Genomic DNA, 55604 nt, shown 5'->3' on the forward strand with positions numbered 1-55604 from the left:
GCCTCTTCCGTGGTGCAGACCATCGTCGCCTGCACCGCCGCTTCCAGTACCCCGGACCAAAGGGGCGGAAACATCGGAACTGTCACCGCCGGCGTCGTGAGTGGCCTCATCCTGGCGCGCACCGTGGCGGGCGGCATGGCGGAGCTATGGGGTTGGAGGTCGGTTTACGTCTTTGCCGCGGCAGTTGCTGTGGTCCTGTCGCTGGCAGTCCTCCGCGCCATGCCCCGGGAGCCGGCTCCAAAGGGCGAAGTGCGCTATCGGCAGGCTGTTTCATCAGTGGCGGTCCTGACGCGCCGCAATCCCGTTTTCCGTACCCGCGCGCTCATCACCATGCTGCTGTTTGCGTCCTTCGGGGTTCTGTGGAGCGGCATGTCGCTGCTACTCAGCGGACCTGCGTGGAACCTGACGCCGGGTACTGTTGGGCTCTTCGGGCTGGCTGGCCTAGTCGGGATACTGGCTGCATCCGGAGCTGGTGCTGCCGCGGATCGTGGGTGGGGGCAACGGGTCACCGGGTTGAGCTTGGTGGCGCTCCTGGGCTCGTGGCTCGCGTTGTCCCTGGGAAGTTGGTCGCTGATCTGGTTCATCGCCGGCATCATCGTGCTCGACGCCGCGGTGCAGTCCGTCCACGTCAGCAGCCAAACACTCATCGTGTCCGGCGCTGAAGAGTCAGCCAGCAGCATCATCGGCAGCTACATGGTGTTCTACTCGGTGGGCAGTGCCGTGGGGGCCGCCTCCGTTGCGCCGGCATTTGACGCCTGGGGTTGGACCGGTGCCAGCGTTCTTGGGGCAGGGTTTGCGCTGGGCGCTTTGGTGATCTGGGGCGTCGACCGGGCTCGGCGCCTCAAGACGCATGCTGGCATGGTTCGCTCCGTCCACCAAGCTGCGGCAGAATGACCTCAACCAGCTGAAGGAGTTCGCACATGCCGCACATTCTGACGTCCAGGTTCCTGTTCGGCCCCGGGCCGAGCAATTGCTATCCCGAAGCCATGGCTGCCCTGGCCTATCCCGTGCTCGGCCACCTTGATCCTGTTTTCATCGAACGGCTCGACCACGCCTGCGAAGGCCTCCGGACCGTCTGGGGCACGTCCAATGCGCGGACCCTTCCGTTGAGTGCCACAGGTTCCGGCGGGATGGAAGCTGCTTTCGTGAACACCGTGTCCGACGGCGACGTGGCAGTGATCGCCGTCAACGGACTCTTCGGGGCGCGCATGTGTGAAGTCGCCCGGCGTTGCGGGGCCACGGTGGTCCGCGTCGATCACGAGTGGGGCCAGCCCGTAGATGCCGAGCGTGTGCTCTCGGCACACCCGAATCCCAAGGTGATCGCGGCCGTCCACGCCGAGACTTCCGTGGGCGTGCTCTCAGACATAGCCGCGCTGGGTGCCGGCAAGGGCGACGCCCTGTTGATCACCGACGCCGTCACGTCCATCGGCGGACTTGAGCTCCGGGCAGACGACTGGGGGATCGACGTCGGATACGCCGGAACGCAGAAATGCCTCGGTGTGCCGCCGGGACTTTCGCCGTTCACCGTTTCCGACCGCGCCTTTGAGCGCCGCGTCAAAGATCCGCGCTCCTGGTACCTCGATATCGGGCTGCTGGGCGGGTACGTCGGTGCGGCCAGCGGCGCCCGGACGTATCACCACACCGCGCCGGTCACCATGATCGCCGGGCTCGAGGCCGCCTTGGACCGCATCCTTGCAGAGGGTCTTGAGAATGTGCAGGCCCGGCACCGTGCCGCTGGCGCGGCTTTGCAGGCTGGGCTTCAGGAGATGGGGCTCGAATTATTCGCTGCCGAAGGGGCCCGGTTGCCGAGCCTCACCACCGTGAAAGTGCCCGACGGCGTCAACTCGGCTGCCGTCCGCGCTTACCTTCTGGAGAACTTCAGTATGGAAATCGGCTCGGGTGTCGGGGAGTTCGCGGACACTGTGTGGCGCATCGGCATGATGGGCCCGAACGCCAACAGCGCTTCTGTCACGCTGGTGCTGGGAGCGCTGAAAGAGGCAATCGCGAAAGCCTAGCCCGCACGCTCTCTCACATCTCGCGGGTTTGGGTGGGTCGCTCTTTCACGTCCCGCGGGTTTGGGTGGGTCGCTCTCTCATGTCCCGCGGGTTTGCATCAACTCGCGGGAATCTCCTTCGGGTCGCAGCTCTCGGACCTAACCGGGGCTGTGAGTTCGAGGTAGGCCGGGAACTTTGATCTGATGCTCACCGTGGCACCCACAGCATCTGTGCTGCGCGTTACCACCCACCCGCCGGGAACGGGATCGATGCCGTTGAAGGCAGGGAATCCGTGCTTCTCCAAGACGGGATCGGCCGCAGCGAAGAGATCCTCAAAGTTCCTGGACGGTTCCACGATGTCCGCGCTGCTTTGCATGCTTTGCAGATAGAGCATGCATCTGCCGTCTTGGGCTGGGCTCATGTCTGCCGTATCGTCCACGGCCCAGGTGATGTCGGGCATTTTCGCTTCCAGGGCGGCAACAAGTTCCGCGGTCAGAGCGTCGTACTTGGCGATGCTCTCAGCCACAGGAGCAGGTTCGGAAGTAATAGGAGGCGCCTTGCTGGGTTCCCGTTTGGTTTCGCCCGGGGCGCTGCATCCAGCAACCCCAACAAATCCCATGACAAGGGCAGCGGCCAGCGCGAAGGGGCGTGCTGATATTCGAAGCGTGCGGCTATTCATTTCGTCCCCGGTTTCGTTTAGCGCTCGACGGCGTATCTCACCGAATGCTGTCACGCGGAGTTGTCGCACGGCGATGGGCAGAACAACCCGTCGCGCCTGAAGCATGAGGGAGGTGATAGAGCGTTGCGCTCAAGCGCGCGGGAGGTGATAGAGCGTTCCGCTCAAGCGCGCGGGAGGTGATAGAGCGTTGCGCTCAAGCGCGCGGGAGGTGAGAGAGGATCAGGTGTCGCGGGTCAGGATCCACGTGTTGGTACCGTCCTGGCGCTCGAAGGTCACAGTGGTCACCAGCGCCTCGATGAGAGCCAACCCCCGCCCGGACTCGGCATCCTCGTCCGGCATCGAAGCCTGCATGTCGTTGGCGAACGGTTCACGGGCGTTGAAGGCACTGACCCGGGCCACCAGCCGAGTGGGACGGACGCTGATGTCGACGTCGATCTCCACGGGCTTCTCCGCCACAGGAAGCGCATGCTGCACAATGTTCGCCGCAGCCTCGATGACGGCCGTAGCGAAGGTCATCCGGTCCATGTCGGGCACGAAGGAGGCATCGTCCCACAGGGCGTCCAGCTCATTGTGGATGGCTTCGATAGCTTCCTCGTTGGACGGTCCATGGAAGCCCCGGCGGGCGATTACCTCAGTCATCGCCGAACGCAGCTTCGGCCGAGGGGTAAGCCGTGAGCACCCGGTCCATGTTGGTCAGTTCCAGGACCATTTTGACCTGCGGCTGCACTCCTGCGATTCGGAGGTCACCGCCTGCCTGCCGTGCAGCTTTGAGGCAGCCGATGAGTGCACCGAGCCCGGAGGAATCCATGAAGTCGGTTTCTGCCAGGTTCACCACCACCCGGCTGGAGCCACCGGCCACAACCTCGGCCACTACTTCCCGAAGCTTGGGCGCGGCCACCATGTTCAGCCTGCCCACGCTCTTCACCTCCGCGTAGGAGTCGTTGACCTCATAGCTAAACTGCATCTGCATTCCTCTCTCCGGGGCGCTCTGGCCCGACAACTTCAGGCACGAAGCCCTTATACAAAACTGCTTTGACCAGCACGCTCAGGACCACCAGGTCGAAGGCAACCCACGCCACGTTCACCAGTGTGCCCAGGGGCTCCGACATTCCGGCGAGAAGCCGGATAAGGCCAACAACGAGCGCCACGGCCAGCAGTACCGCCACAATGATCTGCGGCCGGATCAGGCTCCAACTCGGGCCGCCGCTCTGCCGGGCTTTGGGGGTGACCGCAAACCCGAGGGGACGGCCGAACCAAACGTTCCGGGCCGCCGTCGTGCAGGCCTTGATCCACGTGGGGAACAGCGCGAGGCTGTACTGCTGCCCGCGCCACGTGGGAATGCCATGGCCGGCCACCAGGAACAGCAGTTGGTTCACCACCATGAACGGGATGAAGCGGATGAAGAAGTCGAAACTGATGCTGTTGACCGGGAGGATGCCGAGCGTCAGATAGATGATGGGTGCTGCGAAATAGACCACGGCAGCGAAGCCGCTCAGGTACGTCCACATGGTGGAGAAGTACATAAGCCGCTGACCCCACGTGAGCCGACGCTGGACCAACGGGTTTTCGCGTAGGAGGACCTGCATGGTGCCTTGGGCCCAGCGGAGGCGCTGCGTCAGCATGGTTTTGACGTCCTCAGGGGCCAGCCCGTTGGCGAGGATTTCATGGTGGTACACGCTCTTCCAACCCAGTCCGTGGAGACGCATGGCGGTGGCCATGTCCTCCGTGACCGAGATGGTGGCCAGCGGCATGATCGGCTGGGCTTCGTCGGTGCGTTCCACCGAGATGGCGTCCAGGACAGCGTGAACCGACTCGAGCGCACCCAAGGGGGACCAGTCGCGTCCGGACATACGGTCGACGGCGTCCCTCGCCACCGTGGTGACGCCCGACTCGCCGACGTGGGCGAGTTCCATGGCTGCGATCTCTTCGAGGTCGGACTGGAGTGCGGAGAAATCCGCGGCCACGAGGGTGCGGACGGCGTCGTCTACTTGGCGTCGGACCCGGTACGTGATTTCGCTGAGGGATGCCCCGGCTTCGAGCTCCTTCTGGGCGGATTCCGTGGCGGCTTCCACGTCGTTCAGCATTTGCTCCACGAGCGGGTTCTCAGCCTCGGGCGACCGCCGCGCCTTCTTAATGGCGGTGCGCGAGGCAGCGAGGGCTCGTCGGACGCTCTTCTCCGTGGCTTTGACGTAGCCCACCAGGCCCAGCTGCATGAGGGCTTCCCGGCGGAGGATCGCGTTGGACCCGCAGAAGAATGCAGCGTTCCAGCCGTCCTTGCCCTGTTGGATTGGGCCGTAGAACAGGGGAGCCTGGCTGCCCAGGGGGTCGTCCGCCGGGACGTTGATGAAGTACTGCGGGGTCTGGACGAGCGCCACCTTGTCGTCGTTGAAGTAGCCCAGCGTCTTGTCCAGGATGTCCGGCTCGGGGATCTGGTCGGCGTCGAGAATCAACAGGTATTCGCCCGAGGTGACCATGAGCGCGTTGTTCAGGTTGCCCGCTTTGGCGTGCCGCGGCATGTCGGGTGTCCAGTCGGCGCCGCGCGTGACGTAGCCGATCCCGTTGGACTCGGCGAGTTCGCGCATCTCCGGGCGGTCGCCGTCGTCGAGGATCCAGGTGCTGTGCGGCCAGCGGATGTCCTTGGCCGCCAGAGCCGTGGTCATCACCAGGTCCAACGGCTCGTTGTACGTGGTGATGAAGACGTCCACGGTGGCGTCGGCTGGGGCAGGGGGCGGCGGTTTCCGGAATTTGATGTTCCACACGGTCAGGCCGAACAACATGACGTCGATCAGGCTGTACGTCTCGGCAATCACCAACGGAACGGCGATCCACCACGCCTCCCAGTTCAGCGACGCCATCCAACGCCACGCAACATAGTTGACGCCTAAAATGACCGTCAGCACAACGATCAGCCGAGTCCAGAAACGTGTCACAAATCCCCCCTTTTGCGGTTTACAGTCCTGCTGTTGGTTTTCGACGTACGACGACGGCGGTCACGTCGTCTTCGGCAGTGGCGGCCGGCGCCAACTCCAGTAGGGCGGCGCACACATCGTCCGAAGTAGCCCCGCTGCGCGCCACCTTCTCCACGTTCCGTTGGAAGTCTTCCAAGGAATTGTGGGCGTCGAGCACGCCATCGCTGACGATCACCAGGGAATCACCCGGCTCCAGCTCCAGTTCAGAAGCGGGCCACAGTTGGTCGTCCAGGATGCCGACGGGCGGTCCGGCGGAGACAAGCCTCCGCGCCGCACCCTCAGCGGGAACGTGCAGCGCAAGCCCATGGCCGGCGTCGATATAGCTAAGTGTGCCCGAGGCGCTGTCCAGCCGCGCGTGGAACATGGTGACGAAGGAGCCGGACTGGTCCAGGTCCGAGGCAATGGTGGCGCTGGCCGAGCCAAACGCAGCATCGATGGCCGGGGTGTCCGCAACTGAACGCATCACGGCCCGGACTGTTGCTGCGATGAGGGCCGCACCCATGCCCTTGCCCATGGCGTCCGCGAAGGTGAAATGCATGCCGTCGCGCGTCTGGTACCAGTCGTAGAAGTCCCCACCCACGCTGCGCGACGGGCGGAAGGCGCCAGCGACGTCGTAACCGCTCAGGCGGACCGTTTCGCGTGGGAGCAGGCTTTGCTGCACCACTGCAGCCCGGGCAAGTTCGTCGCTTTGGCCGGTGTCCTCGGGGGTCGCGGCAGGGGTGCGGGGGCGGCGAAACAGGGCACGGATGCGGGCCTGGAGTTCTTTGGGGCTGAACGGCTTGTTGATGTAGTCGTCCGCTCCGGTGTCCAGGCCGTTGAGCCGGTCAATCTCGTCAGCTCGGGCCGTGAGCATCAGGACGTAGGCGTCCGAGAATTCGCGGAGGCGGCGGCAGACTTCCATGCCGTCGATGTCCGGAAGGTTGATGTCCAGCGTCACCAGTTCGGCGTTGGTTCTGCGGACAGCTTCGACGCCGGAGAGACCGTCAGGTGCTTCCGTCACCACGAAATCGAGCTGCTCGAGGACGAGGACGAGGAGGCCGCGGATGTCAGCGTCATCTTCGACGACGACAGCGTGGCGCACGGGTGGGGAAGAGACCATGGCTCCATTAACTAATGCTGCTGGGTATTTGTCACGTTTAGTCACGACACATGAAACGCCCGCTCACAAAAGTGGGCGGGCGTTACACGATTTGTGCAGTTATGTGAGAGAGGGATTCCCCTCAAGCACGTGGGATGTGAGAGAGCGTTAGACGCCCAGCTCTTCCTTGAGCGCCTGGACGTGGCCCTGCGCGGAAACCTGGTACTGGGTGAGCTTCACGGTGCCTTCGCCGTCGAGGACAACAGTGGAGCGGACCAGGCCTTCCACGATTTCGCCGTCAACCAGCTTCTCGCCCCAAGCGCCGTAGGCGAGGGCCACGGAGTGGTCTTCGTCAGAGAGGAGCGGGAAGGTCAGGGCGAATTCACCGGTGAACTTTGCGAGGTCCTCCGGGCCGTCCGGGGAGATCCCGATGACGTCGTAGCCCTTGCCCTGCAGGCTGGCGAGGTTGTCGCGGAAGTCGCAAGCCTCGGTGGTGCAGCCGGGGGTGGCTGCCTTCGGGTAGAAGTAGACAATGACGTTGCGTCCGCGGTAATCGGACAGCGAGACCTTGGTGCCGTCGGCGTCGAGAAGCGCGAAATCAGGTGCTTGCGTTCCGACGAGGAGTTTCTGGGTCATGGCGATCCTTTACGTTTCACCGGCAAACAGCCGGCCTTCATTTCAAACAACAGCGGTCATGCAAATTGCGGGCGTTGATCTTTTACAACAGCGAACTTAGATGCTGTATTCCGCAGGTCCGCGCACTGTGGCATAGGGCCCTGGCACGAACTGGTAGCCGCCACCACGGACGGTGGCGACGGTGTGTCGGGCGGAGCCTAGCTTCCGCCGCACCCTTCCAACATAAACGTCGATCGAGCGAAATGCCGCGCCGGGGAGGTCAAATGACTCCAAAAAACGTTGCAATTCTTCACGACTGATGGCCCGTGAGCAGTTGACCACGAGGTACCGGAGCAGCTTGTATTCCATGCCAGTAAAGGAAACCGGCTCGCCGTCCAGCAGCACTACTTCAGCGGCGAGGTCCACCGCAAGTTGGCTGCGTCGGCTCGCCAACCTTACGGGCTCGACGGCGGTGCTGTCGCCAGATGTGGCCTGGCCCCCGCCAACGGACAATTCACCCTCGCGTGCGCTGGTGAATTGTCCGTTCGAGGGTGCACCTCCACGGGCACGGGCCTCCAAACGGGCCTCCGCCAGGGCATCGGCGAGTGAGACGGTACCTGCGCTCGGACCGTTCGTACCGGCGTCGGCGGCTTCCTGCGGAGTGCCGCCCCAGGAAGTGTCGCCGACGCCGGAGTGCTCTGCCCCGGTGGCGGGCCAGATGCGGACTTCCGCCTCCGGGGCAAGTTTCATGGCGCGGGCCAGCACAAGACGTGCGGCCCGCTCCCAGACTGCGGGATCGATCTCCTCGCCCTCGGCCGGGTTGACCCAGAGCGCCAGACCATGTGCGGTGAGGCCGTTCCGATCATTCAGGCCATTCCGCCGCCCCGCGGAGGACCCGCGGGCTGTGAGGCCGCGTGCTGCGGGTCCTCGCGACGGCGGTGGCCCGTAGGCATTGACTGCCATGACGGTTGACCTAAACGTTGCCGCGGCGGAGCAGCTTGCCGCCGGGGTTCTGGCCGTCGATCGGGGTGCCGCGCAGGTAGGTCTTGCGGACGACGCCGGCCAGCGGACGGCCGTCGTACGGCGTGATCGGGTTCTTGTGCTTGAGCTTGGTGACGTCCACAACGAAGGCTTCGTCCGGGGCGAAGATGGAGAAGTCGGCGTCGTAGCCCAGGGCGAGCTGGCCCTTGTTGTGCAGGCGGGCCAAAGCAGCGGGCTTCTCGGCCATCCAGGACACGACCTGCTCCAGCGGGATGCCACGGTGCCGGGCTTCGGTCCAGATGAGGGACAGGCCCAGCTGCAGCGAGGAAACGCCGCCCCATGCCACTGCGAAGTCGCCGTTTTCCAGGTCCTTCAGATCCAGTGTGGAGGGGGAGTGGTCCGAGACGATGCAGTCGATGGTGCCGTCCTGCAGGCCCTTCCAGAGGAGCTCACGGTTGGAGGCCTCACGGATGGGCGGGCAGCACTTGTAGGCCGTGGCGCCGTCGGGGATTTCTTCGGCCATGAGCGTCAGGTAGTGCGGGCACGTCTCAACGGTGAGGTTGACGCCGTCGCGCTTTGCTGAGGCGATCATGGGCAGCGCGTCCGAGGAGGAGAGGTGCAGGATGTGGGCGCGGGCGCCGGTCCAGCGGGCACGCTCGATGACCTCGGCAATGGCCTTGTTCTCGGCGCCGCGGGGGCGGGAAGCAAGGAAGGTTTCGTAGTGGTCACCGCCGGGGTGCGGGGCACGGTCAATCGCGTGGGAGTCCTCGGCGTGCACGATCATGAGGGAGTCGAAGGACTTGAGTTCCTTCATGTCCTCTTCCATCTCATCCGCGTCCAGGTGCGGGAACTCGTCCACGCCGGAGTGAAGGAGGAAACACTTGAAGCCGAAAACGCCTTCGTCGTGCAGCGGGCGGAGGTCGCTCTTGTTGCCCGGGATGGCACCGCCCCAGAATCCGACATCCACGAACGCCTGGTCCTTGGCGACAACGCGCTTCTGCTCCAGGCCGTCCACGGTGGTGGTGGGCGGGATGCTGTTCAGCGGCATGTCGATGATAGTGGTTACGCCACCGGCGGCTGCAGCGCGCGTGGCGGAGGCGAAGCCTTCCCACTCGGTGCGGCCGGGCTCGTTGACGTGGACGTGCGTGTCCACCAGGCCGGGGATGAGGGTTTCGTCGTCTGCGAGTTCGATGACCTCGTTGCCCGTCAGGCCGTTGCCCAAGGGTTCGATTGCGACGATGATGCCGTCGCGGATGCCAACTTCGCGGGCTGCGAGGCCGGCGGTGGTCAGGATGCGCTGGCCCCGGATAACGAGGTCATAGGCGCCGATTGCTTCAGACATTGAGGTACTCCTTGTTTTCGGTCCGTTCCGCCAGGTACACGCCTATGTGCTTACCTAATTGTTCAAGCAACGGACCTGCTTCAGCGATACATTTTTGGACATCTTTTTCCAGATCGGTCAGTGCATGGACCGTATGGAAGCCGGCATCCGTGAGTTGTTCCCGGCTCAGGGTACTCCGACCGCACACTGCGATCACGGGAACCCCGTTCCTCTGTGCCGCCCGCGAGACGCCCATGGGGGTCTTGCCGAGCAGGCTTTGCTCATCCAGGCTGCCTTCTCCCGTGATCACCAGATCGGCGCCCTTCAGCCTGTGCTCGAGTTCAGTGAATTCAAGCACGACGTCGATGCCCGGCCGCCGCTCTGCCTTCAGTGCCGCGATGGCAATGTAGCCGACGCCGCCCGCTGCTCCGGCGCCTTCTGCCTTGGCGGCGTACTTGGCGTGATGGCCGGTTGTTGCTGCGAGCACGTCCACGAAGTGGCTCGCCGCGGCGTCCAGTTCGGCGACGTCATCCGGCGTCGCGCCCTTCTGTGGACCGAAGATGGCTGGGGCTCCGCTGGCCCCCAAAAGGGGATTGTCGACGTCGGACGCCAACACGAACTCCGTGGCTTCGACGCGGACGTCGAAGTTGGAGAAATCGATGCTGTCTATTTCCGCGAGGGCTGCGCCCCCTCCGGGGAGCTCGTTGCCGTTCTTGTCCAAGAAGACCGCGCCGAGGCCCTGCAGGACTCCCGCGCCGGCGTCGGTGTTGGCGCTGCCGCCCACGCCCAGGATGATCTTGCGGCAGCCGAGGTCCAGCGCGGCCCGGATGAGTTCACCCGTGCCGATGCTGGTTGCGGTCTTGGCCGTCTGGGACGTGGGGCCGTCCGGGAGGAGGGCGAGACCGGAAGCTGCCGCCATTTCGATGACAGCTTCCTGATCCCGCACCGCGAAGTCTGCCTTCACTGGATCGCCGAGCGGGCCGGTGACGGTGGTGGTCCGGCGGGTGAAGCCGGAGCCGATGGCGGCGTCGATGGTTCCTTCGCCGCCGTCGGCCACCGGAATGCGTGTTGCTTCAAAGCCGTTGTGCCCGTATCCCGCCAGCAGGCCTGTTGCCAGGTGCTTGGCGACATCGGGCGCGGACAGCGAGCCCTTGAATTTGTCCGGGGCGATGACAACACGCATTCCGGTGCCTCCCTTCTTTTACTGTTACTTACGCTTTGGTCAGGATCGCGGTGGGTGCATCCGCCGCGGTTTCTGCCAACTCTTCGAACTCGTTCACGCCGTTGATCTCAACGCCCATGGAGATGTTGGTGATCTTTTCCAGGATCACTTCAACAACCACCGGAACCTTGAACTCGCCCATCAGTGCCTTTGCCTTGTCGAAAGCGGCCGGCAGATCGTTCGGGTCCTCAACGCGGATGGCCTTGCAGCCCAAGCCCTCGGCAACCTTGATGTGGTCCACACCGTAGCCGTTGGTCTCCGGGGAGTTGATGTTCTCGAAGGCCAGGGAAACGTTCTGTTCCATGTTGAAGCCGCGCTGGCTCTGACGGATCAGGCCCAGGTAGCTGTTGTTCACCACAACGTGGATGTACGGCAGGTTGAACTGTGCGCCAACGGCCAGTTCCTCGATCATGAACTGGAAGTCGTAGTCACCGGACAGGGCAACAACGGTGGCATCCGGGGTACCCCTCACTACACCGAGAGCGGCGGGAGCGGTCCAACCCAGCGGGCCGGCCTGGCCAGCGTTGATCCACTTGCGGGCACCGAACACGTGCAGCATCTGTGCGCCGGCGATCTGCGAGAGACCAATGGTGGACACGTAGGTGGTGTCGCGGCCGAAGGCCTTGTTCATCTCCTGGTACACGCGCTGCGGCTTGATGGGCACGTTGTCGAAGTTGGTCTTGCGGTGCAGGGAGCCCTTGCGCTCCTGGCACTCGGCAACCCAACCCGAGTAGTCCGGCAGGGTCTTTGCAGCCTGGCGTTCGCGAGCCAGCTCCAACAGACCGTCCAGCGCCGCACCGGCGTCGGACGCAATGCCCAAGTCCGGCGAGAAAACGCGACCGATCTGCGTCGGCTCGATGTCGATGTGCACGAACTTACGGCCGGCCGTGTAGGTGTCCAGGCCGCCGGTGTGGCGGTTGGCCCAACGGTTGCCGATGCCGATCACGAAGTCGCTCTGCAGGAACGTCTCGTTGCCGTAGCGGTGTGAGGTCTGCAGGCCAACCATGCCGGCCATCAGCTGGTGGTCGTCCGGGATGGTGCCCCAACCCATCAACGTGGGGATAACCGGAACGTTCAGGATCTCGGCCAGCTCAACCAGCTGGGCCGAAGCGCCGGCGTTGATGATGCCGCCACCGGCAACGATCAGCGGGTGCTTGGCAGCGGTCAGCAGGTCCAGTGCCTTTTCCAGCTGCTTGCGGGAAGCCTTGGGCTTCTCCACCGGCAGGGGCTCGTAGGCGTCGATGTCGAACTCGATCTCGGCCATCTGAACGTCGATGGGCAGATCCAGCAGAACCGGGCCCGGACGACCCGAACGCATCAGCTGGAACGCCTTCTGGAACGCGCCGGGAACCTGGCCCGGTTCCAGAATGGTCATGGCGAACTTGGTCAACGGCTTGGCGATGGACTCGATGTCCACGGCCTGGAAGTCTTCCTTGTGCAGCTTGGCAACGGGTGCCTGGCCGGTGATGCAGAGCATGGGGATCGAGTCGGCCTGGGCTGCGTACAGGCCAGTGATCATGTCCGTGCCTGCGGGGCCCGAGGTGCCGATGCAGATGCCGATGTTGCCATCAGCTGCGCGGCTGTAGCCGTCCGCCATGTGGCTGGCGCCTTCAACGTGGCGGGCCAGCGTGTGGCGGATGCCGCCGTGGGCACGCATTGCTGAGTAGAAGGGGTTGATCGCTGCGCCTGGCAGGCCGAAAGCCTCGGTGGCGCCTTCCTTTTCCAGGATGGCGACTGCCGCATCAACGGTGCGCATCTTAGCCATGGTGTACTCCTTGTTTGTTGCCCTTGCGGGCGAAGTCTGTGGTGTTTTTGGGTGTGGTGAGGGAGCCGCCGTCGTTTAAGTACGACGGCGGGGTCCCTACTTTTGTTTCTTTGTTGCCTCTTGGGCGGCTGGGGTTAGTTGCGGCCGCTGAGCTGGAGGACCTGCTTGAAGAGGCCCGAGTGGTCAAGGCCGCCGTCGCCCTGGTTGACGGTTGCGGCGACGAGCTGGGCGACGACGGCGCCGAGCGGGACAGCGACGTTGGCTTCGCGGGCTGCGGAGGTGACGATGCCGAGGTCCTTGTGGTGGAGGGCCAGGCGGAAGCCGGGGTCGAAGTTGCGGTCGAGCATCTTCTGACCCTTCTGCTCGAGGACCTTGGAGCCGGCCAAGCCGCCGCCCAGGACCTTCAGTGCTGCGTCGGTGTCTACGCCGTAGGCCTCAAGGAAGGCGATGGCCTCGCCGAGAACCTGGATGTTGACGGCCACGATCAGCTGGTTGGCTGCCTTGACGGTCTGGCCGGAGCCGGACGGGCCGACGTGGACGATGGTTTTGCCCACTGCGTTGAGGACATCCTGCGCAGCGTCGAAGTCTTCCTTCTCGCCGCCGACCATGATGGAGAGGACAGCGTCGATTGCGCCCTGTTCGCCGCCGGATACGGGAGCATCGAGCGGGCGGATGCCGGCTGCGACTGCGTCGTCGGAGAGGCGCTTGGCGACGTCCGGGCGGATGCTGGATGCGTCGATCCAGAGGGTGCCCTTCTTCGCGTTGGCGAAGACGCCGTCCTTGCCGCTGACTACACCCTCAACATCGGGGGAGTCGGGGACCATGGTGATGACGACGTCGGCGTCCTTGACTGCGTCCGCGATGCTCGTGGCACCCTGGCCGCCCTCGGAGACGAGCTTGTCGATCTTGTCCTGGCTGCGGTTGAAACCGGTGACCGTGTGGCCAGCCTTGACAAGGTTGATGGCCATGGGGAGGCCCATGATTCCGAGTCCGATGACTGCAACGTTGCTCATTGTGGTTCTCTTTCTGGGGAAGTCCGTGTGTGTTTTAACCCGGGTGTGCTTACCCAACTAGGTCGCAGTTCGCGTCGTTCTCAGCGTTCAGAACGGCCTGATCTGCTACCCAGTTGGGGCTGCGTGGCCTAGTTGGCGTTGGCGCGCTGGCGGATGGCCCAGCTGAAAGCCGATTCCTGCGGTTCCTTGTACTCGAGGCCGATGTAGCCGTCGTAGCCGAGTTCGCGGCTGCGGGCGATCCATTCGCCGAGGGGGAGCGTGCCGGTTCCGGGAGCGCCGCGGCCGGGGTTGTCGGCGATCTGGATGTGGCCGAAGTCCTTGGCATGGTTCTCGATGACGGATTCGACGTCGTCGCCGTTGACTGCCAGGTGGTAGAAGTCGGCGAGGAGCTTGATGTTCTGTGCGCCGGATTCTGCCTTGACTCGCGCGATGACCTTGAGTGCGTCTTCGGCGGTGAGGAGCGGGTACTTGGGTGCGCCGCTGACCGGTTCGAGGAGGACGGTGCCGCCGATGCGGGCGACGCCTTCAGCTGCTGCGGCGAGGTTCTTGGCCGCGAGTTCGTCCTGCTCTTCAGGGGTGAACTCGTCCTGGCGGTTGCCGTAGAGGGCGTTGAAGGCCTTGCAGCCCAGGCGCTCACCGATGCCGGCAACGACGTCGATGTTGTCCTTGAACTCGGAGCAACGTCCCTTCCAGGAAACCAGGCCGCGGTCGCCGCCGGGCATGTTGCCTGCGTTGAAGTTCAGGCCCGTCAGCTGAACGCCGGCGTCCTTGATGGCGTTCTCGAATTCGGTTACTTGTGCGTCGGTGGGGACGGAGGTTTCGAAGGGCCACCAGAACTCGACGGCGTCAAAACCGGCTGCCTTCGCGGCGGCGGGGCGCTCGAGCAAGGGCAGCTCCGTCAGGAGGATGGAGCAGTTCACTGTGTACGTCATCGTAGGTCCTTCCGAGGAGGGGCTTTGATCTATCTTCCAGGTAGCCTGGCTGCTGCCTTGGTGTTTGGCCTCAGTTTCCGCTTTGTGGAATTTAGATTCTGCTTTATGAAAAGCTTAGGGAAGGTGGGGGTGGGAGTCAAGGGGGCGCGTGGGGAGGCGGGGGTTTGGGATACCAGAATCGCTGAATGGGTTTATGGCCGTAGGTTATTTCACCCGCCCCAGTCCCGGAAGGCTAATCGATGGAAGTATCCTGGGGCAGTGTGGGCCGCTGTCTGTAGCAGAGCTTGACGAGGAGCGACTTCATACGAAAGTTCATGGATTGCCCGCGTGGCACGGGTGCGGCAGGGTAAGCAACCCTACGCAATCATCATCGAGCAAGTGGATGTACCCGATCCAGCTTCCAATCCTGCGCCAAGGGCCTCCAGCACGCAGGCACCGCTCTTATGGATGGCAACTAGTGCCGTGGGTGCCAGACTGCTTGTCGGTGGAATTGCACTAATAGTTTTGCCAACCTGACTTCAGGAAGCGCGTGGCCGCTGAGTGGACCGATGCCGTCTACAGATTCCGCACGGTGATACGACGTGACCCGGAGTACCATCGCCGTTGTTGGGTTGGCGGGATTGGGTGGCGGCGCCATAGTCGCATACCGGCGTCAGCTATTGGCAGAGCGGCGCCAAGGGGTTGAGGAGGCACGGTAGCGAACTGAGGAGGCTCGGCAGCGCGCGGAGGAAGCTTTTCCAGTCCTGAGCGAGATCGCCAGCCAGGACTTTGGGGTGGAAAGCGAAAGGACGGTGATATAGCCGACTTGCGGGCTAGATACACCAAAGCTGCGGAGCGGCTGGGTCATGCCAGTGCTGGTGTCAGATTGCCTGGTGTGTATGCAATGGTCGGGCTCGCTGATGGCTGGCTGGCGTCCGGTAGTAAACTATCGCCGACCGTTTGCGTGGACGCCCTTTGCGCTTGACCGCGCCAGGTTCATTGACGATTTCGACTTGAATCAACTCAAGCTTGAGGTTGGCACGCTAAGTTTTGAGAATGCAAAGTCACTCTCAGGAACCTTGACGTTAAATGATTCCCTGATAGTCAAAGTCTAATCATGTAATTTTGCTGGTGGGAAACTTGTTCGAAAATGCGAGAATTTCTGGGGAAGCGTCGAGACCAGGTACATCGACTGATGGCTAGGGTGATGAACTTCGATAGGCTAGTCATCTCAGGTAGAGATATTTACATGTTCTGGCCAAAGATTCAGGCGTCTTCATTGACTTTATTTATTCAGGTTGCATGGAAGTCGCGTGACCGGCTTTAGTTTCCAGAGCCGGCGCAATTTGATTGAGCCAAACCAGATTTATCGGCACAGATGTAAACCTGTCGATGATCGGAGGAAAAGTCAGAAATTTGTTTATTCTCGATTTCACTTCGCCCCGACAATAGGAGGTTCCTCCCGCTGCTCCCCCGGGAATCGGTGACTTAGACTTTTTGGGGTGCAGTACCCAAGCGATTCCCCTATTGTGTGATTTGTCGAACCAAAGGGGCGGCCTCCAAGGGAGGAGAGATTGATATCCTAGCCGAACCTGTTGAATATTGGGCAGCAAGAACTGCATATATTAATGCGAATCGCGATAGCTGGAAAGCGATCAAGGCTACACAAGCTACAGAGTCACGATAATACTTTCTGCAATCGCATACAGAGCTATCGAGGCATTCGAAAGAAGTCACGAGTACTAGCCAGGCTTTCAACATGTAAAAGAAAGTCGGTCCAGTCCGTACGCCAATTGTCGATCAGCGTCCGTATTTCAGTCTCTGTATAACTGCGACCTACTTCGTCAGGGGTGGCTGCTCCGTGAGCAATTTGATTCCGCTGAGCAACGATCGCATCCACGGAACCCCAGGTTCTCCGAAGGTATCTTTGAGGTGGGCCTACTTCGAAAATGTCACACCAAACTTTGATCTGGCTGGATTTCATAAATGATCCATCGTTTGGAAAAGCCTCTGCATCAATGGTGCAGGATCTTCCTGAGTCTACTTGCTCGATTAGGCGCGGAAGGCTGTGCGAGAAGAGCTTCTTCTCAGACATATCTCTAAGCGAAGCAACAGAGGACTTGACGGCAAACATTCTGAATCCTGGGCGAAGTCGACGATTACCCACTCGGCAAGATATTGCTGCATCGAGAAGAGTGCGCGTGAGGGAAGTTAGGAGATTTTCGTATGCTGCAAAGAGTAAAACGACGGCTAATCCCCGCGCCTCTTTTGATATTGGCCCGGAGCTTGATGGTAACCCCGACGATGTAGGCTGAGGGTGAGTTTCGTCGATCAATCTGGTTGCGGTGTCAAGTCTAGAGTTAAGTTCTGCTATGTGCAGTCTGAGGCTAATCATTGGAGGCTAAGGAAACTATCTCTACTGAACTCGACTCTCCCACTAACGCGCCGGCGATTGTTTGTAGCACCCGTAGTCATTTTTTTCATCTCCTCTGATGCGATCCAAGATGTGTCAGTCACAGGTCGTAGAGATGGGTCGTGCTGAATGGCTAAGGCAGCTCCCGCTGCAACCCCTTCGAAGAGGTTGACTGGAGTAGTACCTTTTCTAGTTTTGAGGCCATTAGGAAATGTTTTTGCCAACAAGGTAAATGTCTTGCGGAAAAGTTCCGCCCGCTCTTCAACATTGGGGTCCGCTGCGGCATCAGCGCAAAAACCGTTGAGAAAGTCTTTCACAGAATGCTCAAATGTGGCATAGCGTTCCGTGAATGCAAAAAACCTCAACACGTAGTCCTGAGCAGTTCCGTCTTGTTGGCTGGAGCGAGGCAAGACTACGACGCTCTTGAACTCCTCTGTCATTGATAGTTCGCCGACGAGGTCGATAAACTCGCCCATGAATACGCACTCGCGGACCTCATGATCCGTAAGTCGTACCCCTCCAGTATTTAGTCGCTCAAAAAGATCAAATCGAACTTGTAAGTCACTCTTGTCATTGAGGACTATGACCTTTATTGGTCGATCCTCAAGCCCGGTCTGTATATCTGCTGGTAATTCGTGAAAGTATGCTCCCTGAAGAGAGCTAAGCTTATCGAGGGCGGTAAGTTTCAGTGGTGAACCAACTAGTCGAGTCGCCGCGCGTGTCGTATCGTCGCCCATGAAATTGACGAGTGAAAGTAAGCGCTGAAGGCCGTCCACTACTTCCCATGTGGTCCCCTTTTCTGTATGCACATTCGTCGCCATGAATAGTGGCGGAACGGGAATACCCAGCATCAAAGACTCGATGAGCCGTGATTGACGTTCTTCGTCCCATCGGAACTGGCGCTGGTACGCGGGTGCAATCTCGATGCGCTTCTTGCCCACTCGCCTCACCAGTTCGTCAACTGTAATGTCGTATGAATCGAAGTCAACCTTGCGTCGTTGCTCGTGCAGTTCAAGGCGTTGCGCGGACGCATCATGTTTGGCCATGCTCCGACTATACAGAAACGGGCGTGCCACCCCGCCTGCTATGTCTTCCAGTTGCTTGTGAGATGTTTCGCATCGTCTTCGTAAGCGAAAGGGGGTAACGCACCTCGCATCATTTTGTATAAATTACGGCCTGAGAATGTCCTGCGCGTCGATGATGTGGCACCTTGAGATCAAGGGCAGATGCGGTTTTGCCAGACTCCGTTATGGACTGCGGTTGCCATACCTGAGGGCCAAACATACTGTAGCTGACGAACAAGGTGGCAGGTATGAAACGGCCTTTGCCTCCTGACTCTGCACGGAGCGCCCTTGGCGCCCAAGATCATCTGATGTGCCGCCGTGCGTCCGGTTGAAGTCAGCTCGACCAGCCAGGAGCACGGCGGCGGAGGATATCTGGCACTCCTGCTAGAGCTAAGCTGAGGAGCGCCGGTGGGTGCTAAGGAGCACTGGCGTTAGCGCACTTTGGACTGGTCTTGGAAGGACAATCGAATGGCTCGGCCGACAGTTCAGGACGTCGCTAAGACTGCGGGTGTGTCCGTGGGGACGGTGTCGCGCGTCTTGAACGGGAGCCCGGCTGTCAGCGCGGCAGCCAAGGAGAAGGTCGATGGCGCAATCCGGGAGCTCAGCTATCGTCCGCTTGCCTCGGCCAGGGACCTGCGCCGAGACCGCACAATGCGCGTGCTGGCACTCGCCAAGAACCTCGACTCGCTCGTGATCAGCGAAGTCTTCCGGGGTGTCGGCGACGCTGCCGCGGACTCGGGTTACGTCAGCCTCATCGCAGCGACCGACGGGGACTTGGATCGCGAACAACAACTCGTGGATATGTTGCGAAACGGCTCCGTGGACGGATTGGTCATCTTCTCGCCCACGATGCCGGACGACGACGTCAACACAGTCGCCGAGCAAATGAGTGTGGTCCAAGTCTGTGAAATCGTCGACGCCGAGGCGGCATTCGGAGTGTCCATCGATGACCGTGAGGCCGCCTTCGATATCACCAAGCACCTGATCGACACTGGCGCCAAGAAGCTGGCCATGCTCGCCCACAGAGGTGCCCGCTCGGGCAGGCTCCGTGAGGAGGGCTTCCGTCAGGCGCTTGAAGAGGCGGGCTTGGAACCGGATCAGATCCTGTTCGGTGACGGCAACTTCGGCTTCCACTCCGGCCGCACCCTCGCAAGGAAGCTCCTCGAAGCATCGGACCTTCCGGACGCCATCTTCTGTGGAACCGACGTGGTCGCAGCTGGGTGCGTTCGGGAACTCACCGACGCAGGCCTCAAAGTCCCGGATGACATCGCTGTGGCGGGATTCGATGACTCGGCCCAAGCGGAAATGTGCGTCCCGGAGCTGACCACAGTAAGGCAGCCGGCCTACGAAATGGGCCGCGTAGCCTTCGCTGAACTGCTCGAGCGGATGACCGTCGAGGGTTCACATCGCAAGGGGAGAACTTTCCTCCCGCACGAACTTGTCATCAGGGACTCGACTAAATAAAGAGGGTTGACAGCCCTCAGTGGTCCCTGTCACACTACTTTGGAATCGATTCCACGGCCGCAAGGCCGATTCTTTTGAACACATATGGAATCGATTCCATGGATCAAAACGAACCACCGGCAAAGAAGCCACCTTCAGAACGCGGGACAGCCAGAACGCGCACTGAACGCCACCCGCCCACAGACCCCAAAGGAGCCACTTGTGGACTTGAACCGACCTGCTTCCCCGCTCCAGAGCCAGAACCAAGCAACACCCCGAAACCGTAAAGCACTGGCGGCCACCGCAATCGCAGCCGCAGCCCTCCTCCTCAGCGCGTGCGGCGGGGGAGCAGCACCCCAAGGTGCCGAGCAAGCAGCAGCTGCCGATCCGGCGTCGGGCGCTAATGCCAGCGGCAACGTGAACATCTGCGGCGTCAAGGACGCGAGCGGTATCTACAAGGGCACGGCGGAGGCGTTCACCAAGGTGAACGGCAAGGTCACGGCCAAGTACACCGAGATCGGCGCCACCACGGATGAAGCCCGCACGCAGATCGTGCAGCGGCTCGAGGGCAAGTCCACCGAGTGCGACATCTTCATCACGGACGTCATCTGGACCTCTGAGTTCGCCTCCCAGGGCTGGCTGTTGGACCAGACCAAGCTGGTAGAGGCCAACAAAGACCGGCTCATTCCCTCCACTGTGGAAACCACCAAGTACGAGGACAAGTACTGGGGCTCGCCGTTCTTCACCAACGCTGGACTGATCTACTACCAGAAGGACAAGGTGGCCAAGCCCGAGACCTGGCAGCAGCTCTACGCGGAAGCTGCCAAGGCACCTGGCAACGGCTTCGTCTACCAAGGCAAGCAGTACGAGGGCCTCACGGTGAACTTCCTCGAAATGCTCTACAGCGCAGGCGGTGAAGTCCTGGATGACCAAGGCAACGTCAAAATCGACTCCGAGGAGACCCGCGAAGTCCTCGACTTCATGAGCAAGGGCCTCAAAGACGGCTCGGCCGACCGTGCCGTCCTGACCTACAACGAAGACCCGGCCCGCCTCGCTTACGAGTCCGGCGATTTCGGATACCAGCGCAACTGGCCGCACGTGTACCGGCTGCTCAACGCGACACCGCTGGCATCCAGCTTCGAGGTCGCGCCGCTGCCGGCATGGGAAGGCGGCAAGGCCTCCGGCGTGCTGGGCGGCTGGAACCTGGCGATCTCGGCTCACTCCACCAATCAGGCCGGGGCTGTCGCGTTCATCGACTTCGCCACCACGCCGGACTGGCAGAAGCACGTGGCCATGGACTACTCGCAGGCACCGGTCAACGAGGCTGCCTACTCGGACCCGGCCGTGCTGCAGAAGATGCCGTTCGCCGCCGAACTCCTCGCCTCCGTGAAGGGTGCCAAGCCGCGCCCGATCTCCCCGGTCTACCCGCAGATCTCGCAGGCGATCTACAAGAACGTCTACGCCGTCCTCTCCGGCACCGCCTCCACCGAGGACGCCGTGAAGAGCATGGCCGAAGAAATCACCAGCGCCAAGGCGAGCTTCTGATCATGGCCACCAAGACACTTCAACCCAGACGCGGGGCACCCGGCGGCCGCCCGCCAAGCCGCGTAAGCGGCCGCGACCGCGCCGAGCGGAAGCTCGCATTCCGCATGACCGCCCCATCGCTGGTCATCATGGCGCTGGTGGCGGCGGTCCCCATCGGCTACGCGATCTGGCTCTCGCTGAACCAGTACAGCGTCCGCACCGCCGGTCTGTCCCGCTTTGTCGGGCTGGACAACTACATCGCCGCGCTCACCAGCAACGAATGGTGGGCGGCGTTCGGCCAGACGTTCCTGTTCGCGGGCCTCTCCGTCAGCTTGGAACTCGTCCTCGGCACGGCCATGGCGCTCCTGCTCAACCTCGCGTTCAAGGGCCGCGCCGTCCTGCGCACTGTGGTTCTGCTGCCGTACGCGATCATCACGGTGGTCAGCGCCATCACGTGGCAGACGATGTTCCAGCCCAACATGGGCCTGGTCACCAACGTCCTCTCCACGCTTGGACTCCCGGGCGGCGACGTCGTCTGGCTCGGTGAGCACGGCTACGCGATGGCCGTGATCGTCATGGCCGACCTCTGGAAGACGACGCCCTTCGCGGCGCTCATCATCCTGGCCGGCCTGCAGGTCATCTCCGCCGAAACGTACGAGGCCGCAGAACTCGACGGCGCCAGCAAGTGGCAGACCTTCGTTCACATCACCCTGCCGCTCCTGCGTCCGGCAATCGTCCTCGCCGCGATCTTCCGCACCATGGACGCCCTCCGCGTCTTCGACCTGCCGTTCGTCCTCACCCGCGGCGCTAACGGCACCGAATCCATGTCCATGCTGGCCTACACGCAACTGCGCGAAAACCGGCTGGTGGGCGAAGGCTCGGCGCTGTCCATCCTGACCTTCCTCACCGTCATGGTGGTCTCGGTCATCTACGTCCGCTTCGCCGGCGGCAACATCCGCGACGTCGCGAAGGAGGAACAATGAGCACACTGACTGCAGAACGCCCGACGGCGGAACTCGCCTCGCGCCCCAAGGCGCCGAAGCGTCGGTTGCGTGGGGAATCGAAACTGCATCCACTGGTATGGGTGTTCGTGGTGGCCGTCATGGCTTTCTCGCTCATACCCTTCTACTGGCTGGTCAACACCTCCCTTAAGAAGGGTGCGAGCCTGTCCCAAGGCGAGCTGTTCCCGAGCCAGCCGACCCTCGAGAACTATCTAGTCGTCTTCCAGAACCCCGAGTTCCTCCTGGCCTTGCGCAACTCGGTGATTATCGCCGTCGTGACCACCACAGTGGCGCTGGTGTTTGCATCCTTCGCCGCGTATGCGCTGGCCAGGCTGAAGATGCGCCGCAAGGCGATGATTCTGACGCTGATCCTCTCGGTCACCACGTTTCCGGCCATCGCCATCGCGGCACCGATGTTCTCCATCTGGCGCGAAATCGGCCTGTACGACACCTTGCTTGGTCTCATCATTCCGAAGCTGACGTTCGCGTTGCCTCTGGCGATCTACACACTGACGTCGTTCTTCAAGGAGATCCCGCGCGAGCTGGAGGAATCCGCGTACATGGACGGCGCCACACCGTTTGTCGCCTTCCGGAAAGTCATCCTTCCCTTGGCAATCCCTGGCCTGGCGACGACGGCCATTCTCGTGTTCATCTCGGTCTGGAACGAATTCCTCCTGGCCGTCACGCTGACCACCTCGCCGGAATCCCGTCCCGTCCCCGTAGCCATCGCGTTCTTCAGCGGCACCAGCGAGTTCGACCAACCACTCGGCACCATCAGCGCCGCGTCGGTAATCATCACCATCCCGCTCGTTATCTTGGTGCTCCTCTGCCAGAAGCGCATCGTCTCCGGCATGACGGCCGGCGCCGTCAAGGGCTAGTCCTTGAAACCCGAACCTAGAAACCCCAGAAAGAACAGGAACAACGTGAGCATTCAGCAGCAGGTCCCGTCCGCAACCCTCAAGGTGGGAGTTGTGGGTATCGGTTGGGCCGGCCAGCAGCACCTCAAGGCGTACAGCAACATCGACGGCGTCGAGATTGTCGCCGTCGCCGGCATGGAAGAAGAACTCCTGGCCCAGCTGACGGAGGAGTACAGCATCCCTCACGCCTTCGCCCGCTGGGAGGACATGATTGAGCTTGAGGACCTCGACGCCGTCAGCATCGCTGTGCCCACCTTCCTGCACGCGCCCATCGCGGTCGCTTCGCTTGGGCGGGGACTGCATGTGCTGAGCGAGAAGCCGATCGCCCGCAACGCCGTCGAAGGCCAAGCGATGGTGGACGCCGCCCGGAAGGCGGGACGCGTCCTGGACGTGGCGTTCAACCACCGCCGCCGCGGCGACATCCAGGCGTTGAAAGAAGTGATCGACGCCGGCACGCTGGGACGTCCGTACTACGCGAAAGCGTCGTGGCTCCGTCGTCAGGGGATTCCGATGCTGGGCAGCTGGTTCACCAATCCTGAGCTCGCCGGCGGTGGCCCGCTGGCTGACATCGGGGTCCACGTGCTGGACTACTCCCTGCACCTGCTGGGGGAGCCGAAGGTCTTGGCGGTCTCGGCATCCACCCACTCCGAGCTCGGGCCACGCGGCCTCGGCGGTAACGCCCGCTATACGGCGTCGAACTCCAGTCATAAATTTGAAGTGGAAGATTTCGCATCAGCGTTCATCCGGCTGGAAGGCGGCGGCACCTTGATCCTGGAAGCGGGATGGGCAACCTACCGCGACGAGAAGGACCTGATGGACTTCACCGTTTACGGGACCGACGGCGGAGCGGACCTGCGCTCGGTCGGCGCCTCCGAGAACCCGGTTGCGGACGTCCACGTCTTTACTGAGAAGGACGGCGAGAACGCCGACTTCGAGGTAGTGGCCGAACCCGGGCGCGCCCACCAGGCCGTCGTCGACGATTTCATTGCCGCGGTGCGCGGTGGCGAAACTGTGTGGGGAAGTCATGACGGCTCGCTTGCCCTGAGCCGTGCCTTGATACTTGATGCTTGCTACAAATCCGCCCTCGAACAACGTGAAGTGGTGCTCTGAAATGTCTGAACAGAAATTGAAGGTTGTCGTCTGGAACGAGGCCGTTCACGAAGCCCGCAACGAGCCCGCGACTATCGGCGAGATGTACCCGGAAGGGATTCACGGCGCCATCGCCGCAGGGCTCCGCGGCTTCTACCCGGACTCCGAAATCTCCACAGCCACGTTGGCCGACCCCGAGCACGGTCTGTCCGAGGAAGTCCTGGAACAGACAGATGTGCTCTTGTGGTGGGGACATATTGCGCACGAGGAAGTGGCTGATGAGGTGGTGGAGCGCGTGCAGCGGCACGTGCTCGGCGGCATGGGCCTGGTGGTTCTGCACTCCGGGCACTTCGCCAAGATCTTCACTCAATTGTTGGGGACCACCTGCTCTCTGAAGTGGCGCAACGAGGGCGAACGCGAGCTCGTGTGGACGGTCAAGCCCTCGCATCCGATCGCGGCTGGTATCGAGAGCCCGATCGTGATCCCTCAGCAGGAAATGTACGGCGAACTTTTCGACATTCCGGAGCCCGATGACCTGATCTTCATCAGCTCGTTCACCGGGGGAGAGGTGTTCCGCTCCGGCGTGACATTCTCCCGGGGCAAGGGTCGGATCTTCTACTTCAGCCCCGGCGACCAGGAATACCCGGTGTACCACCAGCCGCAGATCCAGAAGGTGATCGCCAACGGGGTTGGTTGGGTGGCGCAGCCTGGTGTTTTCCGGGAGGCGCCGGAGGTCTCCAATCCGGCCCGGGGCTGGTTCGAGGAAGCCTAACGATGACCAGTTCCCTTTTTCCTGCTGGCCGTCCTAAAGGCGTGGCCGCCATCGGCTACGCCTTTATGGGGAAGGCCCACTCGAATGCGTGGCGGAATGTGGCCAGTTTCTTCGACGTTCCGGCCTTCGAGCAGAAGGTGCTCGTTGGCCGGGACGCCGCCTTGGTTGCCGAGGCTGCTGCGAAGTACGGCTGGGCTGAATCGGCTACCGACTGGCGATCCGTGATCGCACGGGACGACATCGACATCGTGGATATCTGCGCGCCAGGCTGGATGCATGCCGAGATCGCCATCGCAGCGTTGGAAGCCGGCAAGCACGTCCTGGTGGAAAAGCCACTTGCCAATACTTTGGATGAGGCTGAGTTGATGGCGGGTGCGGCTGCCTCCGCCAGGGCCCGGGGTGTGCAGTCGATGGTCGGTTTCAATTACCGGCGGGTGCCTGCGCTGGCACTGGCTCGCGAGTTGATCGCGGAGGGACGTCTCGGAACTGTTCGGCACGTCCGTGCCGCTTACCACCAGGACTGGCTTTCCGACGTCGAAACCCCCATGAGTTGGCGGCTCCGCAAGGAAACCGCCGGTTCCGGAGCGCTAGGGGACATCGCTTCCCACGCTATCGACCAGGTCCAGCACCTTACCGGCCAAATCGTCACTGAGGTGACCGGAACGCTGCGGACTTTTGTTACCGAGCGTCCCGGCCCTGAAGGTTTGGAGAAAGTGACAGTCGACGACGCCGCGTGGGCCACCCTTGGAATGACAGGAAACATCAGTGCTTCGGTGGAAGCATCCCGCGTGGCCACGGGGCAGAAGAACTCACTCAAGATCGAAATCTACGGCTCTCTCGGGTCGCTGACCTTTGATTTGGAGAACCTGAATGAACTCGGCTTCCTGGACGCGACGCTTCCTGTGCGGGAGCAGGGTTTCCGGCGGATTCTCGTGAATGAGCCCGAACACCCGTACCTTGAGGCGTGGTGGCCGCAGGGGCATGTCATCGGTTGGGAGCACACGTTCACGCACCAGGTCCGCGACTTCCTAGTTGCCGTTCACGACGGAAGCCAGCCATCGCCGTCGTTCGCTGACGGGCTCCAGATCCAGCGGGTGCTGGCCGCCGTCGAAGAGTCGGCGAGGAACAGGAGTGTGGTGACGGAGGTTCCAGAACGGGTTGGGGTCAACTAGGCGGAACTACTTCGGCTTCCCGGCGGATGATGGCGAGTCCGTCGCGATAGGAGGTCACTGCGAACTCCGGGAATCGCGCCCTGAACTTCGTAGATTCGAAGCGGTTGTCGTGCTCGTAGCGCGGCAGTAGTTCCCGCAGCTCCCGTACCTGCGCCGAGAACAGCCCAGCTGCGTTGAGGACCCATCGTGGCACCACCGTGTAGCCGGGGTACTGGCCGAACGCTTCGCTGGCCATGGTGGCGAACTCCCGGTAGTTCGGCCGTTCCTCGGCGACCGGAAGGTGCCATGTCTGCCCGAAGGCGTCCGGTGTGTTGCCCAGAAGCGCAAGGGCACGGCTTGCATCCGGAGTCCAGATCAGCGTCCGTTGACGGTCATCCCGTACTGGGATGCGGGGCTTTTTAGCTGCCTTGAGAGGATCGATGATCAGGGCGTTGGTGAAGCTCTGCGTCCGGCCCGGCCCGTAGAACTCGGGAGCCCGGGCGATGAGTACCGGTATGTCGCCCCGCGCCATCTCGTCAAGCACCATCGATGCCATCGCGGCGCGGACCTTGCCCTTGCGTCCGTTGGGGGCGAATGGGGTTTGCTCGGTCTGTACGCGGTCGTCCTGGGGATACATGTACGTGTTGTCAAAGTAGACGAATTTGGCGCCAGCAGCCCTGGATGCCTCCTGTGCATTCCGGAGCATCGTCGGGAACTGCGCCTCCCACAGCTCAGTGTTTGCCGGCAGCCCTGCAGTGAAATAGACGACGTCGCTGCCCGCAACGGCCGCGGTTGTCTGGCCGGCGTCGAGCAGGTCCGCTTTGATGAGGGAGTCTGACTCGTTGACCTTGCGGGGATTACGGCTCACGAGCCGAAGATCCTCGGTGTAGGCGCGTTGTAGCTCGCGGGCGAGCTCCACGGCGATCTGGCCGTTCGCGCCAAGTATGGTCTGCATTACTAACCCCTGCTTATCGGATGACATTGGATTCGCAATGCGATATGTTTACACTGCTTACATCAGCGTAGGAGGCAAAGTTAGCAGTGTCAACATCGACTAAGAGCTACCATCACGGCGACCTTCGTGCGGCCCTGATCGCCGCCGCCGTCGAGGGCCTTGAAGCGGGTGAGCCGTTCTCGTTGCGGGCCGTTGCCCGCCGGGCAGGCGTTTCTCCCACCGCTCCCTACCGGCATTTCGCGGACAGGGAAGCGCTAGACAGTGCGGTTGCGGTTGAGGGATTCAAGGATCTACGTGCCCACCTTGAGGCTGCGTTGACTGGTCCGGTCCAGCCGACTGCGCCGGAGGGGGTGATCGCAGCGCTCGGCGTTGCCTATGTTGGATTCGCGCTCAGGCGACCGGCTGTATTTCGGTTGATGTTCGGCAACGAATGCGACGAGGAAAACAGTGAACGCGTACAGGCTTCGGAGCAGCTCCACGAGATGTTGAACCAAGCGATCGAGCGTCTCTTTCCTGGCGCGAATATTTCCGGTCTATCCGTCGCCCTGTGGAGCGTGGCTCACGGCCTTGCGTTTCTCCATCTGGACGGCAAGTTGCGGCCACAATCAGACGACGACGTCGCGGCGCGCGTGCAGTCGACGGTTGGGGCGATCTTCGCGCTGAATTCCAAGAACTCGGGTAGCTAGTCACGACCCCGTTGCACCTCCAGGAGAATGAGCATGACAACACGCATCCTTCATGTCGTCACGAACGTCAGCCACTACGATGACCCGTCTCACCCCACCGGCCTGTGGCTGTCCGAACTGGTTCACGCCTGGGAAGTGTTCGAGGCGCATGGTTTCGAACAGGACATTGTCAGCCCACAAGGCGGACTGGCCCCCTTGGAGCCGCGATCACTGAAATTTCCCAGCTACGACAAAGCAGCTAAATCGTGGCACGCCGACCCGGAGCGGATGGCGCTTCTCGAAAACACCGCCAGCCCGGAGAGCGTCAACTCGGCCGACTTCGACGCCATCTACTTCACCGGCGGCCATGCGGTGATGTACGACTTCCCCGACAGCGAAGGATTGCAGAGGATCACCCGCGAAATCTGGGAACGAGGCGGCATCGTATCCTCCGTCTGCCACGGGTACTGCGGTCTGCTCAACACCAAGCTTAGCGACGGCAGCCTCCTTGTTGAGGGCCGGAAGTTAACGGGCTTCGCTTGGCAGGAAGAAGTCCTAGCGCGAGTCGACAAGTTGGTGCCCTACAACGCTGAGGAGGAGATGAAGAGCCGTGGGGCACTCTATGAGAAAGCCCTGCTTCCCTTCGTCTCCTACGCCATCGCGGACGGCAATCTCGTCACCGGACAGAACCCGGGGTCAGCCAAGGCGACTGCGGAGAAAGTAGCCGCGCTTCTCTGAAGCGTCCGGTGGCTAGCGCAAAAAGGCGCGTGCCGGCGTCGTTGATCAATCGCTGGGACCCGACGGCGCTGCTGGTTGGCTAGGCCTGCGAAACAACCCTTTGTCCCGTTACCCGTCGAGGACGCCTGCTGCCGAAGGGTGAAGTCGTGAGCTGCGGCCAAACCCTTGACGTCGCACTTGCATTTTGCAAGTATGGGCCACATGAGCCTCTTCATTACTTGCCCAGTTGAAAGCGTCGACCGCGCGACCGCCTTCTATACCGCCCTCGGCTGGACCCTCAACACCGAGATGTCCGATCACAACGTGTCATGCTTCGCGATCGCGCCCGAGCAGTACGTCATGCTCGGAAGCCGCGAGATGTACGCGAGCGTCGGCGGCGCCGAGGAGCTCGTCGGCGGACCCGACACTCCCTCGAAGATCACAGTCTCATTCGATCTCGGTAGCCGCGAGGCGGTCGACGAACTCACCGAACGCGCCGGAGCCGCCGGCGGCCGGATCGGTGACACCGACGACTACCCCTTCATGTACCAGCGCCAATTCGATGACCTCGACGGTTACCACTACTCGCCGTTTTGGATGAAGCCGGACTCCGATCCGACCGCGTGAGCAACCTCGCCGCGGCCCTCGACATCGTCGGAGCACGCTGGGCCTTGCTCATCGTGGAGCGGCTGCTCGATGGGCCACAACGCTACGGCGATCTGCAACGCGACCTTGGAGTACCGACCAACATACTCGCGACCCGCCTGCGCGAGCTTGAGGCCGCCGGCATACTGTCCCGCCTGCCACTCCGGCACAACACCCGGGCCTACGCGCTGACCGATAGAGGGCTCGCCTTGCGCGATGCGATCGTCGCGCTAGAACGCTGGGGCGGCGAGGCATGGCCCAAGACCGCCCCCGAAGCTTAAAGCTTCAAGACACCCTCATGGTTTGGGCATCGCGCACCTACTCTCTGTGAGTTTCAGCGGCGGGTGGTTGCTGCAGCGCATTGGGCCGAGCGACAAGAAACGGTGATGGACTGCAAATACAGTCCGTTCACCCATGCCCGCCCGCCTCCAATCCCGACCCCACAGCCTCAACAAAAGCATCCGTCTGCGCTGACCTACGGCTCTTCAACCACAACGCCGACGTCCGCCAAGCCAACGGATCACCCACCAACGGCCGCCACACAATTCCGGTGGGAAGAGGTGTCCACGGCTCCTCGTTGAAGTGCACTCCGCGGCCGGCCATGATCAGCCCGTGGGTGAAGTGCTGATTCCGCGCGTGAACGATAGCCGCCGGCAAGTACCCAGCATCCCGGCACGTGTGCAGGAACGAGTCGTACAAGGTCGGTGCCATGTGCCGCGGGAAGATGATCAACGGATTCCCGGACAGCTCACCCAGCGGCACAGAAGACGATGCAGCCAGCGGGTGCGCAGCATTCATCACCACACCGAGCGCCCGCGAAAACACGGGCCCCGATTCAAAACCCACGCTGCTCAAAGGGTGACGCACCACCGCGACGTCCAGTTCGCCGTCGCGCAGTCGCTCGACCTGCTCAACTGTGGTGAGCTCGTGCAGGTTGAGCAGAACGTCGGGCGCAGACGCAGCAAATGAAGACACCATCGTGGACAACGCAACCGGGTTCGTATCCGGCGGCACTGCTACCTGCAAAATGCCCGAAGCGCCTGGCCGGATCCGCCGCATCGACTCCTGCGCCATGGCCACATGATCCAGCACCCCTCGGGCATGCTCCAGCAATAAGGCCCCGGCTTCGGACAGCTCAACACCCGTGCGACGACGATGAAACAGCAGGACCCCGAGCTCCTTCTCCAGGTCCTTGATTCGCTGCGAAAGCGGCGGCTGGGCCATGTGCAAACGCTGCGCCGCACGGCCGAAATGAAGCTCTTCAGAGAGCACCACGAAGTACTTGAGATGGTGAAGGTCCATCGCCGCACCATATCAGTTTGGTATCAAGCCGAGTAGAAATTGATGTTAGACGCGTCACATTCCTCGATGGTCAGATGGGACTCAAGAAGCCCCAACGAACCAAAGGAATCTCCCAATGTCCCAGGACGTCCTCTTCGAACAGACCGGCCCCACCGCCATCATCACCCTCAACCGCCCGGACAAGCTCAACGCCTGGACCGAGGCCATGCGCAGCGAACTTATCGAGTACTTGGAAGGCCTCAAAGGCAACGACGAGATCCGCACCGTCATCCTCACCGGCAGCGGCCGCGCGTTCTGTGCCGGACAGGACCTGGCCGAGACCGCCTCCATGAACCCCGAGGATCACGAGTCCGCCGAGGCTTGGATCGACGGCTTCGACCGCCTCTACCGCGCCGTCCGCAACCTCGATCAGATCACCATCGCCGCGGTCAACGGCGTCGCCGCCGGCTCCGGTTTCCAGTACTCACTACTCGCTGACCTCCGCGTCGGCGACTCGAAAGTCCGCATGGGCCAGCCCGAAGTCCTCTCCGGCATCCCCAGCATCACCGGCATCTGGGCCATGTGGAGCATCCTCGGCAAGTCCAAGACCTCCCAGTTCGTCCTCACCGGCGAGCTTGTGGACGCTGCCGAGGCTCAGCGTCTCGGCCTCCTTAACTACTTGGCGGACGACGGCGGCGTGCTGGCTTACGCCAAGGACCTCGCCGCTCGCTTGAGCCTCCTTCCCCCAGGCGCAGTCCGCCTGACAAAGAACCGCCTGCGCAGCTTGGAAGACGACGACCTCAGCGACGCCATGGCAGAAGCGAAGCGCGTGCACCGCGAGGCGTATGGCACCGGCGAACCGCAGCGCGAGATGGCCCGCTTCCTCGCCGGCCGCCGCTGAAAGGACGGGATAAACCATGAAAACCGCAATCCAAGACCGTTACACCGAAATGCGGAACAGCCACCGCTGGGAGGTGCCTGAGCTCTACAACATGGCCGTCGACGTCGCCGACCGGCACCCAAGGGACAAGCGGGCACTCATCCTGGAGTCCGCCGTCGAAGGTCAACGCGAGGTGAGCTGGGGCGAGATCCAGGACCGTTCCCGCCAGATCGCTGCCACCCTGCAAAAAGCCGGCATCAAGAAGGGCGACCGGGTCGCCGTCCTGCTGCCGCAGCGTTCCGACACCCCGGCCGCGTACCTCGGCGTGCTGCGAACCGGCGCCATCCTGGTCACGATGTCCTTGCTCTGGGCGGCGGAACCTATCCGTTTTCGGCTGGAGGACAGCGGGGCGTCAGTGATCATCGCGGAGGAATCCGCGAAGCACCTGTTCGAGGACTACGACGGCACCTTTATCGACATTGACAGCCCGGCCATTAAAGAAGCGCCCACGGAATTCCAAGACGTCGAAACCAACGCCGACGACCCCGCCCTCATCTTCTACACCTCGGGCACCACTGGCCGGGCGAAAGGAATCGTCCACGCCCACCGAACACTCCTCGGCCACAACGAGTTCGAGTACTGCCACCAGATTGGCGACGGCGATGTCTTCTACGGTGCGGGGGACTGGGCGTGGTCGCTGGCCAAGCTCATGGGCCCGCTTCGGCTTGGTGCCACGCACCTGGTTTTCCGTCCCAGCGGCGGCTTCGACCCCGCAGCCCTCTTGGACAGCATGAGCCGCCACCGCGTCACCAGCGCGCTGGTCAACCCGACTTTCCTGCGGAAGATGCGCGAAGACGTTCCCGATGCCGGTACTCGCTTCCCGCTGTCCCTGCGGACGGTTTGTTCGTCCAATGAGCCGCTGACGCCGGACCTGATCACGTGGTTCGAGTCGCAGTACGGGGTGACATTGCTGGACTACTACGGTTCCACGGAGTCCTATCCGTTGCTGGGCAATTACCCGGATGTTCCGGTGAAGCCGGGGTCCATGGGCCGTCCACTTCCTGGATGGGAAGTCCGCCTTTTGGACGAGAACGAGCAGGAAGTAGCCGCGGGCGAGACCGGTGAGGTCTGCCTCCGCGCGCGATCCAACCCGCAATTTCCCTTGGGATACTGGAACATGCCGGAGGCGTCCGCCACCGCATTTGGGGGCAGCTGGTACCACACCAAGGATCAAGCCTACGCGGACGAAGACGGCTACTTCTGGTTCCTGGGGAGGACCGACGACGTCATCAAAACGTCCGGCTACCGCGTTGGACCCTATGAGCTGGAGGCCGTCATTCGTGAGCTCGATCCCGTGCGGGATGTGTCCGTCACGGGCGTGCCCGACGAGCTGCGCGGACAGTCCATCAAGGCTTGGATCCAACTGATGCCCGGTCACGCTGGGGGAGCGGAACTGAGCGAAACCATCGTGGCGCACGTGAAGGAGAACTTCTCCCGCTTCGCGTATCCGCGATTCATTGAATACGTTTCCGCGTTGCCGAAATCGGCCACCGGAAAAGTCCAGCGGGCACAGCTCCGCGATCTCCCACACGTTGTAGCCTCTCCCCGCCTTGAAGGACAACAATCATGAATACGATGACTGAGAAAGTTGCTGAAACCGAGTCTTCCCCGCGCCGCAGCCTGAAGCGCGTCGCCGCGGCAGCCGCCGTCGGAAATTTCGTCGAATGGTTCGACTCCGCGGCTTATGCGGTCATGTCCGTGACCATCGCGAAGCTCTTCTTCCCGGATTACTCCACGACGGCGTCACTTCTGGCCGTGTGGGCGATCTTTGCCGGCGGCTTCATCGCCAGGCCGCTCGGCGCGGCTTTCTTTGGACGCTACGGTGATCGGATTGGGCGCAACAAGATGCTCGGCCTGTGCGTGCTGATCATGAGCGCGGCCACGTTCTGCATCGGTATCCTGCCGACGTTCGCAGTGATTGGTATCTGGGCTCCGATTCTCCTGTTCGTGTTCCGCGCAGTTCAGGGCTTCACGACTGGCGGCGAGTACACGGGGTCCTCGGCGTTCATCGTGGAATACGCCCCGGAGGGCAAGCGGGCAACGTACGCCAGCATCATTCCGGCCACTGTCGGTCTGGCTTCGGTTGCCGGCGCGTTGCTGGGTGCCGCGATCACCGCGACGTTGAGCACCGAAGACCTCCAAGCTTGGGGCTGGCGGATTCCCTTCCTGCTGGCTGCACCGCTGGGTCTGATCGGGCTATATATCCGCTCCAAGGTGGATGACACTCCGGTGTTCCGCGGCTTGGAGAAGACAGGCGAAGTGGCAAAGCGACCACTGGGAGACGCCATCCGGATGTGCTCGCGACAGATCTTCACACTCTTCGGATACAGCATCACGAACGCCATCGCGTACTACCTGATGAGCAGCTACATGATCGCTTACATGACCTCGAGCCTTGGGTACTCCTCGGCCGAATCCATGATCACGAGTGTGATTACCATGCTGGTGTACACGGCGGTTTGTCCTCTGGCTGCACGTGGCAGTGACCGGTTTGGTCGAAAGAAGATGCTGCTGGTGGCCTGTGTTGGCTTCGTAGTGATGACCATTCCGGCGTTCTCGATCATGCCTCTGGGTCTCGGATTCGCGATCCTCGGGACGAGCGTTCTGGGTGCTTTGGTTGCCGTGATCGGTACGTCCAACGTGCCGGCACTGGTTGAAATGTTCCCTTCCTCGGTCCGGGCTTCCGGCTCAGCCATTGGGTACACGCTGGCCTACGTCCTGTTCGGTGGAACCGCTCCCTTCGTAGCCACCGGGTTGGTGGCTGGGTTCGGGACGCCGTTGGCTCCGGCCTTCTACCTGATGGGCATGGCCCTGGTGTCCGCAGTGGTTGTGGTCCTGTTCTTCCGGGAGACGAAGGACCTGTCGCTGACGCGGACCACGGTTCTGTAGGTCCATCTGCATTGAAAGAGGTTGGGTTGGGTGCATATCAGCGCCCAATCCAACCGTCTGCTGGGCCCGTGCTGGCAGCGGGGAGCTAGTTCTTGATGGCGGCAATCAGCCTTGGAATGTACTCCTTGTTGAGCCAGTCAATGGCCTCTTCCAATGTGGGACGCACCTTGCTCTCCAACCCATCTGCTGCATCAGCATAGAGCCCTTCCCATTCCGGCTCGGGCGTGACGCTTGCGGGCCAGGTATGACCACTACGAAAGGCAAACAACCGTTCTACAGTTCGGGCAACGAGTGCGTCTCCGGCCATAGACTCCACTAACTGGAGGTCGACCAGGTCATGGGCGCGCTGATTACCAGGCTCGGTGCACGCGTGCAGCTTTTGCGATATCTGGTGGTGGAGGGGGAGTACGGAAACTGGGGCGGGTTTCGGAAGGCCAAGTGCAGCGAAAATTCTTGCCACTTCGTCAGACATTTCGAATTCGGCCGGCTCTTCTGTTGCTGCGAGTTCGTCATACCCGACCTCCACATCGATCGTGGTAAACGGACGGTCGTGATACTTGAGTTTCACCACGAATGGCTGCATCACATAGGGTGCAGGGGTCCTTTCCGGGGGTCGCTGCTTTCCGCGGGTAACATTTCCGGTGAAGTGACCCCAGCCGTCTTTAAGGTTCTGCCTCAATTCTTTCTCGAACTCATCTCTGCCTCCGCGAAAGGCAGTATCCAAGTCTGGTGTCTGCCGTGTGAGCTTTTCCCCCAGACGGAGTTTTATGCCGGTGCCACCTTTGACGGCAGAGGCGGGGAGCATCTGGCACAGAATGACGTTGGCTACCAAGGATTGAATGCGGCGGACCGTTGAGCCTTCTGCAGCCGCCAAGTCACTTAGTCGGCGCTGCAGCATCTTCACTCCACCTGGGTCTTTGGGCAGCTTGGCGGGTTTCGAACCTCTTAAAGGATCCGGGGCTGCTGTCACGACGTTCCCAGGGCTGCAACGATGCGAGCTTCTGCGTCGGGATCCAACAGGCCCCTCTCTCGGGCTTGGTGAGCCGCCTCGACGAGTCGTTCGGTCATGATTCTGCCATGGGCACCCAAGATGGCGCTTTCAATAGTCATGGCCGGGACGCCGTCTATGCTGTCTCGCTGATGCTCAGGTACATGGCGGCGGATGACTTCTACGGTTCCGGGGAGTTGGGCGCGCACCCGACGACTGGATGCAACGCGAATCCGGCGAAGGTTAACCTGCGCCAAATGGTGAGCCGCAAGGACAGCCTCGTCGGCTAGGACGGCGCCGTCCCCCACAAGAGCGACGGCTTGTGCATACTCATCAAGCTCACCCGCAGGCGCTTCGTCCATGCGATATACGCCTTGGCCGAGTCGGGTCAGAGCTCCGCGCGCAGCGAGCTTTCGCAGCTCAACTGATGGAACTCCCACCGACTGCGCCGATCGGCTCGTCACTACTCCATGGGTTTCGAAGGCCAGCTCGCGCAATGTTCGACGATATGTCATTCCCTTCACCTCCTAGGACTCAAACGTACCATTTTTGGTACGGTTCTGACGCGATATTAGCACTTGCCGTCCGGCCAACTTTCGGTGCGGTTTCTGTCGCAGAATCCAATGCAGGTGGATGGCGCCTTAGACAGGGGCGGTTGCCAGCCCCAAGACAAATGCCTCAACCCGCAGGAATACTTCCGCTTGGGCCTGTTGGGAGGCTCTCCAATCTCTTGGGATCTGCAAAGAGTGGTCGGCTCCCGGCACCTCAACAAACGCTCCGGCACCCTCAGACTTACGCCCTCCGTCCCAGAGCTTGTCCAGTGAACCTCCGATAAACAGGTCGTCCTTCGACGACGTGCCGATAGTACTTCTGACTCTGTCATCTGTGAGCAGGGGCGTCAGCCAGATCCCAGGGATGTCAGCTTCCTCCGCCCAAGGGATACACAAAGTGCTGAATGATTTGGCGACGATCAGTCGGTGATCGGTTTCGGGCGAGGCAGCAAAAGCTTGTTCGGCAGCATTGGCCGCAAATTCGTGAGGCGCTGCACCCGGCGAATCGTCAGGAGTCCACCGGACAGCCTGAACATGCCATCCAAGCGCACCCAACATTTCGCCTACCCAGAAAAGGACCGGGCCTTCTACTGGATATCCGGAACCGGGAAGCAAAACGGCCACTTTGTTTGTATCCGGTTGATTTGTGGAGGCTTTCGCCCAGGTGAAGGATTCCATATGGCATGGTACTGGCCGGTTGGGCGCTCGATTTCTGCTCGAGCGAAGTCACCACCTAGACAACCCCCAGCCACCACCTAGGGGCACCCAAATCACACCTATTTTCGGCTTATTCACCACCTAGTTCTCCCTTTCCAGCCTGTGGTCTCCCAGCACGCCCATAGTGTCCTTCTCAGAACGAGCCCCGGCCAATCCGCCGGCCGCTCCCGGGAAATACGGACAACTTGTGGGGTTTGGAATTGAAGCTGAGCCAGGAACAGAGCACCGCCGCCGCGGTGGATCAGTGGATCACCGGCATCCCGGGGCGTATCCCGGGCCCCGTGATCTTCGTGGAGAATCCCGAACATACCGACTACGCGAAGACGCTGGCGGGCGAAGGCTCCACCATCCTGGTCCTCAACGGCGACAAGGACGTTGAAGGCACCATAAGGGTTTCGGGATCGTTTGACGTCACCGGGGAGGAACTCCTGGTCGACGGATCTCTGAGCCTGGAGATCCAGGATTACCTGGCCATTCCTTTCGTGAACCTTGTGGGTGTGACCATTGTCCGGATCACTACCGAAGAGGACTGGCGGGCATTCTTTGACGATGCCCGGGAAGCCTGGACCTCCGGGCACTTCGTCCAACAACTCACGGAAGCCAATGCCGTGTTGGCTGAGCGCGCCTTGCTGACTGGGCAAAACAAAGAGGATCGCCTCCTTGCAAGGCTCCACATCGCTTGGGATGGAACCGTCCTGAATGGACCTTACGGAACCATGATCGGCAAGGTGGGTGACGGACTGGCAGACCTTCGCGTGAGGTCCGGTGCACTGCGTCCAGAATCTGCCGTCTCCTCGGTCTCACCATCAATACACATTCGCGACTTACTTGCCGCCTCACCATGGATTCCCCGCTACATGGCGGCGCTGGACGCATGGAAGTTCATTCCGCGTGAAGAACGCGCCGGTACCCGCTTGGTCGGCTTCGGAGTCAGTCTGTACGGTTCCGCCCTCAATGATGGTCCGCCGTCAGCAGTTGCTCCGTTCATTCTCGTGAAGGGAAACCAACACACGCTTCTGGACGCTTCAACGGGCAGGGTTTTCAACATCGGAGCTGACGCAGCCGTCATCGTGGAAGCACTTTCCAACATGGGCGAACTCACCAAGGCCGTAAACGTGGTTGCGGCTGCCCTCAACGTTTCACCGGCAGTAGCCGGAGACGCTGTGCAAGCAGTCTTCACATATTTCGTGCAGCTTGGCATTGACGTCATCGGGGCGCGTTGATGACTTCCGTCGCGGCAAGTACAGCTGCGGCAAGTACAGCTCCAGGGATGCAGCGCCCGCTCTGGGTTCCCCTCACCACTCAGCACGACTTCCCGGACAGGAGCCACACGGCAGTCAGCGCCCAGGGCGTCCACGTCATGTTTGAAGACGGGCAGCAACGGATCTGTGCCAAAAGCGGCCTCTGGAACACCAACCTGGGCTACGGAAACCCACACATAGAAGCCGCGATCACGGGAGAACTCCGCGCGGCTTCCTACCTTCCACTCTTCCGGACGGCTCACAGCAAAGCCATCGAGGCCTCACGAGCCCTTCTCTCACTACCAGCACACAATTTCCAGCGCGTGGTTTTCTCCACCTCGGGGGGAGCCGCGAATGACGCTGTCATGAAGTTGGCACGCCAGTTCTTTGCGCTAGACGGTGAACCCGAACGGAAGCTCATAGTCGGGCTGAAAGGCAGTTACCACGGGCTCACGTATGGGAGTCAAGCCCTCAGTGGAGATGAACTCGGACAAGCCGTTTATGGCGTGGACCTGCGCAATGTTCGCCACATTGAGTTCCAAGATCAAGGCCAGGAGCTGGCTCAATTGATGCAGCGGGAAGGTCACAGGATCGCCGCGGTGATCGTGGAACCGGTCTTGGGTTCGGGCGCGGAAACAGTGCCGGATGGTTTCATTGCCTCCCTGCAACAGCACCGCCAAGACCACGGATTCCTCCTGGTCGCAGACGAGGTTGCCACGGGTTTCGGCCGCGTCGGCGGCTGGTTTGCTTCCGACGAGTGGCCGGAAGCCCCGGATGTCATCGTGACCTCCAAAGGACTGACCAATGGAACCAGCGCTTGCGCCGCTCTTCTCATAGCTCAGAGGGTGACCCAAGTCTTCGACACCGCCGAATCCGTCTTTGTCCACGGCGAGACGCAGGCCGGCACGCCGCCAACCTGCGCCGCCGTCCTTGGCACCGTCGCCGAAATGACAAGGCTTGATCACAACACACTGAGCAAACAGGTGGCCGCTGGCCTCAACAAGCTCATAGAAGAACTTCGAGGCACCCTCGGCGTAGGGGACGCAACAGGTCGCGGCTGCATGCGGGGAGTCAAACTCCACAGCAGGAACGGTATGCCGCTCTCCTCCGAAGGAGTCCTGGCAGTGGTGAGGAGCATCCACGAAGCGGGTGCCATCGTCCAGCCTGGGCCGGGCCGAATCCAACTTTTGCCAGCACTTATTTACACCGAGAAGAACTTCGCAGAACTCCAATCGGCCATAAAGGCAGGCCTTGCGGGGGCCCAAAGCGACGGAGTCTTCCAATGATCGCTGATCATCTCTGGAGGACCCGCTGCGTCATCCTCGACGCCGGAGTAGCGCCCAAGTTCGTCGGCGGACTCACCCGCGGCAGGACGGGATTGGTGGTGGACAAAGAGCTGTCAGAGCACCGGGATGCCCTGGTGGCAGGCGACCTCAAGGGAGCGCCGGTCCTTGAGCTGAACGCGGCTCCGGTCACGGTTGGAACTCTGCGGGAGGTGGGCAGCTTCATTCGCGAAAACGGACTTCAGACCGTTGCGGGGCTCGGCGGAGGCTCAGTTTTGGATGCGGTGAAACTCGCTGCACTCTTCACCGCCGACCCAAGCCTGACCATCTTTGCAGAACGCCATGCTAAGCGTTCCGGCCTCCTCGTTCTACCTCCCATCACAAACCCCAAGGAGCGTCCCAAAACCATTTTGATGCCGTCCACCGTGGGGACCGGCGCGGAAGTCAGCGCTGTAGCCTGCCTGGACACCGCCGTCGGACGCCGCCTGATTGTCTCGCGGCATCTGGCAGGTGACGTGGCAGTGCTCGACGCCGGACACCTCGCCACCCTGCCCAAGCACTTGGTGTTTGAAGGTCTGCTCGAAGCTTTCCTGAGGGTGGCGGGAACCATGATTGGCAGCAAAGAGAGCATTTTCGACGACGACGGTCACGTTCTCATTCAGCGGATAGTCAGGCTAGGGCAGAGGCTGACCCGCGAGGATTCGCCCATGCTGCGCCTGGCCGCGGGGCAGCTCAGCATGGAGACGCACACTGGATGGGCCCTGATGGGTCGCGATCCCTACGGAGCGAAGCATTGGTACCTGGCCAGCGAGCTCGCATACGTCACTGGCGCAAGGAAGATGACCGCAACGGCCTCGGTGATCGGTCCCGTCTGGGAAGAAATCGGCAAGGGAGCCAGCGCTTGGGGCGACACGGGACGCCTTCAGAGGCTCTGGTCCATGGTGGCCGCCGCTGAACCGTCTGTGGATCCGGACCCCGTGCAGGGCATCAAGGAACTGATGTGGCGCTGGGGCATTACCGGACTCAGGCACATCAGCGAGGAAACGCTGCTGCAAACCACTGACGCGACCATACGCAACTGGGGCGGGGCGCTTCCCATGCTCCGGGGAATCGATGCACACCAGATTCAGCATGTCCTCAACACGGCAGCTGGCGGACAGCACATCTTGCCAAGGCCCAGTGGGCAAACAAGCAGCGGTAAGGGAAAGGAGGTGAACACACATGATCAGCAGCTCAGCACTTAAGAGCCTCGACCTCACCGTCCAGGAACTGGAGCCGATGGACGTCCCGGACGACTGGGACGAACGAATCAAGGGAATCTCAGCAGGACTGGCGTTGGTAGGCATCGCCGTCGCGATCACCTGATCCCGCTCCCGGAAAATCTCAACCCCGCAGGAAGGGAGGTGAACACGTATGCAGAACCAGCTCAGCATCTCCATCCAGGAGATCGAGTCATTGGATACGCCGGACTTTAACAACTGGTTTATCGGTGTAACCCAAGGCGTTGCCATAGGCATCATCGCCGTCAGCATCACGTAAGGCGGCAACGCCGGTCCATACGCACAAGCCAGGAAAGGAGGAGTCAATGATCGCAAACTCGAACCTTCAGCTGTCCATCGAAGAGCTGGAGAACCTCGACACCCCGGATGATACGCCGTGGTACATCCGCGTTGGTGACGTCATCATCATCGCCGGCATCGTCGTCGGAATCGCCGCCACATAGCCGTTGCACGCGGGTGGTGCACGTGCATTTGCCACCGCCCGCGTGTACCCCGGACCTCCACCAAACTCCCGGAGAGCACACGCTGATGAACAACGCACCTGACAAGACCGCTGATGCCATACTTCGCATCTTGGGCCACCTGGATCCGCCGGAGGATATGTACAGTGCCTCAGGATCCCGTCTGTACGACCGAATCACGGCCAACGACCTCACTGAACTCCCCGAAATCCTCGCCGCGGCGCGCAAAACCGCTGGGCCCATTCTGGAATTGGCCGCCGGTTCCGGCCGGATCACCCGCCCGCTCCTTGCCCTCGGGCGTCCGCTGACCGCGGTCGATTCCTCGGTGGAAATGTTGGCGATGCTTAAGGAGAAGGCAAAAGACCGGTCCTTCAACCCCCGCAGTGTGCCGGTTGAGTTGGTGGAGGCGGACATGTCCAGCTTCGAGGTAGAAGGCGAATTTGGTTGCGTGGTGCTCGGCGCCAGTTCCATCACCCTCCTTGACCCGAGCGGACGGCGGGAGCTGTTCCGCAGGGTGGGGGATTCATTGGCACCTGACGGCCGGTTCCTGCTGACTGTACTGAATGCTGACGGTACGGCGGGATCGGAACATCACGACGGCGGCTCAACAGTTTCGCCGTTGGGGGACGATTCCTTCCTGATCACCGTTGAAAGCCGGGACACCGCCAATGGCGCACGGCACGTAACCATGATCCAGGTGGGCTTTAACGAGGGCGGTACGTACAGATCCTCCGCCTATTCCAGCCGTATCGCCTTTGTCAGCAACAGCCTTATCGAGGAAGAAATCCTTGCTGAAGGCCTCACTATCCTGGAGCGCCGCCCCGTCCGGATTGCCACCCGTACTCCAGGACTGGACGACATCGAGCTATGGGTGTGCAGCAAATGACCATCGACGCTGTGCGCACCCTTGACCCTGCCTTGGGGCTGGTATCCGAGGCCTCCGTATACCTGCCGAATGAGGTGGGTCTCTGGCGGACGATGGGGCTGCTGGCAAATGCCTGCACGGGCGGAAGCGGGTTCGCATCCGCCGTGGGTGCCTTTGACGTCAACAGGCGGGCCTCCATAACGCGAGGGGCCGGAGAAGCTGTAGAACGTTTTGCACTGGTACCGGCGGACGGTGACTCCGAGTACCTGTTAAGGGAACACCTCCAAGCTGCAGACACCGCCAGTCAACGGATTGACTACGTGACGCCAGGCTTGGGAATGGCCTCGGCGCTCGCCTATGGGCTGCCCTGGTACGCGGCAACGGACCTGGTGACAAAGAAGGAATCCTGCGTACCGGCGCCTGTAGTGGATTACGGCGGCGGCATTCTGAACCCGTGGGACGCCTTCTTTGATCCGTCGCCAAACGGTGCGGCATCGGGTCCATCCGAAGCTTTCGCTAAAGCTTCCGGTCTTGCCGAAGTGATTGAGCGCGACGTATTTCTTGCTGCCTGGCGGACGCGCACACCCCTTCACCTGTTCCATGACGGGGGGATTCCGGATCGATTCCGCGGGACCCAGGAAACCCAGCGACTCTTGGGTCTCCTCTACGCTGCCCACGGCCGTGGTATCTCGCCCACCTTGGCCTTTATCCCGTCCGACGAGGGTCCGCTGCACACAGCCGTGTGCATCATCATCGGTAAATCTGACGACGGCGGTGCACACCAACGGCAGTTTGGGGCTGTGGGTATCAAAGCATCCTCGGATCCTTTGGCAGCACTGAGGGGAGCGCTTCAAGAGGGCCTGCAAATTCGCGAACTCTTCCTTGCCCGGACGCCTTCCAGCATGGCGGCTCTGGAGGTTACTGATGACGAATCCCGGGCCGACTATTGGACTCGCCCAGAGCCCATAGCGGAACTGTCCGAGTGGGCTCGGTCCTTCCGGACTGCGGAATTTCCAGCGGCTAAAGCTGCAGCCGATGCAGACGCATTGGTGAAATGGCTGGGCCGTAGGGGCATCCCTTCCTATTGGGTCAGCCTCACCCATAGGCTCCCGTCAGCTATTCAGGAACTTGGGTGGGTGACGGGCAAAGCGGTTTGCCCAGGCGCCATTTCCTTGACCATGGACGAAACCAAAGGGCTGGCGCGGATGCCGGGGGCTTCGTCCACTTCACCCCATCCGTTGATATGAGGATGTTTAAGAGGAACTCCTCTGAACACGCGCCCGGAGTGGAATGGCCTGTGAAGCTGGCCTCCTCGGCATCCATCGATGCTCCTCTGCAAGCTGGTGCGCCTTGGATCGTTGCTATGGCCAGTGTCCCCAAAGCGCGCGTCTCCGCTGATGTGGCCGCAGTCCTGAACGTGATAGATGGGGTCAGGAACCCTGCTCAGGTGGCCCAGTACCTAGGGCCGCCGTGGACTGCCGCCGACGTCATGGGTATTGTCCGACAGCTGGCCAAGACGGGAATTTTCGACGCCGGTAGGCAGCCGAGCGGGAGTGGAAAGATCCAGTTCAGGCCACCCCTGACCATTCAGTTCAGCCTGTTCAACCCAGCACCCCTGCTGGAGTCCATCCGTCCGATGATTACGGCCATGTCCGGACCGAAGGCAGTGGCGGCTGCCGTGCTGCTCCTGCTCGGCGGCGTGGCAGGTGTCTTCATTGCTGGACCCAGCATCGGCCGCGTCTTATCAACGCCACTTCCATTACAGGCCTACCTGTTCGTAGCGGTGGCCATGTTCGTTTCCACGCTGCTCCATGAATTTGGGCACGGGTTGGCGCTCACTTGTTGCGGCGGAACTCCCAGACGTATAGGGATCATGCTGTTCTACCTGTCGCCGGCCTTCTTTTGCGATGTAACCGATGGATGGAGGTTGGGTTCACGGAAGCAGCGTGTATTCGTGGCGCTCGCTGGTCCATTGGTTCATTTAGGACTCGGAAGCTTCGCCCTGTCCATCCATGGCTTCCTCCCGGTTTCATGGCTGCACGATGCAGTTCTCCTCTACGGGGTAATTTGCTACGCGGTGGCCATTCTGAACTTGTTTCCGTTTATCAAATTGGACGGCTATGTCGCTTTGATGTCAGCCGTGGATGTTCCGCATTTGCGGCAGAAATCCTTGAGCGTCACGGGTGATTTTGTGAGCTCATACATTCTGGGTTCGCTGCCCAAATATCGAAACTACGGCTGGCTGGCCTGGTTCGGACTCGCGAGTTTCATCGCCGGTATGGGGTTCATGGTGATTGGGTACCAGCGGCTTGTGCCTGTCTTCCTCCAACTGGGGATTTCAGGGCACATAGTTGTCGCGGCGGTCCTGTGCCTGCTGCTGATGATGGCGGGAAGGGCCATCCTCCGGTTCTTCAGCACGGCTGCCGCGAACGGAAGTCCGCTGTGGCGGCGGGTGCTCGCAGGGCTCCTGGGAACGCTGGCCATCGCTCTGCTTACATCCTTCGTCCCCGTGAAACCAGTGACCGTGGCCGGTTACACCTATTCGGAGGGTGCACTGCAGATTGTGATGCCTCCCGAAGCCGCAGGCAGGACCTTGCAGTCGGGAGATGAAGTTGTACTTCAGTCGCAGGGAATGATCTTCCACGAAAAGCTGGGTAATGCCACGGTCGGTGACCAACCGCCGTCGAGATCCTTGGCACCGCTGGACACGATTGTTCCCATCGCTTTGGAAGGCAACAGCCTGCCGGTGCTCGGCTACTCAAGCCACCTCACTGAGGAGTCCAGGCTTGCAGCTACGGAATCTCTTCCCGGATCCGGGCGGGCCGAAGTCACCAGCCAGGACCACATGAGCCTAGGGGAGTGGCTGTGGGATTCCGTGACCCATTCGATGCTCTGGCCTGGCCGAAACGGGGATGCCAGCAACCACTCCGAGGGGGACGATTCCATGAAAGGGCACTCATGACAGTCACTGCCAGCTTCGAGCAGTTCAGTAAGAAGAGAGGCGGGCGGTTTGCGGTCCAGGAGCTGACCTTCGATGTGCAGGCCGGCCGGGTAGTGGGCCTCATCGGACCCAACGGCGCAGGCAAGAGCACAGCGCTCGCAGGCTTGACCGGTCTGGTGGAACCCACCTCCGGACGGGCAACAGTCTTTGGAACCGACTACCGATCCCTGCGAAGGCCCGCCACCAAAGTAGGAGTGAATTTGGACGGAATGGACATAGAACCCGGGCTCACAGGACTCCGTCACCTTCAGATCTGCCAGCTTGCTGCCGGTGCTGATCGCGAGAACGTGGATCAGGTTCTTGAGCAGGTTGACCTCGCTGCAGAGGGCAAAAAGAAGGTCCGCGACTACTCACTGGGCATGCGGCAGCGGCTGGGGATCGCGTCCGCGCTGATAGGCAGACCCAAGCTGCTGGTGCTGGACGAGCCTGCCAACGGTTTGGACCCGGAGGGCATCCAGTGGTTGCGCCGATTCCTCAGGGACTTCGCTGCTTCCGGCGGCAGTGCGTTGGTTTCGAGCCATCAGCTGATGGAACTGGAACAGGTTGCCGATGAAGTTGTGATCCTTAAGCAAAGGACGCTTTTCCGGGGAACGCTGAAGGAGGCCAAAGCTCTGGGTGGCGGAAGCTTGGAATCTGCTTACTTCAAGATCCTGGATCGTGCCCGATGAGCACGGACCTTGTAGCCACCAAGGACGCTCTGGACTTGCTGACCAGCGGCCTTCGATCGGAGCTTCTGAGGTATTTCAGCGGGTATTCCGTGGTGGGCATTCTGGCGTTCAGTGCCTTGGTGCCTTGGTTCGTTGCCAACTTCCTCGGATGGCCGGGCAATTCCGGGGAGCTGTCCGCCGCCCAGAATGTCCAAGCATTCTGGGCACTGGCAGCAAGCATCGCGCCAGTGGCCACGTTTGCCGGGAGCTATCTTGTGACCCGGGAGTCCTACTACGGCACGCTTCGGCGAAGCATCGTGATGTCCGGACTGCAGCAAGTGATGGGGGCCAAGTACCTGGCCGCGCTGGTTATCGGCCTCGCCACTGCCATCACTGGAATAGTGGTGTGGGGTGGAACCGTAGCATTCTCGCTTCCGCCAGAAGTGCGTGCGGCGCTTTTGTCTGCGGAGTCGTGGCAGCAACTGCCCGGCGTGGTGATGGCCTCGGCGCTGGCATCTATTTGGGGGTGTTCGCTCGGCTGGATCATCCGGCATTACTATGCGACGACGATCCTCACCTTGCTGATCCCACTCGCCGTTGAGTTGCCCTTGTTGCTGACCAACTCGGAGCTTGCCCGTTGGCTTCCATCAGGCGCCTTGGCCGGAATCACATCGCTGCCCTTTGGAGGTTTGCTCGAGCCCTTGCCTGCGTTCCTCGCGTCCTGCGGGTGGCTGCTCGTGGCGGGTGTCGTCGCCGTGTGGACGGTCAAGGGACGTGAGTTCTAGATGCTCAATCTGGTGCCCGCTTTCTGTTCTGATCTGCAGCGGCCATGGCTTTGGAAAGGCTGGGCCGTAGGCGCTTTGTTGATATTGGGGCTCTTGGGGTTGCTCATCGTCGCCGCCAGTCTTGAATCCCCAGCACCAACGCCGGGCCTGGACCGCGTTCTGCGTAAAACCGGGCTCTCCCTCATGCTCACCGGTGCCGCCGTCGTAGGTGCATTTTCCTTCACCGCTGACTACCGCGCGGGTAGCTTCAACAGGAGGGTTTTACTGTTTCAGCGAGGCCCTGCATTTGCCAGCCGGGCAACAACAACCAGCTTGGCGGCCCTCCTTAGCGGTGCACTGATGGGGATTGCCTTCGGCCTGTCCGGAGTATTTGTGGACGGCGCATGGTGTCTCAACCCGGATACAGTTCTGGGCTTCGGCGTGACTGCCGGCATGGGGTCTTTATGGGGCTTCGCCCTGGGATCCCTTATCCGCAACCACTTGGTGAGCCTCTTCGTTGTGCCTCTCAGCTTGGCGCTTCCGGAACTGCTGTCCCCGTCTTTGGGGGAGACCGGAAGGCTCCTCTTTCCAATCCTCGCCGCCAACTGGGCGGAGAACGTGGCTGTCAACATACCCGCGTTCGCATCTTTCGCCGGAGCCCTTTGCTGGCTTGTAGTGGTATCAGCCGTAGCCAACTGGGTGTTTCTCAGGCGAGACCTGGCCTGACAATCCGATCATCAAAATAAGGAACACATAGTGAATACCAAACCGTTGGTCTGGCTCATCCTGGCCCTCACGCTCGCCGCCTACGCTGTCTCCATCTTCATCTCGAACCGCGGTGAATCAGTGTGGTCAACCGTTTCGGGAGTCATCATGGTGGTCGCCGCAGTCGTTATGTTCTGGCGATACCTTCAGGGACGCAGAGCAGGTCAAAACGAACAGTGACTCGCCTGCCGCGGAATAGCGGTCCGCGGCAAGCGAGTCCGTAGTTACTTGCCCGTTTTTACTGGTTTGACCACCATCGCTGATCCACCACCCCGGCGGTCAGGCTCGGCAGCAGCTGTCAGCGATCCATCCGGATTGAACTCGATGGCTGTGGCCGCGCCGATTTCGGCTGCCGATGTGAAGGCATCGCCTGCCGGAACCAGATCATGCCCCAACGACTCCAAAGCGGGACCGTAAGCCTCGATAAAGGCCGGCTCGGAGGTGACTGTGAGGCCATTCCGGGGTGACGTCCGCGGAGCTGCGAGGGCTTCAGAGACGTCCATTCCCAGGTCAATGCGGTTCAGAATGGTTTGCAGCACGGTAGTAATGATGGTTGAACCGCCGGGGGAACCGAGAGCCAGGAACGGATCGCCGTCCTTCAAAACAATGGTCGGCGACATCGACGACCGGGGACGTTTACCCGGCTGAATCCGGTTCGGATCAGTCTCGCTGTAAACGGTACTGAAATCGGTCAGCTCGTTGTTCAGCAGGAAGCCACGGCCCGGCACCACGATTCCCGAACCACCGGTCTGCTCGATCGTGAGCGTGTACTCCACAACGTTGCCCCACTTATCGGCGACAGTCAGGTTCGTCGTGGAGATATTCTCTGTATCCGAATCCTCGGCGAGCGGAGTTACTGGAGCGGGGCAGGCGCCGTCGTAATCTTCCACATCCCCCGGGGCGACAGGCTTGGGAGCGGCCGCCGTCGGGTCGATATTGCAGGAGCGTTCCTTAGCAAAGACGTCGTCCAGCAGCTTCTCGGTGGGCACATTCACGAAGGCGGGATCGCCAACGTAGGCGCCACGATCCGCGAATGCCAGGGAGCTCGCTTCAAGGTAATGGTGCAGGGCGTTGACGGGTTCCATTCCCTTGAGGTCGTAGTTCTCCAGAATGTTCAGCGACTCACCTACTGTGGTGCCGCCGCTGCTGGAAGGAGCCATGCCATAGACCTCGTAGCCGCGGTACTCCACCTTGGTGGGGTCCTGGTTCAGCACCTTGTAATTGGCCAGGTCCTGCGTGGTCATGAAACCGACGGGAACGGGGAGGTCAGTGTCGCCCGACTTCGGCGGAGCCTTGACCGTGTTGACGATTTCCTCCGCGAGCGGGCCACCGTAGAAGGCGTCAATGCCCTCCTTGGCGATCAGGCGATACGTGGCAGCAAGCTCGGGGTTCTTGAAGACACTTCCGACGGCGGGAGCGTCACCGCCGGGAAGGAACAGATCCTGCGTGGACGTGAAGGTGTCGAACCGGGCCTCGTTGTCCAAGGTTTGCTGCCGGAAGGTTTCATCCACCACGAAGCCGCGGTTGGCTACCTTGATGGCTGGCTTCAGTGCTTCTCCCAAATCCAACGTCCCCCAACGCTCCAGAGCCCGCTCCCATGTTGCAGGTGTGCCCGGGACGCCCACGGAGACGCCGCTGGTGACGAGTTCCGGCGTGAATCTGTAGGGCTTGCCGGTGGCGGGGTCGATAAACGCGTCGGTCGGCATGCCCGCCGGAGCGGTTTCGCGGCCGTCAATAGTGCCCACTTGCTTGGTCTTCGCATCATAGAAAACGAAATAACCGCCGCCCCCAATGCCGGCGCTGTAGGGCTCGGTAACTCCAAGGGTTGCTGCTGCGGCGACGGCGGCGTCGGCAGCATTTCCACCCTTCCTCAGTACTTCGATGGCGGCTGCCGAAGCTTCGGGGTCGACGGTGCTCACGGCACCGCCGTAGCCGGTGGCCGTAGGGTTTTTCTCGGTTTCGCGGGGATCGGCGAAGGCCGGACTGGCCATTGCGCCGCTCGTCGCGGTTAGTGCCAAGGCTGCCGTGACCGCAGCCAGTTGACGTCTCACATGTGTCATGGTGTCTCCCAGAGTTGTTCCAGACGATGATGTGGGTGGACGGTCCGGTCACCCTATCGCGGGGTTAGGCGAGGAACAACGGTTGAAATTTTGTCAGTGGACGGGATGAATCGGGGAGCTTCGTCTCGTGATAATGTTGACCCATCATGATCAGCCCGCTCGCCTAACGGCTCGGGCTGATTTTCTTTAAGCGGGGGACTTTTGGCTGAGTACACGAAGAAGTGGCTGTCGGTTGATGATCAGGTGGCTCGCCTTGTCTCACGGGGTATAACTGAGCCCGGCGAAGGCCGGGGCGCCCAACTCTTGTACGAAGTCGGCTACTACCGTCTAACGGGGTACCTTTATCCATTCCGTAAGTCCGAGCGCTATTTAGACGATACCGGTCGAGAACGTGTTCGCGTTTTGAGCGGTTTTCGGCAGGGGACTTCCCTCAAGGATGCTGCTGCGCTGATTGACTTTGACCGACGATTACGACTGCTGGTTCTGGAAGCCATTGAGCGAATCGAAATCTCCCTCCGTATGCAGATCGGTTATGTGCTCGGACACCGATCTGCATTTGCTCATCTGGAGACTTCAAGTTTCGTAAGTGCTTTCACTGAGTCGTCCACAGATGCAGAAAATGGGCAGCCATACCTCAGCAAGCATGAACTATGGGTGGCTAGGCTTTTGGAACGTCAGAATGCTTCTGACGAGGCGTTCGTGTATCACTTTCGCGAGAAATATGATGCTCGGCTGCCGATCTGGGCTGCTACGGAAATCATGGAGTTGGGTCATCTGAACCGACTGTATGGCGGACTGAACAGCTCTATAGCATCAGAAATTGCCGCAGCGTACGGAGTCCCCTCTAAGCGCATCATGGGGAGCTGGATGGCAAGCCTGAACTATGTAAGGAATGTGGCGGCTCATCACGCGCGACTTTTCAACCGGAAACTGGTGACGTCCCCTAAAAGGCCGCCCAAGGGAGATGTACCGCTTCTGGATCACCTCAGAGATCAAACCTCATCCAAGGAGGTTCTCGGACTTTACAATGCTCTGGCTGTTATGGCTTACATGCTTCGGGCAATTGGTGCAGATGACGGTTGGGCTCAAAATCTGGTCAAGTTGCTGGAGACTTTCCCGGAATCGTCGATTGTCACCCTGGATTCATTAGGTGTGCCTGTGGGCTGGACAGGGCTTGAGCTTTGGCGGGGGCCCGGATAGCGGCGACATGCTGATGCAAAGCCGGCCTTCACCACCAACTTCGAGGGCTGTGGCACCGCGACACCCTTAGAAAGCGGCGTGTCGGAACGGATTCGAAATCAATGTATGTGGTGGCCGCACGGACGCGAATCAAACAACCAACCGCAGTGGCCGCTGCCCCAACTGCACGGTGATCTCCTGCCCCCACGACGCCGTCAGCCGATCGTCCTCCATGCCGTCGCCGAACACCACCAGTTGATCGGACGCAACGGTAATTCGCAGCACCTCGCCGGCTTCCAGGACACCTTCCGTCAAGGAGGCTCCCGTAACGGGTGATGGCCACGCTTCCCGGACGAACCATGCGAGCCGCGGATCGGTCGGGGAAGGAAGGGCGCGTCCGCCGCGTTCCAGGGCTATCGAGGCGCACCAGCCGGTAGCGCCGGTGCCGGTGGAAACGATGAGGCCCGACGACGACTGCCGCTCAGTTTGTCCGCCGGGCTTGGTGAAACTCGGCGCTGTGATGGAGTACTTGGCCGATTGATGCGAAGCGTGCCCGATGAAGACTTCATTGAGCGCCGAAAGCTGCTGGCCGTCGTCGAGCGTTGCCGTCACAGTGGTGAGGCTTTGGCAGCGCAAGCGCCCAACGTCGCCGGCCGCCAGAAGGGTAGCGGCTGCCGACGGTGTGTGCCGGACAAGGACCCCGGGGTTTGCACCCGGCTCGGGGTCGATGCCGATCACCGGCTGGCCGTTCAGATACTTGGCGACGTTCGCCACCAGGCCGTCCTGCCCCACCACGGCGATGATGTCTTCGGCAGTGAGCAGGAAACGGCTCAGGTCCGCGCGTTCCACTTCGGCCTGCCGCCAATCGGATGGTACTGCCGCCCTGATGGTTGCGAGGGCGGAGGTAAGCCGATCATGCCGGTCTTGCGCGTCCTGGATGTTGCGACCGCGGGACCGAAGGAAAAACTCGGCCTGCCCTCGAGTGGCGTGCCGGTCCAGGAGTTCCTGGAGTTCGGTCCGCCGGTGGACGATGACGATGCGCGGGGTTGCCATGACGGGTCCTTACTTGCTTGCTTCTACAGGTGCGGCGGGTTCTTTGAGCAGTCCGGCAAGTGCTCCGCTGAGCAGGTCCGGGGTGATGGTGAGGTTCCCGATGTTAGGCAGGCTGCCCGCTGCATCCTTAAGCGCCAAGGCCAGTAGCGTGGCCTGTTCCATGCCGCGGTAGACCTCCATGGTTGCGGCCTCGCGGGCAGCGGCTGCTTCGCCAACCAGCCGGATCTGGTTTGCTTCAGCTGCAGCGCCAATGCCCTTTCGTTCAGCAGATCCCTGGGCCTCAATCAAACCAGCTGCGGCCTTCTCTTCGGCAGCGCGGCGGGCGTTCGCGCCTTCCTGCGCCACCAGATTCTCGCGGCGGACTGCCAGTTCTATTTGGCTCGCCATCTCGTTCTCGGAGATGGTGCGTTCACGCTCGACGGCGACCGCCCGCCTTTCGTACACGGCGCGGTCCGCTTCGGCTTGGAGCTGCTCACGAACCGGAGTTTGCAGGGCACGTTCAACATCAGATTCGGGTCGCACGGCCAATACCTGTACGCCGAGAATTTCGATGCCGGTGGACTGCAACCTGGCATCCGCCCGGAGTGCTTCGGTGAGGACGAGCCGGAGCTGGCTCACTCCGCGTTCGAGTGCCTCGGCGAGTGTTGTGGTGGCGATCTGGTCGATCGCGTGGCTCTGGCACAACTGCCCGATGATGGTGGAGACCTGCTCGCGTCCGGTTGCTGGAGCCTTGCCAGCAGTCTGGAGCCCGAAGTCGAGCCGGGTGGATACAGCCACGGGATCGATGAAGCGGTACGTGACGTTGGCTTGAACGCTCACGTCTTGGTGATCGCGGGTGATGGCGTGGAAAAGTGTCGGCAGTTCCTGATCGTCCACGGGAACCTCGCTCAATACGGAGTTCGCCGGACGGAACCAAAATGCCTGGCCTACTCCTTGGTGCCGCACGGCACCCTTCTGCAGGTGCACGACGTAACCGGTGGGGCTGCCGAGGAAGTGGCTGATCCAAGGGTAGCGCTTGATGTTGGCCATGATGTTCGCCTCTTTCATTGGTTGTCGTCAACGTGACGATAAACAAACCATAGGGTCAATCCACGGTTATTGTCAACATGACGATAATTGCCTACGATTGCTTCATGCCTGAATCACATCCGGCGCCCGAGCGCTTCCCTGTAACTGTTGACGTCGTCGCCCTCACCGTGCGCAACGGCGAGCTGAATGTCCTCCTCATCACGCGCCTCCTCGAGCCTTTCCGCGGCAAACTTGCGCTGCCGGGCGGTTTCGTCCTCTCTGGTGAGGACCTGCTGGAGGCGGCTGGCCGGGAGCTCGCCGAGGAGACCGGCGTCGAACATCTTCCGGGGCACTTGGAGCAACTGGGGAGTTACGGCCCGAAGGGGCGCGATCCTCGCGGCGACGTGCTCACTGTGGCGCACCTGCTTCTGGCACCGGACTTTCCGGTGTTGTCGGCTGGAAGCGACGCTGAACAGGCTGCGTGGTACCCGGTTCGCGGCGTCTTGGAGGGGAAGCTTGAACTGGCCTTCGACCATGCCCGGATCCTCGACGACGCCCTGGAGCGGGCGAAGTCGAAGCTCGAATATTCGCCCCTGGGCGCGGCCTTCTGCGACGAGGAATTCACTATCGCTCAGCTCCGCTCTGTGTATGAGGCTGTGTGGGGCACGCGCCTGGACCCGCGGAACTTCCACAGAAAAGCCACGGGTACGCCGGGTTTTCTGGAGGACACAGGCCAAATGACAGCGGGTGACGCCGGACGGCCGGCTGCTCTGTTCAGGCTCGCCCCCGAGGCGCGTCCGACGCCGGGCCAGCCCACCCGGGCGGTACTCAACCCGCCGCTGATGCGTCCGCGAGCCGTCGATCCCAAGTAGCTGGCGGTAGCGGTTGCTTTCGGCGCCCCGAACAGCCCCTACTGCAGGCGGTTGGTTAAGGCGCCGACGGGCTCCTTGGCTGCTATCGCCCGATTTACCTGAGCCGTTACTTCCTCAGGTTCGCCGTTTGCGTCCACTACAACAAAGCCATCGAACTCAGGCAGCGAACGATAAGCGGCGCGGAAGGCCCGCAGGTCGGCCACTGACTCCTTATCCGTGCCGCGCGCCGTTACCCGTTCGTGGGCAATGGTGGGGTCCGCATCGAAGTGCACGTGGAGATCGGCGGCGGGGAGCTTATCCAGCAGCCAAGGGAGCAAGCGCCCACGCTGCAATCCGCTGGCCTGGCGAAGCGCTAGTTGGCAGTGCAGGTGGCGGTCCATGACTACCAGGCCGTCGAACTGCCGGGCGCGCGCATGGTTCACCAGCACGTTGAACAGGCGAACACCCGTTTCGATGAAGTCAGCAACCCGGGGCGCCACCGTCCAGCCGTATCGGGCCGAAAGAAGCGACATCCTCCGGCGGGCAGCGTGATTACTGAGCAGCAGGGCGCTTCGTCCTTCAGCGAGAGCCGAATCGACCAAGGCATGGGCCGCCGTCGTTTTTCCTGAACCGTCAATTCCTGTCAGGACTATGAGCATGAGCCCTCCCTTCGTCTTCTGTGGGACTCGTTTTATGTACAACGCGGGGCGCGCGTCAGTTGTGCCGACTGAGGCATAGATCACACGCTGGGGCTATTCACTGCGCTGCGACGTGAACGGCGCTGCTCGGCGTGGTGAGTACGTGTGGATGCCGATCCTCATCTCGGGGCGAATCCGAAGCGGCTCCGCAAAAGGGTACTAAGTTTCCTGTTCAAATACTTCGCCCTAGCGGAGTGCGCGCCTATCATGATGCTATGTACGTGCCCCTCACGGGATGTGGTTTCGGTTTGAACCTAATTCTGTGAGGGTACGTAAGCGATATGGAGAGCAATTCTCCGATCGGTGCCCGTTGGCATGGGTGGCGCTTCAGAAATGGAGTACCAGCGGACGCCTTCCTGAATAGACAACCGTTATTGAAGGGATGCGTAGCTCAATGAATACACTTTTGATAATCGCCGGTGTTATTGCGATCATCTTGCTCCTCGTCGGCGGATTCAACCAAGCCCTCAGCTTCCTCCTGTGGGTGGGGATTATCCTGCTGGTGTTGGCCCTTATTGGCTGGGTACTGGGCCGTGGCCGGTCGCGCGTATGACCACTGATCCAAGCGAGGTTGCCGGTTTCGCGCAGGTTCGCGATGGGACAACCACGCCCGGACATCCCATTCCCAGGGATCCCGGGACGCCGGAATCAAGCAACCAGGTACCTGTGGGTGATTCGTCGTCGGAAAGTCCGGAGGACGCCGTCGACGCTGGTCCCAGCGAATCAGCCAACCCGCCCGGGCCGGCAGAAGAGAAGGACGAAAAGACTACGGACAATCGTGGTCTGACAACCGAAACCAACCCTACGGATTGATTAGGGGAGACGCGGCTGCGGACGGGAGGGATCCTGGTCCGCGGCCGCGTTTCTTTGGTCTTCGGCACCTTTGTCAGTATGCTTACTAATAGCGGGGGGTTATCAGTTCAGCGATTGGGGTAGTGATGCGGATCGGGTCGATTGTGGGGCTGTTCGTGGTGGTGTGGCTCATTATTGGGGCCGTGGCAGCAGGTCAGCGCGGGTACTTCACGGCTCCACCCGCGCAGTGCTCGCAGTTTGCCACCATCGCACTGAATATTGTCGCGGGTCCATTGAATTACACAGGGTTGGATCCCCAAGGTGGTTGCGAAATTCCACAACCTTCTTGATGGGCAGATGATTTAGGGCTGCACAGTAACGCTTTCACTCCCAAATTGCTAAGATTGCTGACTAATTTCGTCAGAGCATGGACATGCAACCAGCTGCACTTATAGGTTCGAAGTGTTCCATAAACACGTTCACCGCTTTGGAAAGGACAGGTCTCATGGACAAGCAAAATGCCACACCGGAAGAGGAAGTGGGAGGCTACGGCACTCCTACGGCAGAGCAAGAGGCCGGCGGCGGCCAGGCACAGCCCCGCGTGGAAGAAGACATCGAGGAAGCCTCGCTGGGAGAAGGCACCGGCGCCCCGAACCTTAGCCACCTGGACCCGGAGGATTCCGACAGTTCCGGAGAACCGGGCGCGGGCCGTTTCGGCGGAACTGACGAGCAGTACTTGGCCGAGCAGTCCACCCAGCCGGACGGCAACGACGGCGACCTACCGGACGGCAGCGGTAACGACCTTCCCCAGGAAGAGTCACCCAACGACGATGACGAAGAAAGTTTCGACGCCGGCTAAGAGCTTTGGCTGGCGCGCTTTAGACAGGCGCGCCACTGGTTAAGCAGCCAGCTGGCTGGCGCGCCACCAGCATTACCGCATGAGCACCCGAGACACGATCGAAGGAGCAAAACCAATGGCTACGGTAAATAAGTCAATCGAAGTAGATGTACCTGTGTCTGTTGCCTACAACCAGTGGACGCAGTTTGAGACCTTTCCTCAGTTCATGAATGGAGTGGAGGCCGTAGAACAGATCGATGAAACGGGCCTCCACTTTTCAACGAATGTGGGCGGAGTCAAGCGGGAATACAATGCCCAGATCATTGAGCAGGTTCCGGATTCCCTGGTCAGCTGGGCCAGCGTGGATGGTCCCCGCAACGGTGGCACGGTGAGCTTCGAGCCCCTCGACGCCGGCAGGACCCGGGTCAACGTGGAGATCGTCTGGGAACCGGATGGCCTCGCAGAAAAGGCTGGATCCGCCCTTGGCGTGGACAGCATGCGCGTAGGTGCGGACTTGGACAAGTTCAAGAAGTTCATCGAAGCGCAGG

The 55604-nt window shown here is 61.4% G+C and carries 58 protein-coding genes (2 of these 58 cut by a window edge); 35 read left to right on the forward strand and 23 right to left on the reverse strand.

The features are described from left to right. A protein-coding gene (locus M1D89_RS05285) for an MFS transporter (RefSeq protein ID WP_498648667.1) crosses the window boundary here: on the forward strand, nucleotides 1-894 show its 3' portion. 348 nt of this gene lie to the left of the window's left edge; 894 of the gene's 1242 nt are visible here — the last part of the coding sequence; its start codon lies off the left edge, out of view; its stop codon occupies nucleotides 892-894. Nucleotides 895-920: 26 nt separating this feature from the next. After that, the gene (locus M1D89_RS05290; RefSeq protein WP_498648670.1) at nucleotides 921-2015 is read left to right on the forward strand and encodes a pyridoxal-phosphate-dependent aminotransferase family protein; all 1095 of its coding nucleotides are present in this window, start codon (nucleotides 921-923) and stop codon (nucleotides 2013-2015) included. A gap of 97 nt (nucleotides 2016-2112) precedes the next feature. Here the strand turns inward: M1D89_RS05290 and M1D89_RS05295 are convergent, their stop codons facing one another. The 14 genes from M1D89_RS05295 to M1D89_RS05360 form a co-directional block, all read right to left on the reverse strand. After that, nucleotides 2113-2520, reverse strand: a complete 408-nt coding sequence (locus M1D89_RS05295; protein WP_498648672.1) for a hypothetical protein — start codon at nucleotides 2518-2520, stop codon at nucleotides 2113-2115. A gap of 372 nt (nucleotides 2521-2892) precedes the next feature. Continuing rightward, nucleotides 2893-3312 (reverse strand): ATP-binding protein, encoded by a 420-nt coding sequence (locus M1D89_RS05300; protein WP_498648673.1) that lies wholly within the window; start codon nucleotides 3310-3312, stop codon nucleotides 2893-2895. Beyond that, entirely contained in the window at nucleotides 3305-3637 is a 333-nt protein-coding gene (locus M1D89_RS05305; RefSeq protein WP_017199943.1) for an STAS domain-containing protein, read from the reverse strand. Before M1D89_RS05305 ends, M1D89_RS05300 begins: the two co-directional genes overlap by 8 nt. Beyond that, on the reverse strand, nucleotides 3627-5603 hold the full coding sequence (locus tag M1D89_RS05310; protein WP_498648676.1) for a glycosyltransferase family 2 protein: 1977 nt from the start codon (nucleotides 5601-5603) through the stop codon (nucleotides 3627-3629). Before M1D89_RS05310 ends, M1D89_RS05305 begins: the two co-directional genes overlap by 11 nt. Before the next feature lie 19 nt (nucleotides 5604-5622). Continuing rightward, on the reverse strand, nucleotides 5623-6741 hold the full coding sequence (locus M1D89_RS05315; RefSeq protein ID WP_498648678.1) for a PP2C family protein-serine/threonine phosphatase: 1119 nt from the start codon (nucleotides 6739-6741) through the stop codon (nucleotides 5623-5625). A 147-nt stretch (nucleotides 6742-6888) separates the two neighbouring features. Beyond that, nucleotides 6889-7356, reverse strand: coding sequence for a thioredoxin-dependent thiol peroxidase (gene bcp, locus M1D89_RS05320; protein ID WP_011776131.1), 468 nt, complete (start codon nucleotides 7354-7356; stop codon nucleotides 6889-6891). A 96-nt stretch (nucleotides 7357-7452) separates the two neighbouring features. After that, complete coding sequence (locus tag M1D89_RS05325) at nucleotides 7453-8298, reverse strand: winged helix-turn-helix domain-containing protein (RefSeq protein ID WP_498648680.1); 846 nt, start codon at nucleotides 8296-8298, stop codon at nucleotides 7453-7455. Nucleotides 8299-8308: 10 nt separating this feature from the next. Beyond that, a complete protein-coding gene (gene allB, locus M1D89_RS05330; protein WP_011776129.1) occupies nucleotides 8309-9658 on the reverse strand; it encodes an allantoinase AllB in 1350 nt (449 codons plus the stop codon). Beyond that, complete coding sequence (locus tag M1D89_RS05335; protein ID WP_498648682.1) at nucleotides 9651-10820, reverse strand: glycerate kinase; 1170 nt, start codon at nucleotides 10818-10820, stop codon at nucleotides 9651-9653. Before M1D89_RS05335 ends, allB begins: the two co-directional genes overlap by 8 nt. A gap of 28 nt (nucleotides 10821-10848) precedes the next feature. Continuing rightward, on the reverse strand, nucleotides 10849-12624 hold the full coding sequence (gcl, locus tag M1D89_RS05340) for a glyoxylate carboligase (protein WP_364305879.1): 1776 nt from the start codon (nucleotides 12622-12624) through the stop codon (nucleotides 10849-10851). Between the two features lie 134 nt (nucleotides 12625-12758). After that, nucleotides 12759-13694 (reverse strand): 2-hydroxy-3-oxopropionate reductase, encoded by a 936-nt coding sequence (locus M1D89_RS05345; RefSeq protein WP_498648684.1) that lies wholly within the window; start codon nucleotides 13692-13694, stop codon nucleotides 12759-12761. A gap of 71 nt (nucleotides 13695-13765) precedes the next feature. Further along, nucleotides 13766-14569: a hydroxypyruvate isomerase family protein gene (locus M1D89_RS05350; protein ID WP_442013660.1), complete on the reverse strand. Its 804-nt coding sequence runs from the start codon at nucleotides 14567-14569 to the stop codon at nucleotides 13766-13768. Between the two features lie 1690 nt (nucleotides 14570-16259). Beyond that, entirely contained in the window at nucleotides 16260-16943 is a 684-nt protein-coding gene (locus tag M1D89_RS05355) for a HEPN domain-containing protein (protein WP_498648687.1), read from the reverse strand. After that, nucleotides 16940-18007: a GmrSD restriction endonuclease domain-containing protein gene (locus tag M1D89_RS05360; RefSeq protein ID WP_498648688.1), complete on the reverse strand. Its 1068-nt coding sequence runs from the start codon at nucleotides 18005-18007 to the stop codon at nucleotides 16940-16942. The genes M1D89_RS05355 and M1D89_RS05360 overlap by 4 nt, the downstream gene beginning before the upstream one ends. Before the next feature lie 486 nt (nucleotides 18008-18493). Between M1D89_RS05360 and M1D89_RS05365 the strand changes: the two genes are divergently transcribed. The 7 genes from M1D89_RS05365 (at nucleotide 18494) to M1D89_RS05395 (ending at nucleotide 25943) form a co-directional block, all read left to right on the forward strand. After that, nucleotides 18494-19489, forward strand: coding sequence for a LacI family DNA-binding transcriptional regulator (locus tag M1D89_RS05365; RefSeq protein ID WP_498648689.1), 996 nt, complete (start codon nucleotides 18494-18496; stop codon nucleotides 19487-19489). 201 nt (nucleotides 19490-19690) lie between these two features. Further along, nucleotides 19691-21013, forward strand: coding sequence for an ABC transporter substrate-binding protein (locus M1D89_RS05370; protein ID WP_498648690.1), 1323 nt, complete (start codon nucleotides 19691-19693; stop codon nucleotides 21011-21013). Nucleotides 21014-21015: 2 nt separating this feature from the next. Next, complete coding sequence (locus tag M1D89_RS05375) at nucleotides 21016-21975, forward strand: carbohydrate ABC transporter permease (protein WP_498648692.1); 960 nt, start codon at nucleotides 21016-21018, stop codon at nucleotides 21973-21975. Next, nucleotides 21972-22871 carry a carbohydrate ABC transporter permease gene (locus M1D89_RS05380; protein WP_498648693.1) on the forward strand — a complete coding sequence of 300 codons (900 nt, stop codon included), beginning with the start codon at nucleotides 21972-21974 and terminating at the stop codon, nucleotides 22869-22871. The genes M1D89_RS05375 and M1D89_RS05380 overlap by 4 nt, the downstream gene beginning before the upstream one ends. 45 nt (nucleotides 22872-22916) lie before the next feature. After that, nucleotides 22917-24020: a Gfo/Idh/MocA family protein gene (locus M1D89_RS05385; protein WP_498648694.1), complete on the forward strand. Its 1104-nt coding sequence runs from the start codon at nucleotides 22917-22919 to the stop codon at nucleotides 24018-24020. Nucleotide 24021: 1 nt separating this feature from the next. Beyond that, the gene (locus M1D89_RS05390) at nucleotides 24022-24771 is read left to right on the forward strand and encodes a ThuA domain-containing protein (RefSeq protein ID WP_498648696.1); all 750 of its coding nucleotides are present in this window, start codon (nucleotides 24022-24024) and stop codon (nucleotides 24769-24771) included. Between the two features lie 2 nt (nucleotides 24772-24773). Then, complete coding sequence (locus M1D89_RS05395) at nucleotides 24774-25943, forward strand: Gfo/Idh/MocA family protein (protein ID WP_498648698.1); 1170 nt, start codon at nucleotides 24774-24776, stop codon at nucleotides 25941-25943. Here the strand turns inward: M1D89_RS05395 and M1D89_RS05400 are convergent. Further along, nucleotides 25936-26877 (reverse strand): NAD-dependent epimerase/dehydratase family protein, encoded by a 942-nt coding sequence (locus M1D89_RS05400; RefSeq protein WP_498648699.1) that lies wholly within the window; start codon nucleotides 26875-26877, stop codon nucleotides 25936-25938. The genes M1D89_RS05395 and M1D89_RS05400 overlap by 8 nt on opposite strands. 86 nt (nucleotides 26878-26963) lie before the next feature. On the opposite strand from M1D89_RS05400, the gene M1D89_RS05405 reads away from it, so the two are divergent. The 4 genes from M1D89_RS05405 (at nucleotide 26964) to M1D89_RS05420 (ending at nucleotide 29185) form a co-directional block, all read left to right on the forward strand. Next, nucleotides 26964-27563: a TetR/AcrR family transcriptional regulator gene (locus M1D89_RS05405; RefSeq protein WP_498648700.1), complete on the forward strand. Its 600-nt coding sequence runs from the start codon at nucleotides 26964-26966 to the stop codon at nucleotides 27561-27563. Nucleotides 27564-27596: 33 nt separating this feature from the next. Continuing rightward, nucleotides 27597-28280 carry a type 1 glutamine amidotransferase domain-containing protein gene (locus M1D89_RS05410; RefSeq protein ID WP_498648703.1) on the forward strand — a complete coding sequence of 228 codons (684 nt, stop codon included), beginning with the start codon at nucleotides 27597-27599 and terminating at the stop codon, nucleotides 28278-28280. A 201-nt stretch (nucleotides 28281-28481) separates the two neighbouring features. After that, nucleotides 28482-28886 carry a VOC family protein gene (locus M1D89_RS05415; protein ID WP_498648705.1) on the forward strand — a complete coding sequence of 135 codons (405 nt, stop codon included), beginning with the start codon at nucleotides 28482-28484 and terminating at the stop codon, nucleotides 28884-28886. Then, nucleotides 28883-29185 carry a winged helix-turn-helix transcriptional regulator gene (locus M1D89_RS05420; protein ID WP_498648706.1) on the forward strand — a complete coding sequence of 101 codons (303 nt, stop codon included), beginning with the start codon at nucleotides 28883-28885 and terminating at the stop codon, nucleotides 29183-29185. Before M1D89_RS05415 ends, M1D89_RS05420 begins: the two co-directional genes overlap by 4 nt. Before the next feature lie 127 nt (nucleotides 29186-29312). Here the strand turns inward: M1D89_RS05420 and M1D89_RS05425 are convergent, their stop codons facing one another. After that, on the reverse strand, nucleotides 29313-30206 hold the full coding sequence (locus tag M1D89_RS05425) for a LysR family transcriptional regulator (protein WP_498648708.1): 894 nt from the start codon (nucleotides 30204-30206) through the stop codon (nucleotides 29313-29315). 115 nt (nucleotides 30207-30321) lie between these two features. Between M1D89_RS05425 and M1D89_RS05430 the strand changes: the two genes are divergently transcribed. From M1D89_RS05430 to M1D89_RS05440, 3 genes are read left to right on the forward strand one after another with little or no spacing between them, the layout of a single operon-like run. Next, nucleotides 30322-31086 carry an enoyl-CoA hydratase/isomerase family protein gene (locus M1D89_RS05430; RefSeq protein WP_402935577.1) on the forward strand — a complete coding sequence of 255 codons (765 nt, stop codon included), beginning with the start codon at nucleotides 30322-30324 and terminating at the stop codon, nucleotides 31084-31086. Nucleotides 31087-31102: 16 nt separating this feature from the next. Beyond that, nucleotides 31103-32695 carry an acetate--CoA ligase gene (locus M1D89_RS05435; protein WP_498648716.1) on the forward strand — a complete coding sequence of 531 codons (1593 nt, stop codon included), beginning with the start codon at nucleotides 31103-31105 and terminating at the stop codon, nucleotides 32693-32695. Then, complete coding sequence (locus tag M1D89_RS05440; protein ID WP_498648718.1) at nucleotides 32692-34014, forward strand: MFS transporter; 1323 nt, start codon at nucleotides 32692-32694, stop codon at nucleotides 34012-34014. The genes M1D89_RS05435 and M1D89_RS05440 overlap by 4 nt, the downstream gene beginning before the upstream one ends. An 85-nt stretch (nucleotides 34015-34099) precedes the next feature. Here the strand turns inward: M1D89_RS05440 and M1D89_RS05445 are convergent, their stop codons facing one another. The 3 genes from M1D89_RS05445 to M1D89_RS05455 all read right to left on the reverse strand — a co-directional run bounded on the left by M1D89_RS05445 (nucleotide 34100) and on the right by M1D89_RS05455 (nucleotide 36177). Then, nucleotides 34100-34912, reverse strand: coding sequence for a nucleotidyl transferase AbiEii/AbiGii toxin family protein (locus M1D89_RS05445; RefSeq protein ID WP_498650901.1), 813 nt, complete (start codon nucleotides 34910-34912; stop codon nucleotides 34100-34102). A gap of 68 nt (nucleotides 34913-34980) precedes the next feature. Continuing rightward, nucleotides 34981-35517: a type IV toxin-antitoxin system AbiEi family antitoxin domain-containing protein gene (locus M1D89_RS05450; protein ID WP_498648719.1), complete on the reverse strand. Its 537-nt coding sequence runs from the start codon at nucleotides 35515-35517 to the stop codon at nucleotides 34981-34983. A 126-nt stretch (nucleotides 35518-35643) separates the two neighbouring features. Continuing rightward, the gene (locus M1D89_RS05455) at nucleotides 35644-36177 is read right to left on the reverse strand and encodes a hypothetical protein (protein WP_498648721.1); all 534 of its coding nucleotides are present in this window, start codon (nucleotides 36175-36177) and stop codon (nucleotides 35644-35646) included. Between the two features lie 287 nt (nucleotides 36178-36464). Between M1D89_RS05455 and mpaB the strand changes: the two genes are divergently transcribed. The 13 genes from mpaB (at nucleotide 36465) to M1D89_RS05520 (ending at nucleotide 46757) form a co-directional block, all read left to right on the forward strand. After that, a complete protein-coding gene (gene mpaB / locus M1D89_RS05460; protein ID WP_498648723.1) occupies nucleotides 36465-37493 on the forward strand; it encodes a daptide biosynthesis RiPP recognition protein in 1029 nt (342 codons plus the stop codon). Further along, nucleotides 37493-38797, forward strand: a complete 1305-nt coding sequence (mpaD, locus tag M1D89_RS05465; RefSeq protein ID WP_498648724.1) for a daptide-type RiPP biosynthesis aminotransferase — start codon at nucleotides 37493-37495, stop codon at nucleotides 38795-38797. The genes mpaB and mpaD overlap by 1 nt, the downstream gene beginning before the upstream one ends. After that, entirely contained in the window at nucleotides 38794-40038 is a 1245-nt protein-coding gene (gene mpaC / locus M1D89_RS05470) for a daptide-type RiPP biosynthesis dehydogenase (RefSeq protein ID WP_498648726.1), read from the forward strand. The genes mpaD and mpaC overlap by 4 nt, the downstream gene beginning before the upstream one ends. After that, nucleotides 40016-40159, forward strand: a complete 144-nt coding sequence (locus M1D89_RS05475; RefSeq protein ID WP_166660324.1) for a daptide-type RiPP — start codon at nucleotides 40016-40018, stop codon at nucleotides 40157-40159. Before mpaC ends, M1D89_RS05475 begins: the two co-directional genes overlap by 23 nt. Before the next feature lie 48 nt (nucleotides 40160-40207). Beyond that, nucleotides 40208-40333 (forward strand): daptide-type RiPP, encoded by a 126-nt coding sequence (locus tag M1D89_RS05480; RefSeq protein ID WP_402935559.1) that lies wholly within the window; start codon nucleotides 40208-40210, stop codon nucleotides 40331-40333. Nucleotides 40334-40379: 46 nt separating this feature from the next. After that, nucleotides 40380-40517, forward strand: coding sequence for a daptide-type RiPP (locus M1D89_RS05485; protein ID WP_166660325.1), 138 nt, complete (start codon nucleotides 40380-40382; stop codon nucleotides 40515-40517). A gap of 85 nt (nucleotides 40518-40602) precedes the next feature. Next, nucleotides 40603-41421, forward strand: coding sequence for a daptide-type RiPP biosynthesis methyltransferase (gene mpaM / locus M1D89_RS05490; protein ID WP_498648731.1), 819 nt, complete (start codon nucleotides 40603-40605; stop codon nucleotides 41419-41421). Then, the gene (locus tag M1D89_RS05495; RefSeq protein ID WP_498648732.1) at nucleotides 41403-42647 is read left to right on the forward strand and encodes a YcaO-like family protein; all 1245 of its coding nucleotides are present in this window, start codon (nucleotides 41403-41405) and stop codon (nucleotides 42645-42647) included. Before mpaM ends, M1D89_RS05495 begins: the two co-directional genes overlap by 19 nt. A gap of 50 nt (nucleotides 42648-42697) precedes the next feature. After that, nucleotides 42698-44362, forward strand: coding sequence for a daptide biosynthesis intramembrane metalloprotease (gene mpaP, locus M1D89_RS05500; RefSeq protein ID WP_498648734.1), 1665 nt, complete (start codon nucleotides 42698-42700; stop codon nucleotides 44360-44362). Continuing rightward, nucleotides 44359-45069, forward strand: coding sequence for an ABC transporter ATP-binding protein (locus M1D89_RS05505; RefSeq protein WP_498648736.1), 711 nt, complete (start codon nucleotides 44359-44361; stop codon nucleotides 45067-45069). The genes mpaP and M1D89_RS05505 overlap by 4 nt, the downstream gene beginning before the upstream one ends. Then, nucleotides 45066-45833, forward strand: a complete 768-nt coding sequence (locus M1D89_RS05510; RefSeq protein WP_498648738.1) for a hypothetical protein — start codon at nucleotides 45066-45068, stop codon at nucleotides 45831-45833. The genes M1D89_RS05505 and M1D89_RS05510 overlap by 4 nt, the downstream gene beginning before the upstream one ends. Before the next feature lie 93 nt (nucleotides 45834-45926). After that, nucleotides 45927-46538, forward strand: a complete 612-nt coding sequence (locus M1D89_RS05515) for a hypothetical protein (RefSeq protein ID WP_498648740.1) — start codon at nucleotides 45927-45929, stop codon at nucleotides 46536-46538. A 30-nt stretch (nucleotides 46539-46568) separates the two neighbouring features. After that, nucleotides 46569-46757 (forward strand): hypothetical protein, encoded by a 189-nt coding sequence (locus M1D89_RS05520; protein WP_498648741.1) that lies wholly within the window; start codon nucleotides 46569-46571, stop codon nucleotides 46755-46757. Between the two features lie 44 nt (nucleotides 46758-46801). On the opposite strand, the gene ggt is transcribed toward M1D89_RS05520, so the two are convergent. Next, nucleotides 46802-48637, reverse strand: a complete 1836-nt coding sequence (gene ggt / locus M1D89_RS05525; RefSeq protein WP_498648742.1) for a gamma-glutamyltransferase — start codon at nucleotides 48635-48637, stop codon at nucleotides 46802-46804. 201 nt (nucleotides 48638-48838) lie between these two features. Between ggt and M1D89_RS05530 the strand changes: the two genes are divergently transcribed. Continuing rightward, nucleotides 48839-49837, forward strand: a complete 999-nt coding sequence (locus M1D89_RS05530; protein WP_498648744.1) for an Abi family protein — start codon at nucleotides 48839-48841, stop codon at nucleotides 49835-49837. A 129-nt stretch (nucleotides 49838-49966) separates the two neighbouring features. Here M1D89_RS05530 and M1D89_RS05535 read toward each other — a convergent pair whose 3' ends face one another. Further along, entirely contained in the window at nucleotides 49967-50869 is a 903-nt protein-coding gene (locus M1D89_RS05535; protein ID WP_498648746.1) for a diacylglycerol kinase catalytic domain-containing protein, read from the reverse strand. Between the two features lie 9 nt (nucleotides 50870-50878). Next, entirely contained in the window at nucleotides 50879-51898 is a 1020-nt protein-coding gene (locus tag M1D89_RS05540) for an SPFH domain-containing protein (RefSeq protein ID WP_498648748.1), read from the reverse strand. Between the two features lie 77 nt (nucleotides 51899-51975). Here M1D89_RS05540 and M1D89_RS05545 point away from each other — a divergent pair, with 77 nt between their 5' ends. Beyond that, on the forward strand, nucleotides 51976-52749 hold the full coding sequence (locus M1D89_RS05545) for an NUDIX hydrolase (protein WP_498648751.1): 774 nt from the start codon (nucleotides 51976-51978) through the stop codon (nucleotides 52747-52749). 38 nt (nucleotides 52750-52787) lie between these two features. Here the strand turns inward: M1D89_RS05545 and M1D89_RS05550 are convergent, their stop codons facing one another. Continuing rightward, entirely contained in the window at nucleotides 52788-53387 is a 600-nt protein-coding gene (locus tag M1D89_RS05550; protein ID WP_498648754.1) for a dTMP kinase, read from the reverse strand. 433 nt (nucleotides 53388-53820) lie between these two features. Here M1D89_RS05550 and M1D89_RS05555 point away from each other — a divergent pair, with 433 nt between their 5' ends. The 4 genes from M1D89_RS05555 to M1D89_RS05570 all read left to right on the forward strand — a co-directional run. Next, nucleotides 53821-53979, forward strand: coding sequence for a hypothetical protein (locus tag M1D89_RS05555; protein ID WP_017200690.1), 159 nt, complete (start codon nucleotides 53821-53823; stop codon nucleotides 53977-53979). After that, on the forward strand, nucleotides 53976-54239 hold the full coding sequence (locus M1D89_RS05560) for a hypothetical protein (protein ID WP_498648758.1): 264 nt from the start codon (nucleotides 53976-53978) through the stop codon (nucleotides 54237-54239). Before M1D89_RS05555 ends, M1D89_RS05560 begins: the two co-directional genes overlap by 4 nt. 406 nt (nucleotides 54240-54645) lie before the next feature. Next, a complete protein-coding gene (locus tag M1D89_RS05565) occupies nucleotides 54646-55077 on the forward strand; it encodes a hypothetical protein (RefSeq protein WP_498648760.1) in 432 nt (143 codons plus the stop codon). Nucleotides 55078-55156: 79 nt separating this feature from the next. Beyond that, a protein-coding gene (locus tag M1D89_RS05570) for an SRPBCC family protein (protein WP_498648762.1) crosses the window boundary here: on the forward strand, nucleotides 55157-55604 show its 5' portion. Its footprint extends 203 nt past the window's final position; the window shows 448 of its 651 coding nt (coding positions 1-448); its start codon is at nucleotides 55157-55159; the stop codon falls past the right edge of the window.

It is taken from the genome of Arthrobacter sp. D3-18 (assembly GCF_054408525.1).

What these genes read in the sequence shown, in the direction of transcription:
- M1D89_RS05495 (WP_498648732.1), top strand. Translation starts at nt 41,403, where the DNA reads ATGGGTGTGCAGCAAATGACCATCGACGCTGTGCGCACCCTTGACCCT.
- M1D89_RS05315 (WP_498648678.1), bottom strand. Translation starts at nt 6,741, where the DNA reads ATGGTCTCTTCCCCACCCGTGCGCCACGCTGTCGTCGTCGAAGATGAC.
- M1D89_RS05365 (WP_498648689.1), top strand. Translation starts at nt 18,494, where the DNA reads ATGGCTCGGCCGACAGTTCAGGACGTCGCTAAGACTGCGGGTGTGTCC.
- M1D89_RS05440 (WP_498648718.1), top strand. Translation starts at nt 32,692, where the DNA reads ATGAATACGATGACTGAGAAAGTTGCTGAAACCGAGTCTTCCCCGCGC.
- M1D89_RS05545 (WP_498648751.1), top strand. Translation starts at nt 51,976, where the DNA reads ATGACGATAATTGCCTACGATTGCTTCATGCCTGAATCACATCCGGCG.
- M1D89_RS05355 (WP_498648687.1), bottom strand. Translation starts at nt 16,943, where the DNA reads ATGATTAGCCTCAGACTGCACATAGCAGAACTTAACTCTAGACTTGAC.
- M1D89_RS05290 (WP_498648670.1), top strand. Translation starts at nt 921, where the DNA reads ATGCCGCACATTCTGACGTCCAGGTTCCTGTTCGGCCCCGGGCCGAGC.
- M1D89_RS05535 (WP_498648746.1), bottom strand. Translation starts at nt 50,869, where the DNA reads ATGGCAACCCCGCGCATCGTCATCGTCCACCGGCGGACCGAACTCCAG.
- M1D89_RS05510 (WP_498648738.1), top strand. Translation starts at nt 45,066, where the DNA reads ATGAGCACGGACCTTGTAGCCACCAAGGACGCTCTGGACTTGCTGACC.
- M1D89_RS05335 (WP_498648682.1), bottom strand. Translation starts at nt 10,820, where the DNA reads ATGCGTGTTGTCATCGCCCCGGACAAATTCAAGGGCTCGCTGTCCGCG.
- M1D89_RS05325 (WP_498648680.1), bottom strand. Translation starts at nt 8,298, where the DNA reads ATGGCAGTCAATGCCTACGGGCCACCGCCGTCGCGAGGACCCGCAGCA.
- M1D89_RS05390 (WP_498648696.1), top strand. Translation starts at nt 24,022, where the DNA reads ATGTCTGAACAGAAATTGAAGGTTGTCGTCTGGAACGAGGCCGTTCAC.
- M1D89_RS05415 (WP_498648705.1), top strand. Translation starts at nt 28,482, where the DNA reads ATGAGCCTCTTCATTACTTGCCCAGTTGAAAGCGTCGACCGCGCGACC.
- M1D89_RS05505 (WP_498648736.1), top strand. Translation starts at nt 44,359, where the DNA reads ATGACAGTCACTGCCAGCTTCGAGCAGTTCAGTAAGAAGAGAGGCGGG.
- mpaM (WP_498648731.1), top strand. Translation starts at nt 40,603, where the DNA reads ATGAACAACGCACCTGACAAGACCGCTGATGCCATACTTCGCATCTTG.
- M1D89_RS05380 (WP_498648693.1), top strand. Translation starts at nt 21,972, where the DNA reads ATGAGCACACTGACTGCAGAACGCCCGACGGCGGAACTCGCCTCGCGC.
- M1D89_RS05445 (WP_498650901.1), bottom strand. Translation starts at nt 34,912, where the DNA reads ATGCTGCAGCGCCGACTAAGTGACTTGGCGGCTGCAGAAGGCTCAACG.
- M1D89_RS05360 (WP_498648688.1), bottom strand. Translation starts at nt 18,007, where the DNA reads ATGGCCAAACATGATGCGTCCGCGCAACGCCTTGAACTGCACGAGCAA.
- M1D89_RS05485 (WP_166660325.1), top strand. Translation starts at nt 40,380, where the DNA reads ATGATCGCAAACTCGAACCTTCAGCTGTCCATCGAAGAGCTGGAGAAC.
- M1D89_RS05435 (WP_498648716.1), top strand. Translation starts at nt 31,103, where the DNA reads ATGAAAACCGCAATCCAAGACCGTTACACCGAAATGCGGAACAGCCAC.
- M1D89_RS05410 (WP_498648703.1), top strand. Translation starts at nt 27,597, where the DNA reads ATGACAACACGCATCCTTCATGTCGTCACGAACGTCAGCCACTACGAT.
- gcl (WP_364305879.1), bottom strand. Translation starts at nt 12,624, where the DNA reads ATGGCTAAGATGCGCACCGTTGATGCGGCAGTCGCCATCCTGGAAAAG.
- M1D89_RS05395 (WP_498648698.1), top strand. Translation starts at nt 24,774, where the DNA reads ATGACCAGTTCCCTTTTTCCTGCTGGCCGTCCTAAAGGCGTGGCCGCC.
- ggt (WP_498648742.1), bottom strand. Translation starts at nt 48,637, where the DNA reads ATGACACATGTGAGACGTCAACTGGCTGCGGTCACGGCAGCCTTGGCA.
- M1D89_RS05565 (WP_498648760.1), top strand. Translation starts at nt 54,646, where the DNA reads ATGGACATGCAACCAGCTGCACTTATAGGTTCGAAGTGTTCCATAAAC.
- M1D89_RS05375 (WP_498648692.1), top strand. Translation starts at nt 21,016, where the DNA reads ATGGCCACCAAGACACTTCAACCCAGACGCGGGGCACCCGGCGGCCGC.
- M1D89_RS05400 (WP_498648699.1), bottom strand. Translation starts at nt 26,877, where the DNA reads ATGCAGACCATACTTGGCGCGAACGGCCAGATCGCCGTGGAGCTCGCC.
- M1D89_RS05540 (WP_498648748.1), bottom strand. Translation starts at nt 51,898, where the DNA reads ATGGCCAACATCAAGCGCTACCCTTGGATCAGCCACTTCCTCGGCAGC.
- M1D89_RS05550 (WP_498648754.1), bottom strand. Translation starts at nt 53,387, where the DNA reads ATGCTCATAGTCCTGACAGGAATTGACGGTTCAGGAAAAACGACGGCG.
- bcp (WP_011776131.1), bottom strand. Translation starts at nt 7,356, where the DNA reads ATGACCCAGAAACTCCTCGTCGGAACGCAAGCACCTGATTTCGCGCTT.
- M1D89_RS05350 (WP_442013660.1), bottom strand. Translation starts at nt 14,569, where the DNA reads ATGACGTACACAGTGAACTGCTCCATCCTCCTGACGGAGCTGCCCTTG.
- allB (WP_011776129.1), bottom strand. Translation starts at nt 9,658, where the DNA reads ATGTCTGAAGCAATCGGCGCCTATGACCTCGTTATCCGGGGCCAGCGC.
- M1D89_RS05300 (WP_498648673.1), bottom strand. Translation starts at nt 3,312, where the DNA reads ATGACTGAGGTAATCGCCCGCCGGGGCTTCCATGGACCGTCCAACGAG.
- mpaD (WP_498648724.1), top strand. Translation starts at nt 37,493, where the DNA reads ATGACTTCCGTCGCGGCAAGTACAGCTGCGGCAAGTACAGCTCCAGGG.
- M1D89_RS05560 (WP_498648758.1), top strand. Translation starts at nt 53,976, where the DNA reads ATGACCACTGATCCAAGCGAGGTTGCCGGTTTCGCGCAGGTTCGCGAT.
- M1D89_RS05475 (WP_166660324.1), top strand. Translation starts at nt 40,016, where the DNA reads ATGATCAGCAGCTCAGCACTTAAGAGCCTCGACCTCACCGTCCAGGAA.
- M1D89_RS05555 (WP_017200690.1), top strand. Translation starts at nt 53,821, where the DNA reads ATGAATACACTTTTGATAATCGCCGGTGTTATTGCGATCATCTTGCTC.
- M1D89_RS05480 (WP_402935559.1), top strand. Translation starts at nt 40,208, where the DNA reads ATGCAGAACCAGCTCAGCATCTCCATCCAGGAGATCGAGTCATTGGAT.
- mpaC (WP_498648726.1), top strand. Translation starts at nt 38,794, where the DNA reads ATGATCGCTGATCATCTCTGGAGGACCCGCTGCGTCATCCTCGACGCC.
- M1D89_RS05430 (WP_402935577.1), top strand. Translation starts at nt 30,322, where the DNA reads ATGTCCCAGGACGTCCTCTTCGAACAGACCGGCCCCACCGCCATCATC.
- M1D89_RS05305 (WP_017199943.1), bottom strand. Translation starts at nt 3,637, where the DNA reads ATGCAGTTTAGCTATGAGGTCAACGACTCCTACGCGGAGGTGAAGAGC.
- M1D89_RS05425 (WP_498648708.1), bottom strand. Translation starts at nt 30,206, where the DNA reads ATGGACCTTCACCATCTCAAGTACTTCGTGGTGCTCTCTGAAGAGCTT.
- M1D89_RS05450 (WP_498648719.1), bottom strand. Translation starts at nt 35,517, where the DNA reads ATGACATATCGTCGAACATTGCGCGAGCTGGCCTTCGAAACCCATGGA.